The following is a 57,003-nucleotide window of genomic DNA, read 5'->3' as shown; positions in this document are numbered from 1 at the left end:
GGGCACCGGCGCCTACTGAGCCGCGACAGCGGCCCACGACACCCGCACAGCACCGGCGATCTTCCCGGGAGGGCTCATGCCGCCGACCACCGCCTCCGCCGACTCCCCGCGACGGGGGCTGCCCGCCGCACCCGCCGGTCTCCGGACGCCGTACGACAGCACGGAGGTCCGCACCCTCGCGGAGCGGCTGTTCGCCTGGGCCGACGGCCGGGACTGGGCGGGCCCCGACCCGTACGACGGGCTGACCGGGCCGCTGGGGCGGGCGGCCGTGCACCGCGTGCTCCGGCAGGGCCTGCTGCAGACCGTCAAACGCAGCCCGTTCGACCTGCGCCCCCTCCTCGGCATCCGTCCCCTGCGCACCGCGACGGCCACCGGCACCGCCGCGAGCGCCTGCGCCCGGCTCGCCGCCTCCCCCGCCTGGCACGAGCGCGCCCTGCGGCTGGGCCGGCGGACGGCGGCCGAGCAGCTGTCCGGGCGCCACGCCGGGCTGTGGCGCTACGAGTTCGATGTGCAGACCCGCTGGGCCCACTACCCCGCCTCCGTCCCCAACCTGGTCGCCACCACCTTCTGCGCGGACGGCTGCCTGGACACCGGGACGCTCGACGGCCCGGCCGTGCTCGCCCTCGCCCACGCGCTGCTGGAGCACCTGCACAACGGCGAGTTCTTCACCTACACCCCCGCCAGCGGCGTCCTGGTCCACAACGCCAACCTGATGGGCGCCGCGCTCGCCGCCCGGCTGTCGCGCGCCGGCAGTCTGCCGGACGGCCTGGCGGACCGGCTGGCCGCCGCCGCCTGCGACGCGGTCGAGGTGAGCCTCGCCGGTCAGCGCGCCGACGGCTCCTGGCCGTACGGCGACCGCCCGAACCTGGACTGGGTGGACGGCTTCCACACCGGATATGTGCTGCTGCGCCTGCACCAGGCGAGCACCCGGCTCGGCATGGACGTCACGGCCCCTCTCGAACGAGGGGCCCGCCACTATCTGCGGGACCTCTTCGACGGGCCCCTGCCCCGCTACTTCGCGGACGGCCGGCCCCGCCGCGACCCGAACAACGACGCGACGGCGGTACGGATGGCGGCCTGGGCGGCCCAAAGGGGCCTCGCCACCCCCGAGTTCGCGTGCGCCGTGCTGGCGGCCGTCGTGGACCGCTACCCCGCCCTCGGCCGGCCAGCCGGACACTCCCGGGGGAACCGGGCCCTGTGGGAGTCGCCCCGCTGGAGCGCCGCGCCCCTGCTGGACGCGCTGACCGCCCTGCACGGCGTCCTGCGGGACGGACCGCAGCCGACCGCGCCCGGGGGTCAGCCGACGGCGGCCGCCTCGTAGCCCGACAGGACGTCCGCGGCCCGTCCCGCGCCCGCCACCGCGTTCCGCTCCCACCACACGGCCGCGCACAGCAGACCGAACACCGCCAGCCCCCGGTCGCGGTGGCCCTGGACGTGCTGCGCGACGAGCCGGTCCGCGGTCCGCCGGTCGAAGACGTCGTCGAACAGCGAGGAGCGCCGCACCTCCCGCCACAGCCGGGTCCCGTGCTCCCGCAGCAGCGACCGCACCGGCGCCCCGAACCCCGTCTTGGGGCGCCGGGCGACGAACTGCGGCACCCCGGACGCCACCGCCGCCGCGCGGAAGCGCGCCTTGCCGTCGCCCAGCCGCAACTGGTCCTCGGCGACGGCTCCGAATGCGGCGGCCACCACCGGCTCGCCCAGGAAGGGCACCCGCAGCTCCACGCTCGCCCGCATCGACGCCCGGTCCGCGTACAGCAGGTTCAGCCCCGGCAGGAACAGCCGCCGGTCGCACTCCGCCAGCGCGGCGAGCGGGGTGCCGCCCGCCTCCAGGACGCCGCCCGCCACCTCGCGGTGCCGTTCGGTGACCGCGTCGAGGCCGACGTGCGGGGACAGCGCCGCCCACTCCCGTCCGGAGTAGTACGCCTGCGTCGCCCAGGACCAGTCGCGAGCGCCCAGCTGGAGCAGCCGCCCGAACTTGTCCGCGCGGCCCTGGTAGCGGCGGGGCGCGCGGACCGCGCCGGTGGCGCTGAGGGCGGGGCGCGCCCACGCGGGGAAGCGCTGCAGCAGCCGGACGGCCTGGTAGCGCTCGTAGCCGAGGAACAGCTCCTCCACCCCTAGTCCCGACAGCAGCACGGTGGCCCTGCCGCGGGCGGCGTGCGAGAGCTGCATCAAGGCGACGGCGGCGGGGTCCCCGAAGGGCACCTCGGTGGTGGTGACCAGTTCCGGGATCCGGCGCAGCACATCGACGTCGAGGTCCACCCAGGTCAGCGGCAGCCCCAGCCGGCGAGCCACCCGGGCCGCGTAGGGGGCGTCGTCTTCGAACGGCTCCGCGCCGGCCGCCGGGGTGCGGGGCCGCGCGGCGAAGGAGGGCCCCGCGAAGCCGTGCCGGGCCATCTCCACACCCAGCCAGGTGCTGTCCAGGCCCCCGCTCAGCAGCAGACCCACCGTCACATCCGCGCGCAGCTGCCGGGCGACCGCGGTGCGCACCGCCGCGCCGATGTCCACGACGGGCGCGGTGGCACCCGCCCGCCAGTGCACCGACACCTCGTCATATCCGGGGGCGCGTACGGCGAGCACCGTCCCGGCCGGTACGGCACGCACCCGCTGCCAGCCGGTGCGGGGCGGCGGTGTCCACAGGAACATGGCGCCCTGGGCCACCGCGACCGGATCGGCGCCACCGGCCAGACCGGCGGCCCGCAGCGGTTCGATCTCACTGGCGAGCGCGGCCAGCCGGCCCCCCGGGTCCGAGGCCGCGTACAGGGGTTTGACGCCCAGCCGGTCGCGCCCGTAGCGGACCTCGCCGTCGGGCAGCACGAGGGCGAAGGCGAACATCCCGTCCACCTGGTCGAGCAGCCGCGAGGCGTCCGGTTGCAGCAGAAGCTCGTAGAGGACCTCGGTGTCGCCCTCGGTGGTGAACACCACCCCCCGCCCGCGCAGCAGCTGGCGCAGCCGGGGCACGTTGTAGATCTCGCCGTTGTAGACCAGCACCCCCCGCTCGGGGGAGCCGAAGGGCTGGTCGCTGCGCGGGTCGAGGTCCACCACGGCCAGCCGGCGGAAGTGCAGCTCCGCGCGCCAGTCGCCGCCGTCGAGGACCAGATGGCCTTCGGCGTCGGGCCCGCGGTGCGCGAGCGCCGCGCACGGGTCCGGGTCCGACGGCCGCCGGCGGCGCGCGGCCTGGTTCAGCAGCAGGACGAAGCCGCACATCAGGTCACCGCCGTGGCCGCGGCGGGGCCGCCGGGTTTAGGTACCCCGGCCGCGGCTCCGGGCCCGGGCACCGGGCAGCCCAGCGCCCGGGCCAGCGCGGGGGTGGCGGGATCCGTCTCCACAACGCGGTCCTCGGTGAGCGAGCGGACCGCGCGACAGGCCACCAGCGAACTCCACAGCGCCGACGGGAAGTCGGCGGCGGCCGCCGCCTCGCCCAGGGCCTCGCCCCGCACCAGCCGGACGAGGCCCCGCATCTCGGCCGCGTGTCCCTTGGGCCCGCCGCGGTAGGCCGTCGTGACCGCCCTGCCCCCCTTCCACACGGTCAGCGAGCGGAAGTCGTCGATCCTGGCCGCCACCCCGTCGCAGGCGACCTCCAGGAGCTCCTTGGGCGCGCCCGGCGGGGTCAGTCCCCCGTAGACGACACTGGCGGCCGAGCCGTCGTCGTACGTCAGCTGGAGGGTGACGCTCTGCGCGGCGGCCGCGTCCCGCCCGTCCACGCCGACGGCCCGCACCCCGACCGGCCGGCCCGGTACCAGGAAGCCCGCCGTGTCGATGAAGTGGCACACCTCGCCGAGCAGACGGCCGCCCTGCCGGGGGTCGAAGTACCAGTGGTCGGGGGGGAGCCGGCCCGCGAACACCCGGTAGACCACTTGCAGGGGAGCCCCGGTGGGGAGCGCGGCCCGCAGGTCCCGCACGGCGGGCGCGAACCGCCGGTTGAACCCGGCCATCGCCGGGGCGCCCGAGGCCAGCCAGGCGTCGGCCACGTCCTCCAGTTCCGTCTCGGTCAGGCCGAGCGGCTTCTCGCAGTACAGGGCGGCGCCGCCGCGCAGCACCCGGGCCGCGTACCGGCCGTGGCTGTCATGGCGGCTGAGCACCATCACACAGTCCGCGTCACCGGAGGCGAGACCGTTCTCGACGCTCTCGGCGACGGTACGGAATCCCCATCGCCGCCCCTGGTGCGCGGCGGACAGCCCCCGTCCGCCGGCGACCCAGGAGAAGGCGACGCCGGGCTGCCGCTTCAGCTCGGGAAACAGCGTCCTGGTGGCGAAGTTGCCGGCGCCGATCGCCGCCAGGCGCAGCGCGCCCCGGGGGACGGTCCAGGGGGCGGCGGGCGGGGCGGCGGGCGGATCCGGCAGCTCGGCCGTTCCGGCGTAGCGCAGCAGCAGGGCGACACCGCGGCCGCCGGGCGACGACGGCTTCAACGCCTCGTAGGCGTCGGCCGCTTCCTCGACGGGGAAGATCCGCGGGTTCAGCAGGGAGAGGTCCAGCGCTCCGGCCGCCGTCAGCCGCAGCACCTCGGCGAGATTGCGGCGCTCCGTCCACGGGACATAGCCCTCCGGGTAGGGGTGGCCGCCCTCCTCGAAGCGGGGGTCGTAGCGGCCGGGACCGTAGGAGCGGGCATAACGGATCGACAGTTCCTTGTGGTAGTACGACGACCGCGGCGGTACGACGCCCACGTCGCCGACCACGACCACGGTGGCCCGGTCCCGGGCGAGCTGACCGGCGAACTCCACAGGGTCGGAGCTGGCGGTGGCGGCGGTGATGAGCACCGCGTCCGCGCCGGCGCCCGCCCAGTGCCGCAGGACGGCGCCCGGCAGACCGTCCGCGCCCCGCGGGAAGGCCACGAGGCCCGCCGACTCGGCCAGCGCCACCATGGCGGGGTCGGGGTCGATGCCGACCGCGTCGTAGCCGTAGGCGCACAGCAGTTGAAGGGTGATCTGGCCGACCAGCCCGAGGCCGATGACGGCGATCCGGGACCCCGGCACCGCCTCCGCCTGGTGGATGCCCTGGAGGGCGATCGCGCCGACGGTGGCGAAGGCGGCCCACCGGCTGTCCACCCCGTCCGGCACCGGGACCACGAGGTTGCGGGGCACGGCGACGATCTCCGCGTGCGACGCGTAGCGGGCCCCGGCCGCGGCGACCCGCATCCCGGGGCGGAGGTCCTCGACGCCCTCGCCCGCCCGCAGCACCGTGCCCGCGCAGGAGTAGCCGAGCTGCACCGGGCGGTCCAGGCGCTCCCTGACGGTTCGGTAGGTCTCGGCGAGGCCGGTGCGCCGCACACTGTCGATCACCTGCGCCACCTGGTCCGGGCGCTGCCGCGCCTTGCCGATCAGGCTCTGCGCTCCGGTCGAGACCGTGGCCCGCTCCGTACCCGCGCTGATGAGCGACCACTCGTTGCGGATCACCACCGTCCCTGGGCTCGCCTCGGGGGCGGGAATGTCTCCCACCGTGATGGCACCGGTGCGCGGGGACAGGAGGACTGTTTTCATTTCCTGCCTTTACGGGAGGGAAAGCGCCCGCCTCGGGAGCGGTACGTGGGCCACCGCACTGTATGGACGGCGATGTGACGGAGCGTGGCCGTTGTCCCGCCGGGCGGACCAGACGGCCGAACATCTCCATTCGGCCGAGTGAACACGCCCCCGGCATGGCGGGCGCCGTAGCCGAACAGCGATTCGCTGGTGGCCGAAGAGAGCGCTTCCTCCGCTCCGGGACGGCACGGCCGCCCGTGCAGTGCCGCCCCGGCAGCGGTCCGGCGCCATGCGGAAGGAGGACTCCCGTGAAACGGCTCATGGTCGTCTACGGAACAAGACCAGAGGCCATCAAGATGGCCCCCGTCATCGAGGCCCTCGAGAGGTCTCCGCTCTTCGAGCCGACGGTGACGGTGACCGCCCAGCACCGCGGGCTGCTCGACCAGGTGCACGCGCTGTTCGGCATCCGCGCCGACCACGACCTCGACATCCTCACCGAGCGCCAGTCCCTCGCCGACATCACCGTGCGGGTCCTGGCGGGACTGTGCCCCGTGCTGGAGCGGGAGCGGCCGGACGCGGTGCTGGTCCAGGGCGACACCACGACCGCGTTCGCCGGGGCGCTCGCCGCCTTCTACCACCGCGTTCCCGTGGTGCACCTGGAGGCGGGGCTGCGCACCGACGACCGGTACGCGCCCTTCCCCGAGGAGATCAACCGCCGGCTCGCGACGCAGCTGGCGTCCCTGCATCTGGCGCCCACCGCCCACGCGCGGGACAACCTGCTGCGCGACGGCGTCCCCCCGTCGTCGGTCGTGGTCACCGGGAACACCGTCGTCGACGCCCTGCGCTGGGCGGTCGGACGTACGGCGCACTACGGGGACCCGGCCCTCGCCGACCTCGACGACCTCCCCCGCCGGGTGCTGCTGGTGACGGCCCATCGCCGGGAGTCGTGGGGCGGCGGCATGGAGTCCATCGGCGGTGCCCTCGCCGATCTGGCCCGCAGCGAGCCCGGACTGCTCATCGTGCTGCCGCTCCACCCCAATCCGGTGGTGCGGGCCGCGATCCTGCCGCAACTGGCGGGTCTGGAGGGCGTACGCCACACCGAGCCGCTGCCCTACGGCGCCTTCGCCCGGCTGATGAACCGCGCGCATCTCATCCTGACCGACAGCGGCGGCATCCAGGAGGAGGGGCCGGGACTGGGCAAGCCGGTACTGGTCATGCGGGACACCACGGAACGTCCCGAGGCCCTGCGCGCGGGCACCTCCCGGCTGGTGGGCACCGACCGCGAGCGCATCGTGAAGGAGGTGCGCCGGTTGCTGCACGACCGGGCGGCCTACGCGGCGATGGCCAAGGCCGTCAATCCGTACGGCGACGGGCGCGCCGCCGACCGCACCGTGCGGGCCGTCGGGCACTGGCTCGGGCTGTGCCCGCCTGCCGAGGAGTTCCGCCCTGTGCCGGGTTCCAGGGGGTTCCCGCCCGCGCCGGACTCCGCTTCGTGCGATGCCGCGGAGTGCGGCGCGGGCGGGCGGGCGTCAGCGCCAGAAGCCGCGGGTGTCGAACACCGCCTTGCCGCGCAGCGCGGTGCGCCGGACGCCGCGGAAGGCGTCGTGGTCCACGAGCAGCACCACGACGTCCGCGTCCCGCACGGCCGTGGTGACGTCGACGAGCCCGACGGTGCCCATGCGTGCCAGTGACTCCGGCAGTTCCCTGATGTGCGGTTCGGCGACGAGCAGCCGGCCGACCTGGCGCTCGGCGAGCTGAGTGACGATGTGCAGGGCAGGGCTCTCCCTCAGGTCGTCGATGTTCGCCTTGAAGGACAGGCCGAGGCAGGCGATCACGGGGTCCTTGAACCGGCCGGCCGTCCGGACGACCTCGCCCAGCACATAGTCGGGCCGCCCGTCGTTGACCTCGCGGGCCAGCCGGATCAGCCGGGACTGCCCGGGCGCGGTGCCGACGATGAACCAGGGGTCCACGGCGATGCAGTGCCCGCCCACGCCCGGCCCCGGACGCAGGATGTCGACCCGGGGGTGGCGGTTGGCCAGGGCGATGACGTCACCGGCGTCGACACCGAGGTGGTCGCAGACCATGGACAGCTCGTTGGCGAAGGCGATGTTGACGTCCCGGAAGGCGTTCTCGCTGAGCTTGGCCATCTCCGCCGTCGTCGCGTCGGTGAGCAGACACTCCCCCTTGGTGAACACGTCGTAGAGCGCCCGGGCCCGCTCGGCACAGCCCTCCCCCACCCCGCCGACGACCCGGTCGTTGGTGACGATCTCGATCATCGTGCGGCCCGGCAGCACCCGTTCCGGGCAGTGGGCGACCCGCACGTCGGGCACCTCACCCGACTCGTGCGGGAACGACAGATCGGGCCGGTGCTTGCCGAGCCACCGGGACAGCTCCACCGTCGTGCCGGGCGGCGAGGTGGACTCGAGGATCACGAGGTCGCCCGGCTTGAGCACGGGTGCCACCGAGGCCGCGGCCGCCCTCACATACGACAGGTCCGCCGTGCGGTCGTCCTGGAGCGGGGTGGGGACGGCGATGATGAAGGCGTCCGCAGGCTCGGGCACCCCCGTCGCCCGCAGCCGCCCCATGGCGACGGCGCCGCTGACGGCCACGGCCAGGTCCGGTTCGACGAAGGGGGCACGGCCGGCGTTGATGAGGCCGACGGTCGCCGGGTTCACATCGACGCCGACGACGTCGATCCCGTTCGTGGCGAGCGCGGCGGCGGTGGGGAGTCCGATATAGCCGAGACCGATCACGCACACAGTGGAGAACACCAGAAGAATTCCTTTCCGAAAATGTGCCGCTGGTGAATTGACTGAGGGTCTTCCACGGAAAACGAAAAGGCCCGGACAGCATGGCCCTGGCCCTTTCGCCTACGGGCGCAAACGCGCCGCACCTGTTCCGAACGAATCGTTTTCAGCGGGCACAGGCCGTGTCGGGCACGGGGGCCGTCCGATCCGGTGTAGCTCTACCTATGGACCGGCCGCGGCAGGCCGAGAAAAGCCGAGCAGAAAAGGCGCACAGGAGATGAATTCCCGAACCGCTCCGCGAGTCCGGCTGGTGGTGCCCACCACCGGGGAGCGCCCCGAGTACCTGGAACAGTGCCTCGCCTCCGTCGGCCGGCAGCGCGAGCCGGTGGAGGTCGTCCTCGTCGGACCCGCCCGGGCCGAGGACGGTCTGCGCGCCGCGGCCGAGCGTCACGGGTGCCGCTTCCTCGTGGAGGAGCGACGGGGGCTCAGCAACGCGGTCAACCAGGGCTGGCGGGACGCCGGGACGGAGTATCTGGCCTGGCTCGGCGACGACGACCTGCTCACCGGGGACAGCCTGACCGCGGCCCGCACCGTGCTCGACCGGGCTCCCCGGGCCGCCATGGTCTACGGACGGCTGCGGGTCATCGACGCCGACGACCGCACCCTGTACACACTGCGTCCGGGCGCCTTCGCCTCCTGGCTCTCCCGGTACGGCCAGAACTTCGTCGGCCAGCCCGGCTCCCTCTATCGCCGCAGCGCCGTGCTGCGGGCGGGCATGCTCGATCCGGAGCTGCGCTACGCCATGGACTTCGACCTGCATCTGCGGCTGCGGCGGGGCGGGGGCATGGTGTACCTGCCGCGGGTCCTCGGCTGCTTCCGGGTCCACTCCACCTCCCTCACCGTGACCTGCGCCTCCCCGGACGACGAGGGGCGCCGTGTCATGCGCCGCTATCTGAGCCCCACCGCGCTGCGCCTGGAGTCGTGCTGGTGGCCCCTGGCGCAGGGGGTCAGCAAGGCGTGGGGCGCGACGACGAGATGCGGCCTGATCTGACCGGGGAGGGGCCCCGGCCGCCTACGCCCGCACCCCGGTGCGCGCGACCTGGGCGAGATACCAGTCGTACGTGCGCCGCAGGCCCTCCTCGAAGCCGATCCGGTGGTGCCAGCCCGCCGCGTGCAGCGCGGACACGTCCAGCGCCTTCCTCGGCATGCCGTCCGGCTTGGACGCGTCGAAGACCAGCGCGCCCTCGTACCCGACGAGGCGCCGGATCCGCTCCGCCAGCTCCCGTACGGAGATGTCCTGGCCCGTTCCCACGTTGAGAAACCGCTTGGCGCGGTGGTGGATCAGCAGCCAGAGCACCGCGTCGGCCAGATCCTCGACGTGCAGGAACTCCCTGCGGCTGTCCCCGGTCCCCCAGATCACGACCTCCGGCGCCCCGGCCTCGCGGGCCTCGTGCATCCGCCGCAGCAGGGCCGGGATCACATGGGAGGTCTCCGGATCGAAGTTGTCCCCCTCACCGTAGATGTTGGTCGGCATGCAGGAGACGAAGTTCCTGCCGGACTCCTCGTGGAGGTACTCGCACAGCTTCATCCCGGCGATCTTGGCGTAGGCGTACGCCTCGTTGGTCGGCTCGGGACGGCCCGTCATGAAGTACTCCTCCCGCATCGGCTGCGGGCATCCCCGGGGGTAGATGCACGAACTGCCGAGGAAGAGGAACGTCTGCACCCCCGCGTCCCGGGCGGACCAGATCAGGTTGTTCTGGATCTGGAGGTTCTCGTAGAGGAACTCCGCGGGACGGGTCATGTTGGCCTTGATGCCGCCGACCCTGGCCGCGCAGTCCACGACGTACGCGGGCCGGTGCGCCGCCATGAAGTCCCGTACGGCCGCCTGGTCCGTGAGGTCGAGTTCGGCGCGGGTCCGCAGCAGGAGATTGTCGTACCCCGCCGCGCGCAGCCGCCGTACGACGGCGGCGCCCACCATGCCGGTGTGACCGGCCACGTAGATCCGTGCCCGCCGGTCCGTCATGTCGCTCATCCCCCCAGCAGCTCGCACAGCGTGGCCATCTCGTCCTCGGTGAGGTCGGGGTTGTTGCCGAAGTAGAAGCCGTTGGTGTGCACGAGCCGGGCCACCGGGCGATCGGCGGTGCCGGGGACATGACGGCGGTAGAACGGCTGCCGGGTGATGTCGCCGGCGATGACCGGACGGATCTCCACCCCGGCCGCCTCGAACTCGGCACGGTACTTCCCGGCCAGCTCCGGTGTGCGGCACACCACCGGCATCGCGAAGTTGGACACGAGGTCCATGTGGGACAGCTCGTACTGGTGGACGTCCGCGTTGCCCGCCATGGCCTGACGGAAGCGCGCGAAGTGGGCCGCGCGGGCCTCCACGATCTCGTCCCAGTACGGGATCTGCCGGTTGCCGATGAACCCGTTGAGCTCGGTGGGCCGGAAGTTCGACGCCAGATCGTGGAACGTGTACCTGGCGTGGAAGTCGTCCACGTCGGCGTCGGCCCGCAGCCGCGCCTGCCGCTCCGGCGGCAGATTGCGGTCCCAGCCGTGCGCCCGGGCGATCACCAGCCGCTCGTGCAGGTCCTCGTCGTCGGTGCAGACCATCCCGCCCTCGACGGTGGACAGATGGTGGCCGACGAAGAAGGAGAACGTCGAGGCGAGCGAGAAGTTGCCGAGCAGCCTGCCCGCCGTACGCGACCCGAGGGCCTCGCAGTTGTCCTCCAGCACCAGCACACCATGGTCGTCGCACATCACCCGCAGCGCGGGCAGATCGTCGCAGAACCCGAGGACGTTGGTCAGGAACAGCGCCCGCAGACCGGCGAGATGCGGCTCCACGGTGTCCGGCGACACGTTGAGCGTCTCCAGCTCGCAGTCGACCGGCACCGGTTCCAGGCCGAGCTGGATGAGCGGCATGACATTGGTCGGCCAGGTCAGGGCCGAGAAGCCGACCCGGTCGCCGCGGCGGAGCCGGCCCTCGTTCAGCAGGGCCTGGATCAGTAGCAGGTTGGCCACGCTGCCGTTGCCGACGAAGACGGCGTGCCGGCGGCCCTGCCGGGCGGCGAAGGCCTGCTCGAACGCCCGGCACTGCTCGTTCATGCTCAGCACGTCCTCGCGGAGCACGAACTCGGCCAGGGCGCGCCGGGTCTCGGCCTCGCGGTGGAAGGTGGACTTGATCAGCTTGATCACGGTGAGGACCTCTGCGGCGACACGCGGTGGTGCCCTCGCGCCGACGGCGGCGCCGTCCAGGGGCGGAAGGCTCGGAACAGGGTGGGGACGAGCACGATGAGGGCGTAGGCGGCGACCGAGCCGATGACGGGGCCCTCCGCTCCCAGACGCGCCAGGGGGATGGACACGGCGAGGTTCACCACGGCCATCAGGCTGCAGGCGACCGCCTGAAAGCGGAGCCCCGCCTCGTCCGTCGCCCACATGGTGGCCGGACAGGCGACCGCCTGCACGAACAGCAGCGCGGCGAACGCGGCCATGAGGCCGGTTCCCACCTGGATGCGCTCGTGCATCATCCAGGTGCCCGCGAGCGGCCCGAGCACGACGATCCCGGCGCCCACGACCAGGCTGCCCGCGGCGAAACACACCGTGAAGGCGGCGAGTTGCCGCCGGGGCGCGCCCGGCGAGCGTCTGCGGCGGGCGAACAGCGCCCACAGCGGCAGCCCGGCCGCGCCCAGCAGACTGCTCGCCGGCGCGAAGAACTGGGCGCCAGCCGAGTAGCCGGCCACCGCGGCCGCGTCGGCGGTGTGGCTGAGGACGAGCCGGTCGGTGGCGTAGGCGACGGCGGTGGCCGCGGTGATGACGGTCATGGGAAGGGCCAGACGCGCGATGGGCGCCCGCTCCCGCACCGCCGACGCGCGCACACTGCGCACGGTCATACCGAGCAGCGGCATCCCGAGACACCGGCCGACGAGCACCCCTCCGGCGGCGCTCACCAGGCACTGCGAGAGAAAAGCCGCCGCGACGAACGCGCCGGTGGAGGCACCCAGTCGGGCGGCGAGCAGGACGAGCGCGAGCAGCAGCACGCTGCCGGCGCCCTGGAGCAGGAACGCGACGTCGTTGCGGTTCACGGCCAGCAGCACGGATCTGCTCAGCCCGAGCGGCATGCTGCACCCGAACAGCACCGCGGCGACGGCGACCGTCAGGTCCGAGCCGGGCTGCGCCGCGTCCCCCAGCAGCGTGTCCCACATCCCGAACAGGGCCAGTGTCACGCCCAGGACGGCGATGACGGCTCCCGCGCACATCAGATTGCGCGCCGAGGTGAGGACCGCGCCGCGCACCAGGCGCCGTTCGCGCGAGGTGTCCTGGGCGACGGCCTCCGTGATGGCGGCCCCCGCGCCCAGATCCGTCAGGGGCAGCACCGCGGGCAGGGTGGTGACCAGGGCGAACTGCGCGTAGCCGGGCACCCCGGCGGCGCCGACCACGGTGTGTGCGAGGGCCAGATTGGTCACCGCGGTGACGGGGAGGGTCACGGCTCGCGCGCCGATCGACCGGACGAGGGCACCGGCGAACCGCGGCCTCGGCGCGCCGCCCGCCCCTTCGGGCGCGCGGGCCGCGGGAACCGACGCGACCCCGGGCGGCCGTCCGGCCGGACTCAGACCGCGCGGCGGGCGCGGGGCTGCCACGGCACTCCCGCCTAACGCCCGTGGACGGCCGGCACCTGGGCCGGCGCGGGGATCGTCGCCGCGAAGGACCGCTCGCCGCCCCGCAGGGCGTCGAGTTCCGCGTCGGTCATCAGCCGCGCCAGCTCCGGCGCCCGCACGGCGGGCCGCCAGCCGAGGACGCGTGCGGCCTTGGATGCGTCGCCGACGAGGTCGTCCACCTCGGCGGGGCGCAGATACCGCTCGTCGAAGCGCACATGCTCCCGCCAATCCAGGCCGACATGGGCGAAGCAGTGCTCGACGAAGTCGCGCACACTGTGGCTGCTGCCCGTGGCGACGACGTAGTCGTCGGGCTCGTCCTGTTGCAGCATCCGCCACATCGCGTCGACGTACTCGGCGGCGTAGCCCCAGTCCCGCCGCGCGTCGAGGTTGCCCAGATACAGGGTGTCCTGCAGTCCGGCCCTGATGCGGGCCGCGGCGGTGGCGATCTTGCGGGTGACGAACGTGGGCCCCCGGCGCGGCGACTCGTGGTTGAAGAGGACGCCGTTGACCGCGTGGAGGCCGTACGCCTCACGGTAGTTACGGGTGATCCAGTACGCGTAGACCTTCGCGACCCCGTACGGGGAGCGCGGGTGGAACGGGGTTCCCTCGTGCTGCGGCGGGGGCGACGCGCCGAACATCTCGGAGCTGGAGGCCTGGTAGAAGCGGCAGGGCAGGCCGGTGGTGCGGATGGCCTCCAGCAGCCGGGTGGTGCCGAGCGCCGTGGTGTCCCCGGTGAACAGGGGCTCGTCGAAGGAGACCCGCACATGCGACTGGGCGGCTAGGTGGTAGACCTCGTCGGGCTGCACGCGTTCGAGGAGACCCGCGACCCTGCTGCCGTCCGTCAGATCGCCGTAGTGCAGGAACAGCCGGGCGTCGGGATCGTGCGGATCCTGGTAAAGGTGTTCGATACGGCTGGTGGTGAACGTGGAGGCACGCCGGACGATCCCGTGCACGGTGTAACCCTTTTCCAGGAGCAGCTCGGCGAGATAGGAGCCGTCCTGGCCGGTGATTCCGGTGATGAGCGCCTTCCTGGCTGTCACTCACACTCCCTGGGGTGAGGCGGGCGATTCGGCGATTCGACGGCTGACCGTATTTTCATTTCCCTTTTCCGGACGGCCGGTTCGCACCTTCCCCCCGAGCACAGCCTAGGAAATATTTCGGGAATCCCTCCGCGATCATGGCCGCACATCCCCCGTGCGGCCGTATTCACCGGGATTCGCAAACATTTTTGTGCCCGCCCGGAGGGTCAGGAGGAGACGGGCATCACCGCCGGCGCGGGCCGCGGACGTCCGGTGCGGGAGCGGTCGGAGAGTACCGCGGCCCGGGTACCGCCGACGGCCACCCCGTCGCCCCGCGGGACGCCGACCAGCGCATAGGCGCAGGCGAGCACCATCCACGAGGGCAGTCCGATGTACGTGGTCTCGAAGGCGACGTTGGTGAACGCGGTGACGGAGACCCCCACCGTGGCCCCGAACCAGGACGCGGCCGCCGGGTGGTGCCGGGCCCGCCAGGTCCGGCGCAGGGTCGCGGCGACGAGCAGGACCACGGCGATGCCCGCGGGCCAGCCCAGGTAGTAGAGGTACCCGACGAACGAGTTGTGCGGCCCGGCCCGGGGGGCATTCAGATGCTTGCCGTTCTCGACCACCTCGATGGGATGTCCGGCCCCCGCGCCCAGCAGCGGATCCTCCCGGACCTCCCGGAGGGCCTCTTTCCACATCTCCAGCCGCAGTTCGACGTTCGCGCCGGCCTCGGTGCTCGTGTCATGGGACCGCGACACCCGGGCCGCGAGACCGCCGACCACGGGCATACCGGAGACGTCCTGCCCGGAGAGGGTGAACCCGAGCACGCCGACCACCCCGAGCGTGGCGATGCCCCACGACAGCACGGGCAGACGGCGGGCGCGCCGGTGGTACGCCCGCCCGGCCAGTGTGGTGGCCGCCATGGCCGCCAGCACCGCCAGCAGCGGGCCCCGCTTGCTCGCGATGGCGGTCATCAGAGCCGCCCCGACCAGCGTCCACAGCAGCAGCCTGCTGTTTCCCCGCAGCCTCAGCTGTGCACCGAACGCGCCGGCGATCGCCAGATAGAGCCCCCAGGCCGCGGCGGGCAGCGGGACCCGGAGGGCCGCCGCCAGCAGCAGCCCGGCGGTCGGCACGTACAGCACCCACCGCCATCGCACAGCCTCGTGCGCGGGCCGGGTGAGGAACCAGGTCGCGGCACACCATCCGAGGACCGGATAAAAGCCGAGGATCAGGCCCTTGAGGGCCTCTGGGTACCCCGAGGCCATCCCTCGGTACACCGCCTGGCACGTCATCACCGCCAGCCCCACCGCGGCCGCGCGGAACCAGCGCAACCGCTTCTCCGAGAACACCCTCGGCCCCCACTGATGCAGGGTCGCGAGCAGCGCGAAGGCGGCCAGCACGTCCAGGGCGTAGAACGGGGCGACACCCACCGTCGCGTACGTCCTGCACAGCAGGAAAAGCGGCACCAGGCAGACCGCCCAGAGCAGCCAGCCCACCCCGCGCAGACACATGGCCAGCACCAGAACACCGACGACGGATACGGCGGCACACACCACGGCGAAGTCGGAATAAAACTGTGGAGTGGAGTTGAAAAAGCTCACAGCTCTCCCTTTTGCCAACTCCGTCGATTCATATCACGCCGGTCCGCAATAACGGTCCTGCCGCCCGCCAGGTGACGCATCCCTGAAGTCCCACGCCTGCATACTGTATGAAGAAAGCGTTTCGACGTGTTGCACTGGACTTCTCCGCCGAGCAGATGCTTCGGTTGATTCACTGGTCTTCCCGCTGGAATTTCACTCGGATTTCACTCGAACCACGCAGTCCCGCACCCCATGCCTGGAGACAGGGAATGTTTCCCGTCCGTCCACGTTTCCCGCGGCGATCCGCCGGGCCGACCGTCCTTGTTTTCCGACACAGTCCGCGTCTCGGTGGAATGGGCAGGGCGGCCGAGTTCTTCACCCCCGTTCTCACCGGCCGCTGCCGGGTTCGGGCGGTCATCTCGCTCTCCGCGAGCCGGGACGGCTCCGACCGGCTGGCGGCCTCCTGGCCCGCCAAGGCCTCGGCCACCGTGGCGGCCCTCGCCAAGGCCGCCCGCACACTGATCGGGACGGCACCGAGCGCCGTCTATCTGCCGGTCTCCCAGTGGGGCCTGCCCCTGCTCCGCGATGTGCTCCTCGTACTGCTGGCCAAGCTGGCCGGCTCGACCACGGTTCTGCACCTCCACGGCGCCCAGCTGCCCGCCCGCCTCGCCGCGAGCCGTACGCTGCGCGCGTCGCTGGGCGGATGCCACTGGATCGTGCTCAGTGAGGAAGTGGCGCAGCAGCTGCGGGCCTGTGGGTGCCGTACCGCGTCGGTCACCGTGCTGCGCAACCCCGCGCCCCCGGCGGCCCCGCCCGCCCCGGAGCCCGCCCCGTCCCGGACGCTGCGCGTCGGCTGGATCGGCACGATGAGCCGGGTCAAGGGGTTCGACCTGGTCTGCGCGGCGGTCGACACGCTGAAGAGAGAGGGACTCGAAGTCGAGTTCCGGGTCGCCGGGATGCGGCACGACGTACCGCTCAGCCGTATGGCGTGCGTGGACGACGACCTCGGGGTCCTCGATCTGTCCGAGGCCCTGTCGTTCTGGTCGAAGGTCGATGTGTTCGTCCTGCCGGCCCGCTGGGTCGAGGGGCTCCCCTTCGTCCTGCTCGAAGGACTCCAGGCGCGCTGCGCGGTCGCGGCGACCCCGTCGCCGGGCAGCGCCGAACTGTTCGGCCAGGGCTGTGTGGAGCCGGTCCGGGCGATGGCGGAGTCCGTGGCCGGGTTCCTCAAGGCGTGCGTGGACGACATCGACGACATCCGGCGGCGCCAGCAGAAAGCCTGGGAGGAGCTACGACCACGCTACGAACCCGACCGTGTCACCGAGGAGTTCGTGCGGTTCTGGCAGAACCTGGGCCTGGCCAGGCAGCGTTGACGGAACGGAGACCGGCATGCCGACCACCCCGCTCGTGAACGAGAACGCGCCGACCGGACCGAGGGGCCCGGGCCGGCCGGTGACGGTGTGCGGACTGCCCGTCCACCCGCTCACCCTGCGGGAGTCCGTGGCGGCCGCCGAGGCGCTGATCGCGGACGGCGGCCCCCACCAGCATGTCGTGCTGAACGCCGCCAAGATCGTGCAGGCGCACGACGATCCGGAACTCGCGGGCATCATCCGCTCGTGCTCGCTCGTCAACGCCGACGGGCAGTCGGTCGTGTGGGCGGGCCGCCTGCTCGGCAGCCCGCTGCCCGAGCGGGTCGCGGGCATCGACTTCATGCTGGCGATGTGGCGCAGCGCCGCGCACGGCGGCTACCGGGTCTATCTGCTCGGCGCGGAGCCGGAGGTGGTCCGGGAGACCGCCCGCATCGCCGCCCGGCAGGGCGTCGACGTGGTCGGACACCGGGACGGCTACTGGACCGAGGCCGAGGAGCCCGAGGTGGTGGCGGCCGTCCGCGAGGCCCGCCCCGACCTGCTGTTCCTCGCCGTGCCGAGCCCGCGCAAGGAGTACTTCCTCGCCCGTCGGCAGCAGGAGCTGGGCTGCGCCCTGGTCGTCGGCGTGGGCGGCTCCTTCGACGTGGTGGCGGGAGTGCGCAGCAGGGCACCGCGATGGATGCAGCGGACCGGCCTCGAATGGTTCCACCGTCTGGCCCAGGAGCCACGCCGTATGTTCCTGCGCTACGCGGTGGGCAACACCCGCTTCCTGGCCCTCACGGGCGCGTACTGGGCACGGGAGCGGGGGCGCGGCCGGTGAGGGCTGCGGCCCTCAATCCTCTCGGCGTCCCTCTGATCCCCCTGATTCCCCGCCAGGGGCCCCCTTAGGGGATGTCACAGCTCGGCAGCAAAGCCCCTCCCGTTGGCCTGGGTCCGGCATGTCACCTTCAGGGACCAGGTACGTTCGAAGACGTGGCTGGATTCAGGATCGGACGCGGCCGGACCAACGGCGCTCCTCAAACGCGACCGCAACAACCCCCGTACGGACGGCAGGCGCCGCAGGGCCCGTCGTACGGCTACCCCTCCGCGTCGCAGCAGCAGTACGGCGGCGCGGCGCCCCACGGGGCCGCAGGGCCCCAGGGGGGTCAGCCGCAGTGGCGTGCGCCGCAGGGCCAGGGTGAGCCGGAGTACTTTGGGGACCCCGGCGGCCAGGGCCAGCCCCTGACCCCGGACCCGTACGCGGCCAACAACCCGGGCCACACCCAGGCGTTCTCCGTCGGCGAGGACCCGTACAGCCAGGGCGAGACCTACCGCGCGGGCCAGGCGGCGGCGCCGCCCATCGGTCCGCGGCTGCACTGGAAGGAGCTGCTGCGGGGCGTGGTCTTCTCCCCGACCCAGACGTTCCTCCAGATGCGGGACTACACGATGTGGGGCCCGGCCCTCATCGTGACCTTCCTCTACGGCCTGCTGGCGGTCTTCGGCTTCGACGGCGCACGCAAGGACGCGATCAGCGCCACGCTGTCCAGCGCGATCCCGATCGTCCTGACCACGGCCGTGGCGTTCGTCGTCAGCTCCTTCATCCTCGGCGTGGTCACCCACACGCTGGCCCGCCAGCTCGGCGGCGACGGCGCCTGGCAGCCCACGGTGGGCCTGTCCATGCTGATCATGTCCATCACGGACGCGCCGCGCCTGGTCGTCGCCATGTTCTTCGGCGGTGACGCCCCCTTCGTGCAGTTCCTGGGCTGGGCGACCTGGGTTGCGGCGGGTGCGCTGCTGACCCTGATGGTCTCCAAGTCGCACGACCTGCCGTGGCCGAAGGCGCTGGGCGCGTCGGCGATCCAGCTGATCGCGATCCTGTCGATCGTGAAGCTCGGCACGTTCTAGCGCACGCTCGCCCGGCCCCACGCAGAAGGCCCCGTCGCCACGCGCGACGGGGCCTTCCCGCATCCCGTACGGCAGCCCCGTACCGCCTGCCCGCTCGCACACCGATCGCGCGCCGACCGTATCCGACCGGACACGAAGCGTGCGCAATCCGTGCACGGGGGCGGACCACTCGGCCCCGCGGGTGGAAGATCGGGGCGCCGGAGAGGGACGCTGTTGTCATGCGGTGGCACATACGATGGCCCTTCCGCACGTCCGGCGAGTCAGGAGCGGGCGCTCAAGACCGAGTCCGCCTCCGACTGGGGCAGTGTCTGCCCTTCGCGGTCCTGCTCATCGGGCTGGGCATCGAACTCTCGCCGATGCACATCATGTACACCGGTCCGCTCCTCACCGCGATGCCGGCGGTCGCCGCACTGACCATGGGTCCCGTGGGCACCCTGTCAGCGGCGGTCGGCGCCCTGACCGTCAACGTCATCTCCGCCACCCTCCATCACTCCTGGGCCGAGGAGCAGGTCACGGGCAACCTTCTCGGTCTCATCGTGGTCTCCGTCGCCTGCGTGACGATCAGCGACCTCATGCGGCGGCGCAGACAGCACGAGCTGGACCAGATCCGCCGGGTCGCCGAAGCGGCTCAGGACGTCCTGCTGCGGCCCGTGAGCCCCCGTCTGGGCCCACTCCGGGCCGCCAGCATCTACCTGGCGGCCGAGTCCGGGGCGCAGATCGGCGGTGACCTGTACGAGGCCCTCCAGACCCGGTACGGGGTCCGGATGATCGTGGGCGACGTCCGGGGCAAGGGCCTGCCCGCCGTGCGCGCGGCCGCAGCCGTCCTGGGCGCGTTCAGGGAGACCGTCCACTACGAGCGCGATCTGGCCGAGGTCGTCCAGCACTGCGCGGCCGCCATGCGGAGGGAACGCGCCGCCGCCGACCACGACGAGGAATACCGGATGGAGTGCTTCGTCTCCGCGCTCGTCGGCCAGGTGACGGACGACTCCGTGGTCGAGCTGGTCAACCGCGGCCATCCGGCTCCGCTGGTGCTGCACGAGGGCCGGGTCCGCGCCCTCAGACCCGAAGCGGCCATGCCGCCCCTCGGCCTGGAGGACCTGATGACCGGCCCGTCGCCCGCCGCGGAGAGCTACGCCTTCGCGCCGGGTGACCGGCTGCTCCTCTACACGGACGGCGTGGTGGAGGCCCGCAACGGCTGCGGCGACTTCTTCCCCCTGCCCGAGGCCATGGCGGCGGTGCACGCGGCGACCCCGCAGCAGTTCCTGGAGGAACTCCACCGGCGGCTGATCCACCACACCGCGGACTCCCTGATGGACGACGTGGCCATGGTGCTCATCGACCGGCTCCCGGAGGGCGCGGACGAACGAAGCCCCGTCGCCCCTCGTGGCGGGCAAAGATCGCGCTAAGAACCTGACCGGCCCTTCCCCGCCGTACGCCCGGCCTGGCACGCTCGCTGCGCTGCGGGCACGAGCCGCAGTGATGTGCCTGGTCAACCGGCACGTATGGCAGATCCGTGCTGACGAGGGGTACCGATGCTCGGGTTCATGGACTGGTCCGTCGTCGCGATGGGCTGCCTGCTGGTTCTTCTCGGTTTCGGCTACCGCCGATGGGCGCAGGCGAAGATCCGCGAAGGAGCGAGCCCCCGCCAGGGCGTGCGCTTCTACGGGTTCCCCCTGCTCATGGGCCTCGGCCTGATCCTCGGCAGGGCGCCACGCCTCTTGGGCGCACCCTTCGCGGTGGTGATGACCACCGACTCGCTGAGTCTGGTGCTGGTGGTCACGGCAGCGCTGGTCCTGCTCGTAACGGGGAGGCGCCGGACCGGCTCCGGGCCGTCCGCAGGGTGACGACCGCGCCCGGCCCAACGGGTGCCACGGCTACCACGGATGCCACGGCCGAGACAACGCCTCCGGCGGGGGGATCGGCCGGCGCCGGGCCGGTCGGCTGCCGCCGAGGCGGTACTCAGCCCACCTGTCCCTGCTCCGTGCCGGTTGCCGGCGGGACCGCCCGGAGCTTCGCCTCGAACTGCACCCAGGACAGGTCCGGACCTTCGAGCTCGACGACAGCACTCCAGACGGCGGGCAACTCGGTGAACTCCCCGAACGGCTGCCGGTGCATACGGACCACCCGGGCCGGGGGAGTCACGGCTCCCGGTGGGCTGTCCACCGGGAGCACCGAATCGCCGAGGAAGACCGGCCGCTCCAGACTGACGCTGCGGGCGTGGCAGACCACCCGGCGCGCCGAGGGACGCTCGTAGATGATCAACACGTTCAGCAGTCCCACGGGCTCAGTGCTCGTCATTGTGCGGATGTCTCCGTCTGGGGTCCGGTGCGGAGCGCTCGGCGTCCTGAGCGCGAGTACCTCTGCAAGCGGGCACTTCGACCACGAGGGCCGGCGCTGAGACGACGCCGGGTCGTGCCCCACTCCATGAAGTGCGGCACGACCTGGTGCGAGGTCACGAAGCGATCAGGTCAGAGCGCTTCCTTGTTCTCCTTGGCCGCCTGTCCCGACTTGTGCACCGGAGGCAAAACACTCCACGGGAAGTTGATCCAGTCGTCCGTGCGCTTCCACACGTACTCGCACTTCACGAGCGAGTGGGACTTCTCATAGATCACCGCGGAGCGGACCTCGGCGACGGTCTCGAGGCAGAAGTCGTGGACCAGCTTCAGGGTCTTGCCGGTGTCGGCCACGTCGTCGGCGATCAGCACCTTCTTGTCGGTGAAGTCGATCGCGTTGGGGACGGGGGCCAGCATGACCGGCATCTCCAGCGTCGTACCCACACCGGTGTAGAACTCAACGTTCACCAGGTGGATGTTCTTGCAGTCGAGGGCGTAGGCGAGGCCGCCCGCCACGAACACGCCGCCGCGCGCGATGCTGAGCACGATGTCCGGCTCGTAGCCGTCGTCCGCGATGGTCTGGGCGAGCTCGCGGACGGCACGTCCGAAGTCCTCGTAGCTCAGGTTCTCCCGTATGTTGGTCATGTCCGGCTCACACCTGGGTCCGATGGAAGTTGACGAAGGAGCGCGAGGCGGTGGGTCCGCGCTGGCCCTGGTAGCGCGAGCCGTAGCGCTCACTGCCGTAGGGGTACTCGGCCGGTGAGGTGAGCCGGAACATGCACAGCTGCCCGATCTTCATCCCCGGCCACAGCTTGATCGGCAGGGTGGCGAGGTTGGACAGCTCGAGCGTGACGTGGCCGGAGAACCCGGGGTCGATGAACCCGGCGGTGGAGTGGGTCACGAGCCCCAGCCGCCCGAGGGAGCTCTTGCCCTCGAGCCTCGACGCAAGATCGTCGGGCAGCGTGATGACCTCGTACGTCGAGGCGAGCACGAACTCCCCGGGGTGGAGGATGAACGGCTCGTCGCCCTCCGGCTCGACGAGCCGGGTCAGGTCGGCCTGCTCGATGGAGGGGTCGATATGCGGGTACTTGTGGTTCTCGAACACCCGGAAGTAGCGGTCCAGCCGCACATCGATGCTCGAGGGCTGCACCATGGTCGGATCGAACGGGTCGATCACGACCCGGCCCTTGTCGATCTCGGTCCGGATGTCCTTGTCTGAGAGAAGCACGCCCCGAGAATACGCAAGGCGCGTGGAGTCGCCACAATCGTGACGACTCCACGCGCCTTCATCGCTTGCCGCTACTGCTTCTCCAAGGCCACCGGTACCGCGCTGCGGAGCCGGGCACAGCGCGGGCACCGGACGAGCCGTCCGGGTCCGAGGCGCTCGGCCTGCTGCATCGGGAACGAAGCGGTGCTGAACACGTGCCCCTCGGCACATCGGACGACGGTGCGCTCCATCAAGTCCTCTGAGTCCCTTCCCCAAGAACCTTCGTCTCATGTCCACGACGGGACGGCGAAAGCCACATTACGGGATCAAAGGGACGGCTCTCCAGGCGGCACTCCGACCGCACAGGACCCCTCTCCAGCACCCCCACCGTACGCCCCAACTCCCGCCCCCCGCAGCCACATCCACACCCCGGAACGACAGCGGACCCCACGGCTGCGACACCGGGGGTCCGAGATGAGGTAGAGTGAGCGAGCGTTCGGACACCGGGCTGAGTCGGCGTCTTACGCGGGTGTAGTTTAATGGTAGAACATCAGCTTCCCAAGCTGAGAGCGCGAGTTCGATTCTCGTCACCCGCTCCATGCGAAACCCCCAGGTCAGAGACCCGGGGGTTCTTTGTTGTCTAGACCAGTGGGCGGGGCGCGCACCACAACCGCACCATAAGGACGCTCCTGGCTGCCGGTCGGCTTCTCGTTGTGGTGCGCGGAGTTGTCTTTGTGGTGCTTCGCACGTTCGGCGCGGACCATCGTGTCCTTGAGGGGCCCCGGAACGCGTTGAGAGCGTGCGCTCCGGTGTGACGAAGGTCGTAGCTCCGCCAGCTGCACCCTTCTGGCCTAGAAGTCGGGGTGCGCTCGAGGGCCGGACAGGACTGCGGGTGCTTGGTCGGCCTTGAACGACCACCCGGGCATGCCGCCCCAGGAGATCGACAGGCGCAGGTAGTCGACCAGGGTGATGCCGGGACGTCCGCCGACGCCGTGGATGACGGGGTCGGCAACCGCTCGGAGCAGCAGGATGTCGTGGGTCGCCCCACTGACGTTGGCCTTGTGCAGTTCATCCGGGGCGAAGTCGATCCCGAACCCGCCTTCGGCCAGTTCGGGATCGTCCTCCACCTGTTCGCGATGCTCGTCCCAGCTGTATCGCAGATAACGGACGTCGGGAAGGACCAGCGGGTCCGGGAGCACTCCGGCAGCACCGTACTGATCCCCGAACGCGTAGCTCTGATCCAGGGCCGGACAGTCACCCGCGAACCAGACCCCGCCGACGTGGCGAAGGCAGGCATCAAGCGCCGCGGGCAAGGCGCCGATCTCGTCGGCGAGCGCATCGAGCTCCGAATGATCCGCAGCGGTCGGGGGCGTCAGCAGCTCCCCGCCGGCAACCAGACCAAGGCGGTCAGCTGCTCAGCGAGCCGGACGGCATGGCTGCTCACCCGTTGCATCGTCTTCGCCGCCACGGCCGCACAGTCCTCGGCCATCGCGTCCGGAATCGGCCCAAGGCGGCGAAGGTCCGCCCACACGCCCTCGTGATCGCCATCTACGTAGCGTTGCCCAATTCCCAGCCCCAGCGGCGACATCCACGTGACCTCACGCGGCATCGCGGATGGGCGGCCGTGCCCAGCCTGCCTGCCAAGGCTTCGTGCGGCGGCTGACACCAGCCGCTGACACCAACAAGCACGAACAGCAGCGGTCGGCGCCGGGACTCAGTGGGCGATCGGCCGAGGCGCTCAACTCGGCCTCGGTTACTGTCTGGAAGCCCGAGACTCGGGCGCAGTGAAGGAGAGGCCTCCGCCGTGTCGATGAGCGAGAACTTCGCCAAGCTCTTCAAGAGGACGGCCAAGAGTCCTGACGGCGACCCGTTCGCGGTGCAGCGCCCGTGCCAATGCTCGTCGGCATGGCCCGGCTTGGAGACGACGGCGAACGGGCACATGCTCCCGGCTCAGCCCTCCAGTCACTACAGCGTTCTCACGAACCCCGAGATCGGTCCGTTCGTCGCGCGCTGCACTGGTTGTCACGCTCACTATCCCCGCCCTTGGGTGATCCCGCAGGACGCGCCAATGCCTTTCGACTGGGCTCGTGAGGATCCGACAACAACGTGAGCGCCACCGCGGGCTCAGCGTGCGCAAACGCCGTCCTGACTCATGCACGGCACCCCCGCTCGTACGGCCCGGTCATTCAAACGCCGGGCCAAGTCGTTCCGCCGCCCGCGGGTTCGGTTACCGGCGGTTGGTACGAGTGGGCCCATCCTTGCCGAAGTGCAGCGCCTCGAGTACCGCAGGCACGTCCTCTGCCTTGCACTTCGAGAGAGCCTGTTTCCCGAGGTGAAATCTGCACAGTTCCCGCGCAAGCGGCGTGAATTGGACGGTAAGCACACCGAGAGCACCGATGAGAGCGAGGATCGCGGGGAGAGGGAGCGTGCGTACAGGCCGAACCTCCGGGCCACTCACAAAAGCCACCTTGATCAGTTCACCTCGGCCAGCCAATGGAGATTCCTGCACGCCTAACGCGTGCTCCCGAAGCAGGGCGCTCCAGGGGTGCCAGGCTTCCACCCTAGTGCGTCGTCACGGACGCCGTAGAGAAGTCCCCAACTCGTCCGCAGCTTCCCAAACTGAGAGCGCGAGTTCGATTCTCGTCACCCGCTCCAGAGAGAATCCCCATTTCAGTGGCCTGGGGTTTGTCTGTTGTCGAGGCCGATGTGGGGGCGGCGTGGCGTGCCCTCTTTGCCGTCACCGTCGCCGACGAGGCGGACCGGCTGCGGGCGCCCTTCGCGTTGCCCTTCCTGTCGGCGACACCTCGACGCACTCCGGCATCGACAGCAGCCTGAACGGCGCGGAGCTGAGCCTTCGTCCAGACACCGACGCGCGATATGTGCGGCTCCGTCTCCGGGGCGGCAGACCCTACGCTGATCCCCGTGAGGCAGGCAGGCGTTGGAAGGGACCATCGACGATGACGCCCCTGAGCACCGGGGACCCGGAGTCCATAGGCGGGTACAGCCTTCTCGGTCGGCTCGGGGCGGGCGGCATGGGAGTCGTCTATCTGGGAGTCTCCGCCTCGGGACGAAAGGTCGCGGTCAAGCTCGCGCGCGGGCCGTATGCCCAGGAAGAGGAGTTCCGGACGCGCTTCCGGCAGGAGATCGCGGCAGCGTGCAGAGTGAGCGGAGCCTTCACCGCGCCTGTCGTGGACGCCGACCCGGACGCCGACCAGCCGTGGATGGCGACGCTCTACGTGCCGGGACTCAACCTTGCCGAAACCGTGCAGAAGAACGGCCCGTTGCGCCGGCGGGAACTGCGCGCGCTGGGGCTGGGGCTCACCGAGGCGCTGCGCGACATCCACCGGGCGGGCCTGGTGCACCGGGACCTCAAACCGAGCAACGTCCTGATGACCGAGGACGGGCCGCGTGTCATCGACTTCGGCAAATCGCGCGCCTCCGACAACCAGAGCCTCACCACGACCGGGATGATCGGCACTCCACCCTTCATGTCGCCGGAACAACTGGCCTCTCCCCGAGAGGTCACCCCGGCCTCGGACGTGTTCTCGCTGGGGTCACTGCTGGTGTTCGCGGCCGTCGGCACGGGACCGTTCGACGCCGACAGCCCGTATATAACCGGCTACCAGGTGGTGCACGGGGCCCCGGACCTCGGCGGGGTGCCCGAAGCTCTCCTGGGCATTGTCGAGCGCTGCCTGGACAAGGACCCGGCCGCGCGGCCGGAACTGGCGGACATACACCGCATGCTCCAGGCGCTGCCGGAATCCGACGCCTCCGCGTCCCCGGAGACCGGGCGGTCCGCGAATCCTCAGCCCCGCCCCACTTCTCGGAGCACGGCCACCACCTCCGCGGGTGCCGCGACCGGCACCGGCAGGCGGCGCCGGGTCCGGATGCTGCTCACCGGCCTCGGCGCGGTGCCGGCCGTCACGGGGCTGTGTGTCGGGGTGGGTGTCTTCATGGCCGAGCGGGACACCGCCACTGCCACCGCCCGTGCCGCGTCCCTGCCCGACGGCTGGCGGCCGTGGCGCACGGAGCTGCGGTACGACGTGAAAGGTGTCCCTCTCGACTACGACAGCCCCGGATGCGTGGCGGAGGGAAGCGCCCTGTTTGTGCCGGTACGGGTGTCACGGTCGCCCGGATCGACGCGGCCTCCGGCCGCACCCTGTGGCGGACCGGCACCCGCCCTCAGGGGGCTCAGAGATCGTGGCGATGGCCGGCGACACGGTCTTCTCCCGGAGCCCGGACGGGCCCACCTGACCGGCCGGGGCAGCCGGCGCCGGACTTCACGTCGCGCGCCGTCCCACGGTCAGGACGCCTTGCGCTGTCGTCTGATGGGCTCCCCCACCCGGTGCAGATGGGTGAGAGCCTCGCGGTAGGACTGGATCAGCCCGGTCTCGTGGTACGGGACGCCGATCTCCGCGCAGTGCGCGCGCACGACAACCTGGGCCCGCCGCAGATGAGGAGTGGGCATGCTCGGGAACAGATGGTGCTCGACCTGGTAGTTGAGGCCGCCGAGCATCAGGTCGGTGAATCGGCCGCCACGCACGTTGCGCGAGGTGAGCACCTGGCGACGCAGGAAGTCGGGTCGATCGTCACCGGTGAAGGTGGGCATGCCCTTGTGGTTCGGGGCGAAGACGCTGCCGAGATAGACACCGAAAAGGCATTGGTGCACGGCGAGGAACGCCAACGCCTTGCCGGGAGGGAGCACCAGGAACAGCGCGGACAGGTAGGCCGCCATGTGCAGGATGAGCAGACCGCCCTCCAGCAGGCGGCTCTTCATGGACGGCGAGCGCAGCGCCCGCACGCTCGCCACGTGCAGGTTGAAGCCCTCCAGCGTCAGCAGCGGGAAGAACAGGAACGCCTGACGGCCGCCGATGAAGCGGGCCAGACCGCTGCTGTTGCGGGCCTGATCGGTGGACCACACCAGGATGTCCGGGGCGACATCGGGGTCGAGTTCCTCGTGGTTGGGGTTGGCGTGGTGGCGCGTGTGTTTGTTCATCCACCAGCCGTAGCTCATGCCTATACCGAGGTTGCCGAAGAGGCGGCCCCAGATCTCGCTCGGGCGGCGCCGCCTGAACACCTGCCGGTGCGCCAGGTCGTGGGCCACCAGCGCGACCTGGCCGAAGATCAGGGCCATGAAGGCGGCGACCGCCAACTGCCACCAGGTGTCGCCCAGCGCGGCGAAGACCGCCCACCCCGCCGCCAGCAACCCGGTCACCAGGCCGAGCCGCACCGTGTAGTAGGCGGGGCGCTGCCGCAGCAGACCCGCCTCGGTGATGCGCCGGGACAGTCGGGCGAAGTCACTGCCGGTGTCAGGGCGTGGCCTGCGGGGACGCACGGCTGTCGCTGCGGTCGCGGCCGAGGCGTCGGAGGAGATCGTCATGCATCCGAGTCTGGCTACGGCGGTCCGACCGGGACCAGCCTGTCAGCTGTAGGCCTCCTGGGGGCCGAGCCCCCCGGCACCCCGTCGGGTTATCCCCACCCCTATGCCCCTGAACTGGTCCTTCCCCGGGCGGTGGGGTCCGTGGCAGGAGCGCCGGCCCTCTCACACCGTCCGACCTGAACTCCCCACGTGTGCCGGGGACTTCAAGCCCAGGTGTGATCGGCACCCTAGGTGCGGCGGCGGGCGGGTGGCAGGATCACGGGGGTGAATGATCACGGCGAGCTGTCCCTGAGAGCCGGAGGAAGGACCCTGCGCGTGGCGATCGCGGTGTCCGCACTCGCGGCGATCGCGACAGGGGCCACGGCCGGACTCGGTGTCGCGCAGGCCGACAAGTGGGGGATCCTCTCCGGAACCATCGCTGTGGCGACCGTCATGTGCGCCGTCGGGCTGCTCGGGCGTCGTGTGGAGGCGGGGCCGGCCGGGCTGAGGTACGGCACGGTGCTGCGGTGGCACCGGCTGGAGTGGCACGAGATCGCCCGCTTCGAGAATGTCCGGGTGGCCGCCCTCGACCACCGCGTCCGCAGCACCGCTCTCCGTGTCGCGGTCAAGCTGCGCGAAGGCTCTGCCGTCCGGCTGCCGGTGCCGTACATGGGCGCCGAGGAGATGCAGTCCTTCGAGGAGCAGGTGGCCCGGCTGCGGGCACTGCGCCGCCGCTGCTCGCGCGACACCTCGGCGCAGTAGTCGCGGGTGTTCGGCATCACCGTGCCGGTACCGGCGAGCACGTGTGATCATTGCCCCCATGCGGGGGGTCGAACGTCGTCCGGCACACGGTGTGATGTCCGCCGCCGTGGTCGCGACAGTCATGGCACTGACCGGATGCAGCGGGACTCCGTCGCCAGCCGGGGACCCTGATCCCGGGCATCGACGGCTCGATGCGATTCACCCGGTGCTGTCCGCGGTGCCGCCGGGCGCACACGTCACGCTGAAGCAGAGCGTCGCGCCGCAATGGGACTCGTGCGACGGAATCACGTCGGCCTACGGCTGGGATCCGGCGACCGTCGACGTCGACTTCTCCGGAGGCGGGACCGCGCCTCAGGTGGTTGCCCATGTGCAGACGGCCCTGCGGGGTCTGGGTTGGACGTTCGACCAGGGCTCGATCGCTCAGGGCTCGTGGGCGTGGCACATGAAGCTGGCCGACGGCGGCCAGGCCTCGGCGCAACTCATCGGTGGACCCGGTGTCGAGCCACCCGGCTGGAGCCTGCAGGCGACAGCGCCGCCCGCTTCTCATCCGTCCACGGGCTGCTGAACGCGACCGGTCGGCCGCTGCGCGGCCTCCCTCCCAGCCCTTGAAGCGCCTGCTTTCGAAGTCCCGGTAGGCCTAGACTCCGCGGATGGCCTTGGAATGGGAACAGGTAATCGTTCACTCGGTGGATCCGGTCGCCTTGGGGCGGTGGTGGGCCGAGGCTCTCGGCTGGGTTGTGGTCCACTCCTCCGATGAGGAGTTCGAGATCCGTCCGGAGCCGGATCGCCTGCCGGGGCTGGACTTCGTCCGGATCGAGGAGAGCAAGAAGGCCAAGAGCCGGCTGCATCTCGACTTCAGGCCCGATGACCAGGACGCCGAGGTGGCTCGCCTGGAGGCTCATGGCGCGAAGCGTGTCGACATCGGCCAGGGCGACCAGTCGTGGGTTGTCATGGCAGACCCCGAAGGCAACGAGTTCTGCGTCCTCGGCCAACGGCGTCAGTAAGGGCCCCTGAGAGATATCGCCCGCAGCCTCGACGACCGTGTCGAGAGCGCGAGTTCCTCGGGCGGGCAGGCCGGCGGCCGGTCCCGCTGCCGGCCGGTGGGGGTGTGCCCGTGAGACCGCCGCCGTCATGACGGATCGGGCGGTCTCACGGCGCGGACGGACCGCTCAGCGGGTGACCATCAGGGCGTCCAGGGTGACGGTGGACCGCCCGGGTGCACTGCCGGAGAGGATCCGCAGCTGCACCTTGTGGGTCGTGATCGTGGTGCCGAGGGTGCGGGTGAACACCACCTGCCGGTAGGCGGTCTTCGCGGCGTAGGTGTTCACCGTACCGACCGTCTTTCCGTCCACCACGACCGCGAATCGCCCGCCGTCCGACTTGCGGGTCGCGACTATGCGCAGCTGGGTGCCGTCCGCGGAGAAGGACACGTACGCGCCCTTGGCCGCGGAGGTGCGTTCCGTGCCCGACCAGGCGGAGGATGCCGTCGCCGACTTCCAGGCACCCGTGTAGTGCAGTGCCGTCGCACGGTCGTCGACCGGGATGCCGCTGGTCGCCGCCGTGCTCCAGGAGCCGGTCTGGCCGGTGTCGTCGTGAGCGCGGACGTAGAAGCGGTAGGTGAGTCCGGCCACCGGCTTCACCGGGCTGCCCGCCTTGCCGAAGACCGCGGAGGTCGCCGTGGTGCCGGTGCGCCAGGTCTGGAGCGACCCGAGCTTCCAGACGCCCCCGCTGGTACGGGTGGCGACGCGCCAGCCGATGTCGTACGACGTCACGCCCGCGGTCTTCGCCGACCAGGTGACCGGCACCGCTGCGCTCGTCGCCGCGCTGCTCGCGAGGGCCGGCGCGGTGACGGAGGCGGCGGGGGCAACCCGGCGCAAGGTCACCTTGCCGCTCACGTCGGCCGCCGCCCGGCCGGTGACCGTGTCACGCGCGGTCAGCGTCCAGGTGTAGGCGCCCTCGGGGGCTGCTCCGCCCGTCTGGGTCGTCCCGTTCCACACCGGTGCGACCTTGCCACCGGAGGCCGTGGCGGTCAGCGAACGCACCTGCGTGGCACCGGACTTGATGGTGAGCGTCCAGCTCACCGGCCGGTTGTAGGTCCAGGCGGGGGTCCAGGTGTCGGCCGATCCGTCGCCGTTGGGGCTGAAGCCGGCCGGGGCGGTGGCCGAGGCGGCGGTGGGAACGCCCGCCCAGGTCACGTGAGTGACGCCGGCGTCGTCCATCCAGGCCGCCCAGGGCGCGTCGCGGTCGACCGCCCACCGCTCGGCGGCGGCGGAGTCGGCCTTCTGCGGGAGGGTGAACAGAGGCTGTGCCGTGGCCGCCGTCCCGACCAGCGACTGGGCGTTCAGCGTGACGGCGCCGCCGTCCGAGGACTTGGTGAAGGTGTAGAGGACGTCCGTGCCGAGGATCGGCGTACGGACGGAGGCGTCCACGGTGGTGCCGGTCGAACTCCCCGCCTTGAGCAGCAGACCGGTGGTGGACGCGGCCCCGCAGGTGGTCAGCAGGATCCGGGAGCCGCGCACCTGGAGGCTGCCTGGAAGGCAGTCCACGGTGGCGACGGTGGTGGTGGTGCCGGTGGTCAGGTCGGTGCGGCGGATCGACCAGGTGGACGTGGTGCCGTTGCGCACCGAGGAGTACACGGCGCCGCCGTTCAGCGCGGAGCCGGAAGGCACCCTCTGCGTCCGGCCGTTCGCGAAGGTGTAGAGGAGAAGTGTGCCGTCAGTAGTGGTCGTCCTGTCCGACATCAGGACGCGCTCACCGTCGAAGTCCACGACGGTCACCGCCGAACCGTTGATGTAGTTCAGCGGTGTGCCGACCAGCCTCCCGTCCTCGTAGACCTGGAAGTGGGCCGGCTCGTAGGCGCTGCCCTGCTCGACCAGGACCCGTCCACCGGCCGCGGCGAGAGTCTGGTGCACCAGGCCGCCGGAGTAGGCCAGTACCCGGGACGGCGTGCCCGCCGAGGCCCCGGCCGGGCCGGCCGACAGGTTGGAGCGGAGCAGGACGCCCTTGCGCCGGGAGGAGTCGTCGGCCGTGTAGAGCGCGCCGCCGGACAGGGCCAGGGCGTCCAGCCTGGCGGGGCCCGCGGGGATCGTGGTGGCGTCGCCGGCGGCGGTGGAGACCCGGCCGTCGGTGAGCGTCTGGATCGCGGCGTCCACGTCGGGCCGGTAGAGCGACACTCGCATCCTGCCGTCGTCGCCGACCGCGAGGCCGGTGAAGGTCCCGCCGAGGTCCTTCGCCGGTGTGGATCCGTCCCTGGACATCGCGAACAGCTCGGCCGCTCCGTCCGCGGAGCTCCACTGGTACCAGGCGAGGGTGTCGTCGCTGATCCAGCGGGCCCCGCTGAAGGGCAGGGTGACTGTGGACGAGCCGTCCCCGGGCGCCGACCGCTGCCATTCGGTCAGGGTCGCGCCGTCGATGACCCCGACCCGACTCGGGGTGAACTCCAGGCCCTGCGGCAACTCGTCGGTCGTGGGCTCTGCCACGGTGACCGAGGCGCCGGTGGCGAAGTCGACGTACACGATCTTGTGGTCCCAGCCGGGCGCGGTCCGCCGGAGCACCAGGGCGCCGTGCGCGTCCGAGGCGAGGATCTCGTACTGCTCGTCGTCGGACAGCAGTGTCCGGTCCGCACCGCCGGGTGTGCGCAGCAGCAGGCGCACGCGAGAGCCGGAAGCGTCGTCGTAGCTCTGCTGGACGAGGATGCCGTTGCCGGCCTGCCCGCGGTAGCGCTCGTCCCCCGCGGCTCCCGAACTGTCGTAGGCGACCGGGAGAACGTCCTCGTCGCCGGAGTCGAGGTGGCGCAGGGTGACATGGTCGGCGAGAGCACCGTTCGGGTTGACGGAGGTGGCGACGGCCACCACTCCGTCCTGGACGGACACCGCGTCGACGTTCACCGTCTCGCCGGTGTCCGCGAGCGGGCCGAGGTCCTTCGGGGTGCCGCCGGAGACGGCGAGCCAGCCGTGCGGCAGCGTGTCGGCGGCGGTCTTCTGACTCCAGACGACCGCCGGGCCGGAGCCGGATATGTCGTCCGCGGCGGGCACGGAGGTCGTCCGCGCGGCCAGAGTGGTCGACACATCGGCCGCGGGCGCGGCGACGGCCGTGACGGGGGTGACGGCCTGGGCCACGGTGAGTGCCGCGAGGGCGGCCACCGGGACAGCGAGGAAGCGGCGTCTGTGCGAAGGCATGGCAGCCCGATCTCTACTCGAACGTCAAGGCAGGGATTGTCACACAGAGACCCGCCACGCCCGGCGGCCGGATCCGTTTCCCACCGGACAGGAGTCGGGCCTCACCTCGGGAGCGCAGGGCGGAGCGGATCGGGTAGCCGGGCCGACACACGCCCACGTGTCGACAGGACCGAGGCCATGAGCCGGGTAGCGCATGAAGGTGCGTCCGGCGGCGCTCCCGTCCCGTCTGCCATCGGCCCAGGCAGGGTGAGGGCTCGGCGCTTCACCGCCTTAGGCTGTGGCGCCCGCACCGTCCCGCGATCCATCAGCGTGGAGCATTCATGGCCTTGAAGGAACGGCACTTTCGCCAGCTGCTCGAGACCGCAGCCCCGCTTCTCCTGCAGGATGAGCGAGTTGAGTTGACCACTCTCGCCACCGTCGGCTCCGTCTCCGTGAAGAGGAAGGCTCTCACCGCCGCCGCGGTCGGCGTGGCAAGCATGGGCACCCTGATCGCCACTGCCCAGCCTCGGCCCATGTACCTCATCCTGACCGATCAGCGCTTGCTGTTCTTTGCTTGCCTGAGACCCAACAACAAGACCGGAAAACTGCTGATAAACGTTCCCCGGCAGTACGCCGGCGTCGGCACGGCGCAGAAGGGAATGTTCGGGTTGACTCTCGTGACCAGTCTGTTCGTAGCGGGTGCCGAGCGGGGGCTCACACTGACCTTCCCCGCGCCGTGTCGCCCTCAAGGCCGCGAGCTCATCGCAGCTCTCCCAAGCGCTCCCTGACATGGCCTCAATGTCCCTGAGCCTGTACGGTCGCCGTCGTCGCCATCGGCCGGCGGCCATCGCCTTGCCTCGGCCATCGGGCCGCACACGGTGGCTGACCAGCGGCTTGATCGACCATCCGGCACCTTAGGACCTCTACGTCAACATCGACGACCTCGACCCCGGCGAGAGCGACGCCGACGACTTCATCTGCTCCTCCACCAACAGCGGCCACACCGCCATCACCGAGGAACTGCACCTGGCTGCTGGACCGGCTGCCCGACTGACCTGACCGCTCCGGGAAGCGATGTCGGCCCGCGAGAAATGCCGATGGGAGTTTCCGCGGGTCAACGCCCTTTGCGGGCACCGTCGGTCGGCACCCCCGTCCCTCCTGTGTCGGTGAGCTCTGCTTGGATGTGCCCCTGCTACCGCTGATCGCCACACTCTGCTGGGCGTACGCCCTGGTCAGGCACGCGCGTCGGCGGGCCACGGTGAACGACGAGGAGGGGCCCGTGAGCACGAAGGAGCCGGACGACGGCAGACCGGCGGGGGATGCGGAGAAGTCGTCGGTACCCGACGAGGTGTGGTCGAAGTTCGTCCAGGACCACGAGGGCGAGATACGGGACACCGCGCCCAAGGAGCCCTCGGCCCGCGCCCGTATGGTCACCGCCCGGCTGCGGGAGCAGGAGGCGCGTGCCGCGGATCGGCAGAGCGGGGGCAAGAAGCGGTTCCGGAAGAAGGGCGGGGCCGGCGCGGCCGGTCAGCCCTGGCAGCCGGACGGCTGGCGGACCGGTCCGGCATGGCGTGAGCTGGACGGGCGGGCGACGCGGCGGCGTCGGTTCCTCAGCGCGGTCGGCGTGGTCGCCGCGGTGGCCGTCGCCGTCGTCGCGGTCAATCCGGGCTGGGCGCTCTCCCGTCTGCCCGGCGGGCTGGGAGACCGGTTCACCTCCTCCGGCGACACGCGGGCGACGCCCACTCCTCTGCCCCCGGAGACGGCCCGGCCCACGGCGGCACCGTACGCCGCGGAGCCCGGCATGCCGACCCTGAAGCAGCCGTTCGCGGGCTCGCCCGCCGAGCGGTGGGCGGACGGAGCCGGCGCCATCGTGGTGCCGAAGGCGACCCCGGTGGGCTCCTTGAGCAAGGCACAGGTCGCCTTCGCGCTGACGGAGACCAAGCAACTCCTCGTCGCGGCGAACCTCGATCGCCGCACCCTGCTCGGGGAGCGTCCGCAGACGGCGCTGAACGTGATCGACCCGCATCAGACGGACCTGCTCGGCTGGCTCGGCACCGCGCTGCGCAAGCCGGACAAGCGCCACGACCCACTGACGATGTTCAGCCGGTTCGACCCGCACGAACTCCGGCTCGTCGGCGATGTGATCAAGGTCCGCGGCCGTACGACGTTCAAACGAGGCGACCACGGCTCCGTCGTGGTCCACGCCGACTACACCTTCGTCTATCCCGTCGCCCACGCCGACGCCGGCTCCACGGAGGTCCAACGGACCATCGTGCGGCGAGTGCTGGACACACAGCTGCTCGACGCGGCGCAATACCGGGTCACACCCGGCAAGTTGTACGTGCTCCGCTACGACGAGGACATCTCCAACACGGCCTGCGAGGTCTATGACGGCTTCCTCCACCCGGAGTTCACCACGGACACCCCGGCCGAGGAGCCGACCGGGCCGGCGACGGACCCCTACGACCGCAGCAAGAACCTCGACCCGAACCGATCCGAGGCCTGCGGCACGGTCACCCGCACGTGACGCGACCTGCGAGACGCCGTCCTCGTTCGGTGGACGGCGTCTCGTGGACCTGCCGCGCCCATGGAGACTCCGTCTCCTCGGCGGGTGACCTCGTCACCGGCCCGCTTGTCGGCTCCCAGGAGTCCGGGTCCTCCAGTAGGCCACGGCCTCCGCTCCGAAGCCGGCCAGGACAAGCAGGCATCCCAGCCAGAAGAGGGAGGTGATCCGCCGCTCCACGCCGCCGAACAGCATCACGGCCATGCCGAGGACGGGAAGCAGGGTCGAGCCGGCCCTCCACCACTGCCCCTTACGGGCCTGGACCACCGCGGAGGCCGATCCGAGCACGAGGACCAGCACCGTCACCGCCGTCGCTGTCCGCATGACCGCATTCTGCCGTGTCCTTGCGGGCGCCGATGCCAGGGCACCTGTCATCGGCGCACATCACGGGTGGCCGACTCGCAGACACCGGCCGGCCCCGGTGCCGCCTGCCACCCCCCATGACTTCCTCCGTGGACACAACGCCGTGCGGACGGCTGCCTCGACCTGGGCCGCAATGTCGGCCTGGCCAGCCGCGTCGGGGTGCACGATCGTGGCCCGGTTCCCGCCGGAGCACACCATCGTGACGTGAACCAGCGAGATCTCCTTCGGCCAGTACGGGGCTGCCTGCCCGCAGAAGCCGTGCACCCACTTCGCCGCCCTGGACCGGCACGCGTCGTGGCCGACGCTGGAGGTGGCGGTGTCGACGTATGTGTCGCCGTAGCGCTCCGTCAGGGACCGGATGATCGCGTTGACATGGGTGATCACACCGTGCAGCCACGCGATGTCCCCATGAGTCACCGAGACCAGTTCCCCTCCCACCAGCCGGGTGGCCAGCTCGGTGGGGTCGTGGCGGTCACAGCCGCGGGCGTCCGCGGGGAAGATGGTGGGATAGCCGACCGTGATGATCTTCGCGTGGGGCGCCCTCTGACGCACGGCACGCAGCATCGCGCCGTACTGCCGGGTGATCCGGTCGTACTTGGCGTGGATCGACTCGTGGTCGAGGGGCGGACCGCCGTTTTCGTAGGCGTCCCGGCAGGGTGTGGCCCGGTCGGGACGGCCGGTGCCCAGGAGCAGGCAGGCCTCCTCCATGTCGGCGATGGGCAGGGTGTTGACGCCGACCCCGATCGTGACCACGCCGGTACTCGCGCGCACATGGGCCCGGTCCACCTGGGGGGCCACGCCGGGCCAGCCGCCGGGGGGCTCCTGCACGGGGTCGATGGGGGTCTGCCGCTCCACGGTGATCTCGTTGACGGTGGCGTTGCCGCAACCGACGTCGGTCAGTCTCACCGCCCGGCCCGCGGGCGGGTGGGCGGCGAGACCGCGCTCCACGAGATAGGGATAGGACCCTGTCGTGCGGGCGCATCCGTCTCGGTCCGGGCTGCCCAGCGGCGGGCTCGGCGCGCCGACGAACACTCCGGCGGTGTAGGAGTCGCCGAGGGCCGCCCACTGCACGGGCTGCGGCTTCGCCGAAGCCGTCGCCGGGACCGTGACCGCGAGCATCAGCACGGCCAGCACGCCCAGCGCGCCCCTCCGGACGGCGACCCTGCCCAGCAACGTCCGTAGTGCGCCCCTCCCCTGTCCGTGCGGCACGGGCCCGGACGCCTTGGTGTGGAACATGCATCTCTCCCGGGAGGTGGACCCGAAGTGTGATTACACAGAGAATTGCAACAGACGCCGTCGGTGACACGAGAGAGGCGGGCCGCTCGTTCACTCCACCGCGGCGGCCCCAAAGGGGTGGACCCGTCCCACCGTCAGGGCCGATCGTGAGCGGCATGGACGATCAACGCGACGCATCCGTCGGCCCTGCCGGCTCCGCCGGACCCGCCCCCGCCCACGGTCCTTCGTACGCTGCCGGATCGCCGAGGCCGAGCGTGGCCACGGGCGTACCAGGAACCACGAGCGACGACGGGACGTCGGGCGGAGAGGCCGACGAGGTCCGTCGCTTCTGGGGCCGGCTCGGTCTTCCCGGGCTGGTCGACGTCCACACGCACTTCATGCCCGAGCAGGTCCTGCGCAAGGTCTGGAACTACTTCGACACGACCGGACCGCTGCTCGGTGGGCTGGAGTGGCCGATCACCTACCGGAAGGAGGAGGCGGAACGGGCCGCCCTCCTGCGGGAGTTCGGCGTCCGGGCCTTCACCGCCATGCTCTACCCGCACAAGCCCGGCATGGCCCGGTGGCTGAACGGATGGGCGGTCGACTTCGCCCGCCGCACCCCCGACTGCCTGCACACCGCCACCCTCTATCCCGAGCCGGGCGTCGAGACGTACGTCCGCGAGGCCGTCGAGGCGGGCGCGCGTGTGTTCAAGGCGCATGTGCAGGTGGGGGCCTACGACCCGGCCGACGAACTGCTCCAGCAGGCATGGGGGGTGCTGGCCGAGGCGCGGATCCCCGTGGTGATCCACTGCGGCTCCGGGCCCGCGCCCGGCAAGTACACCGGACCCGAGCCGATCGCCCGGGTGCTGGCGCGGCACCCGCGGCTGCGGCTGATCGTCGCGCATCTGGGGATGCCCGAGTACGAGGAGTTCCTCGGCCTCGCCGAGCGGTACGACCAGGTGCGGCTGGACACGACGATGGCGTTCACCGACTTCACCGAGGGGTTCATGCCGTTCCCCCGCCGGGCCCTGCCCCGGCTCGCCGCGCTCGGCGACCGCGTCCTGCTCGGCTCCGACTTCCCCAACATCCCCTATCCCTACGTGCACCAGCTCCACGCCCTGGAGCGGCTGGGGCTCGGGCAGGAGTGGCTGCGGGCGGTGTGCCACGACAACGCGGCAACGCTGTTCGGACTGTGAGAAGGGCTCCGTGCGGCGGGCGCCCTCCCACCGAGGGCGCCCGTCTCGCCGTGCGCGTCAGGCAGCCGTCCCGGCCGTCGAGTGCGTCCGGGCCGGTTCCGGTGCGACCACGCGGCGGCGCCGGGCCGGTATGCCGAGCGTCGGGTTGGCGACGCCCCAGGCCGCGCCCTTGCAGACCAGTTCCTTGTAGACGGCGGCCGGCCGTCCCGTCAGGGCCGCCCGGACCGAGCGGTCGTCGGCGGTGACGTACTGGATCAGGCCTTCCCGGCGGCCCAGCGAGATGCACTGGTTGAAGTAGCGGAGCGGCGCCTTCGGGAGCTTCCCGCCGGTCAGGCGTGCCGCGATGGCGTCGGCGGCCTGCCATGCGGCCGGGGTGCCCGAGGCGCACGACATCCGCAGCGGCTTGTCGCCGGGGCCCATCGCGAGGGCCGCGTCCCCGATGGCGTAGACGTCCGGGTGCGAGACCGAGCGCATGGTCCCGTCGACCACGATCTGTCCCGTGTCGCTGACCTCCAGGGTGGTGGCGGTCGCGATCGGGTGGACGGCGAAACCGGTGGTCCACACGGTGACCGCGGCCGGGACGGCCTTGTTGTCGGCGGCGGTGACACGGTTGGCCTCGACGCCGGTGACGGCGGTGGTGACGCGATCGGCCTCGACGCCGGTGACGACGGTGTGTTCGTGCACCGTGATGCCGAGCCTGCCGAAGACCTTCCGCAGATGCCGGGCGCCCTTGGGGGAGAGCCAGTCGCCGAGGGCGCCACGGGCGACGAGAGCGATGTCGAGGTCCGGGCGGGCCTCGGCGATCTCGGCCGCGGCCTCCACACCGGTGAGGCCGCCGCCGACCACGACCACGGGCTGTCCGGCGTCCAGACCGGCCAGGCGCTCGCGCAGCCGGAGCGCTCCGGGGCGGCCGGCGATCTCGTGGGCGTGCTCGGCGGTGCCGGGGACGCCCTGGTCGTTCCAGGCGCTGCCGAGGGCGTACACGAGGGTGTCGTACGCCAGTGTCTCGGTGCCGTGTGCGCCGTGGACGGCGACGGTCCTGCGGTCGACGTCGACGGACGTGACCTTCGCGAGCTTCAGTTCGACTCCGGTGCCCGCGAACATCTCGCTGAAGGGCCGGGGGGTGAGGTCCTGGCCGACCGCGAGCTGGTGCATCCGCACGCGTTCGACGAAGTCGGGCTCGGCGTTGACGAGGGTGATGGCGACGTCCTCGCGATGCAGGCGCTTGGCGAGGCGGCCGGCGGCGATGGCACCGGTGTATCCGGCTCCGAGGACGACGATGCGGTGCTGCATGTCCTGGCTCCTGTCTTCGGCGGGTTCGCCCCTTGAACCGGGCGGCCCGCCGTTTCCTGACAGCAGCGCGATGTGAAGCACCTCACATGGCGTCAGAAGACCCGGAGCAGGGGTTCGCCGTGGTCGGTGGCCGCCCATCGCCGGGTCGCGCGGTCGAGCTTGTCGGGGTTGACCTGGTTGCGGAACGCGGCGATGCCCTCGGTGGTGATCTCCAGGCACATGACGCCGACGACCCGGCCGTCGACGACCGCCACCACGGCGGGGTCGCCGTTGGCGGTCGTGGCGTAGAGCTCGGGTGAGCCGCCGACCAGGGCGCTCTTGGCCTTGCTGGGCTTGAACAGGCCCCGCATGAACTTCGCGACCGCGACGGCTCCCTCGAACGCCTTGGCGCGGGCCGGGATCTTTCCGCCGCCGTCGCCGATCGAGACGGCGTCCTGGGTGAGGAGCCGTACGAGCGGTTCGGTCCGGCCGGTGGTGGCGGCCGCCAGGAACTCGTGGATGATCCGCCGGGCGGCGGCCTCGTCGATCTCGGTGCGGGCCTCGCCGGCCGCGACATGCTTCTTGGCGCGGTGGAAGATCTGCTGGCTGGCGGCCTCGGTGAGGTCGAGGATCTCGGCGATCTCCCGGTGCGAATAGGCGAAGGCCTCCCGCAGCACGTACACCGCCCGCTCGCCCGGGGACAGGCGCTCCAGCAGGGCGAGGACCGCGTACGAGACCGACTCGCGCTGTTCGGCGGTGTCGGCCGGGCCGAGCATCGGGTCTCCCGCGAGCAGCGGCTCGGGCAGCCATTGGCCCACATAGGTCTCGCGCCGCGCGCGGGCCGAGGTGAGCTGGTTGAGGCACAGGTTGGTGAGCACCTTCGTCAGCCAGGCCTCGGGGACCTCGATGCGGTCGACGTCAGCGGCCTGCCAGCGCAGGAACGTCTCCTGTACGGCGTCCTCGGCCTCGCTCGCGGAGCCGAGCAGGCGGTAGGCGATGGCCTCCAGGCGGGACCTGGAGGCCTCGAACCGGTCCACGTCGTTCATGGTCAGCGCCATGGGCCGGATCCTAGTACCCCGCCGGGCGGTGTCCGCCGCCCGGTCGTGACGCCCGCGGGCACCCGCGCCGCCACACGTCCGCACCGGCCCCGCCGGTTCCCTCAACTCCCCTAATTCTCAAGCATCGTTCTGCGCCGCCCCATACGATCCCCTCGCCGCCCGCACACCAGTGCGCATCAGCGCCCGGTGCGGGCATCCGAACGGGAGGGACCACTTGACCATGTCCTTCGGCGCGCGCCCGCGTGCCGTCCTCGCTTGCCTGGGCACCCTCGGCCTCGCACTGGCCGTCGCGTCGCCCGCGAGCGCGGCCGGCGGGACGCCCACCACACCCACTCAGCTGTTCAACGGCTACCGGACCTGCTCGACCGACGCGGACCGGCCCACCTACGTCTGGGCCGGCACCGGCCTGGTCGTCGAGGGCATCCCCGCCACCACCGACACCACCGACAACTCGTCGCTCAGCGTGCAGTACCAGGTCTGGCCGGTCACCGACCCGACGCAGATCACGACGGTCACCCGTGACCACGCCGCACCCGGCTTCGAGGCCCCGGGCCAACTGCCCTCCGAAGCGCTCGCCGAAGGGCAGACCTACGCCTGGCGGGCGCAGACGGTGGCCGGGGGTACGGCCTCGGACTGGTCGGCCCCCTGTTACGTCGCGATCGACGACACCCGCCCGGCGAACGCGCCCACCGTCTCCTCGCCGAACTATGCGCCGGACACGTGGAACCCGGGCGGCGAGCCGGTCAGGTTCACGCTGAACGCCAACGGCGTCGGCGATGTCACCGGGTTCGAGTACTCCTGGCAGCCGGACCTCCCGGTCATCGGCACGTCCATCGGCGACCACGGCATTCCCCAGCCTGTGGATCCGTACACGGACCCCAGATACTTCACGCGCGCCGACGCCCCGGGCGGTTCGGCCACCCTCAGCCTGGTACCGCCGACCGGCTCCGGGCGGATGACCCTGTGGGTGCGCAGCCTGGACCGGGCCTACAACGTGTCGGAGACCACCAGCTACAGCTTCCTCATCAGCTCCACGGCTCCCACCGTCACCCCGGACGCCCCGTCGCCCGAGTTCGGCAGGCCGGCCACGTTCACGCTTCGGCCCAGTGCCGCGCTTCAGTCGACGAGCCCGGTCGTCAGCTACTCCGTACACACCGTGGGCAGCCCCGACGGCGACAGGACCGTGGACGTCAAGGCGGCGGCGGACGGCACGGCGCAGGTGAAGCTCACGCTGGACGGCCTCTACGGCGAGTCCCTCTCGGTGACCAGCAAGAGCGCGAACGGCTGGGTCAGCGACGCGGGATCGTGGTCCACCGGCTACGACACCACTCCCACCGTCGCCTCGGACGTCTACCCCGAGAACGGTTCGGGTGGCGGTGTGGGCGTCCCGGGCACCTTCACCTTCACACCGAAGGTGAAGGGGATCGTGAGCTACACGTACTCCTTCGACGGGGAGCCGGAGGTCACGGTCGCCGCCGGCGCACACCACACCGCGCGCATCGACTGGACCCCCACCTCGGACGGCCCCGTCGACCTGACGGTCTACGCGACGACCCGCTCCGGTCTTCAGACGGCGCCTTACTACTACTCGTTCACCGTGCAGGCGAACAGCGGATCGTGACCGCGGACCGGCCGCACGTCGGCCGTGCGTCGGCCGTGCGTCGGCCGTGCCCGAGCCCGCCGCGGCAGCGCGCGGGCCCGGGTGCGGGCCACCCCCGTGCACGGCAGACACGGGTCGGATCCTGATCCGCGCGCTACGCGGCGATGACGGCGACCCCTGTCCTGCCGCCGTCCACATCCACCACGGTGCCGTGGACGAAGGCCGCTTCGTCGCTGGCCAGCCAGACCACGGCGTGTGCGATGGCGTCCGGTGTGCCGACGCCACCGGCCGGGGTGCCCTTCATCATGATCTCGCCCGGATGGGCCTCGCCGCCCTCCGGGGACGGGGGCAGGATCACGCCAGGGGAGACGGCGTTCACCCGTACGCCCATCGGGCCGAACTCCGCGGCCCAGGCCCGGGTGAGCGTCTCCATGGCGCCCTTGGTGGAGCTGTAGAGCGCACCGAGGGGGACGGCCAGGCGCGCGATCCACGAGCCGAGGTTGACGATCACCCCACCACCGGCCTCCGCCATGGCCGGGACGACGGCGGCGGTCAGGAAGAACGGCGCCTTGACGTTCACGCCGTAGACCTTGTCGAACGTCTTCTCGTCGGTGTCGACGGTGCCGGGGGCCGGGTAGATGCCGGCGTTGTTCACCAGGATGTCGATCCGTCCGCCCAGGGTCTCCCGGGCCCGGTCGGCCAGGTCCTGGGAGGCCTCCTTGCTGCCGTCGAGGTCCGCCATCAGGAAGTCGGCCCGGCCGCCGGCCGCCCGGATCCCCTCGACGACCTGTGTCCCGCGTTCCCGATTGCGCCCGGACACGATGACATGGGCCCCCTCGGCGGCGAACGCGTCGGCGATCGCCTGCCCGATATTGCTGGTCGACCCCGTGACCAGCGCCGTCTTGTTCCGCAGTCGTGCACTCATGACGCGTCCTTTCCCGTCCCGTACGGCTCGTGGTGTACGGATGTCCCGGTGTGCGGACCACTGTGCGTCGGGGATTTTGGACCGGCAAGTCCAGACTGGGGGACTGCTCCTCTCGCCGTCGTCCGGGCCCTCCGTTCGGTAAAATGGACCCGATGGTCCATTGAGGTGGGGGACAGAGGAGGCCGTATGCCGGACGCGCTGACCGCGAAGGGCCGCGCCACTCGGGCCCGCATCGTCGAGGGAGCGGCCGAGGTGCTGCGCGAGCAGGGTGTCGCCTTCACGACACTCGACGACATCCGCAGCCGCACCGGCACGAGCAAGAGCCAGCTCTTCCACTACTTCCCCGACGGCAAGGACGAACTGCTGCTGGCGGTGGCCCAGTTCGAGGCGGACCGCGTCCTGGCGGACCAACAGCCGCATCTGGGACGGCTGGACTCGTGGGAGTCCTGGCACCAGTGGCGGGACGCGGTGGTGGAACGCTATGAACTCCAGGGCGACCACTGCCCGTTGGGATCACTGTTCCTACAGGTCGGGCGGTCCGGTCCCGGTGCGCGGGCGATCGTGACGGAGCTGATGCGCCAGTGGCAGGAGCAGCTCGCCCGCGGTATGCGCACCCTCCGGGAGAACGGCCTGGTGTCGCCGGACCTCGATGTGGAGCGGACGGCCGCCGCGCTGCTGGCGGGCATCCAGGGCGGCGTGACCATCATGATGTCCACGGGCGACTCGACCCATCTCAGGGCGGCGCTCGACACGGGGATCGCACACCTTCGCGCGACGAAGGGTGCGTCGGCGACGGCCTGAGACCGTCAGGCCGTCAGACCGTCAGACCGTCGCCATGGTCGCCGGGTCAGTGGGCCGTCGCGGGCACGGCCTTCTTACGGGCGCGGTACGCCGCCGCCTTGATCTTGTTGCCGCAGGACTCCATCCCGCACCACTGCCGGCGCATGCCCCGCGAGCGGTCGATATAGGTGCGGGTGCACTCGGGGTTGTCGCACTCCTTGAGCAGGGGCACGTCCGGACCGCTCAGCAGCTCGACGGCATGGCGCGCCACCATGGAGAGGGCTTCCTCCGGGGTCGCCTGCGTCCATCGCCCCGACGGAGTGAGCTGCGGTACGGCGGACGGTCTGCGGGCCGCGTTGTTCACCACGGTCAGCGCCGCCCCGTCGTACTCCTCCCCGAGCCGACGGGCGGTGACCAGCTGATAGATGGCTTCCCGTACGGTCGTGGCCTCCTCGACGTCGGCCTCCCGGCTGGGGGAGACGGCGTCGACGAGGCCGGACTCCACGTACCATGCGTTCAGCCGGTCCGGCGTCGCGAACATCTCGAAGCGAACCGAGCGGCGCGCTCGGAGCGTCGCGGCGAAGTCGAGTGCCGGGTTTCCGCATACGAAGACATGGTCGAGGTTCACATCACCATTCTGGCCGGTTACTGCGGTGCCGGGCAAGACACGTCACCCACCGAAGCGGCGGCCGATCGACACCGCCGGGCTCAGAGGCCCAGGTCGGCGGCGAGACAGGAGAAGGACATCCACGACGCCTCGGGGTCGTAGGCGTATCGCGTGGAGTCGGCCGGCGTAGCCGCCTTCTCCTCGACCATCTCCTCGTAGCGGATGCGCTCGGGCAGCTTGCCGAACCGCGCTCGGCGTGCCGCCGCGGCGCCGTCCTTCGTGTTCTGGCTCTCCATGACCTGACTCCTTTCGACGTCTGTGTCTGTGTCTGTGTCTGTGTCTGTGTCTGTGTCTGTGTCTGAGATGGTCACCCGCCAAGAGGGTGACTCAGAAATGGTCCACGTCGATGACGGCCCGGGCGAAGGCGGCGGGGGCCTCCTGGGGCACGTTGTGGCCGATCCCCGTCAGGGTCCGGTGCTCGTACGCGCCGGTGAACCGGTCCCGGTACGAGATGCCGCCGCCCGGAGCGGTGAAGGGGTCCCGGTCGGGGTCGAGGGTGATGGTGGGCACCTCGATGACCGGCCGCGTGGCGAGCCGCTTCTCGAGTCCGTCGTAGCGGCGTTCCCCGTCGGCGAGGCTCAGCCGCCAGCGGTAGTTGTGGATGACGACGGCCGCGTAGTCGGGGTTGTCGAAGGCCGCCGCCGTGCGCTCGAAGGTGGCATCGTCGAAGTCCCAGGTCGGGGAGACGGTGTCCCAGACGAGCCGGGTCAGGTCGTGGCGGAGGGTCTTGTCCTCCATGGCGGCCCGGCCTCGCTCGGTGGCGAAGTAGTACTGGTACCACCAGGCGTGCTCGGCCGCGGGGGCCAGGGGCTTCAGGTTGGCCTGGAGGTTGGTGACGAGGTAGCCGCTCACCGACACGAGAGCCTTGCAGCGCTCGGGCCAGAGCGCGGCGATGATGTCGGCGGTGCGCGAGCCCCAGTCGAAGCCGGCCAGCACGGCCTTCTCGATCTTCAGGGCGTCCATCAGGGCGACGATGTCGAGGGCGATGGCGGACTGCTGGGCGTTGCGGAACGTCCGGTCGGAGAGGAAGCGCGTCGTGCCGTGGCCCCGCAGATACGGGACGATCACCCGGTAGCCCTCCCCGGCCAGCAGTGGGGCGACGTCCACATAGCTGTGGATGTCGTACGGCCAGCCGTGCAGGCAGATGACCGCGGGGCCGTGGGCGGGTCCCAGTTCCGCATAGCCGATGTCCAGCAGGCCCGCCCTGATCTGCCTCAGGTGCGGGAACGAGGTGTGCGCGCCGGGGCCGACCGAAGGTACGGCCCGCGCCGCGGTCCCGCGTGATGTGGCGGCGGAGGCCGACGAGACCCCCTGCACTCCGCCCAGCGAAACGGCCGCCGCGCTCGTGCCCACGGCCCTGCCGAAGGTGCGCCTGTTGATCACGTGAGCCCTCCGTGAAACGTCGCCAAGGTGCGTACGGGATGACTGTTGCAGAGCCTGCATCACTGGTCAAGGTAGTGACGCAAGCGTTTCCGCTCATCTCGGCAGCCGCTCACACAGCGACTGAGAACCCGTCGGCATGAGTCGACGTCGTCAGGCGTCACCTGCTTGACGGGTGACGGTCCCCGCTGTCAGCATTCAGTCACCGCCTGAACGGGTGACGCAGAAGGGCGTCCCCGTCGACCCGGTGTTTGATGCACAAGAGGGGATCCTGGCCATGGCAGTCAGCTACACCGCCGCTGTCCACGTCGACGGAGAGGGCCGTAACGGCGGCCGCGTCCGGTCCGCGGACGGACTGCTGGAGACGACGCTGTCCATCCCGAAGGAACTGGGCGGTGCCGGCGACGCCACGAACCCGGAGCAGCTGTTCGCCGCGGGATGGGCGGCCTGTTTCCTCGGAGCCGTACGCCGGGCGGCCGCGCAGCGCAAGGTACGGCTGACCAGCACGGCCATCACCGCCGAAGTCGCCCTCGAGCACGGGGACGACGGAGAGTTCGGCCTGGCCGCGGTCCTCAACCTGGAACTCGGCGGCGTCGACCAGGACACCGCCACGGAACTGGGCGCCGCCGCCCATCGGATCTGCCCCTACTCCAAGGCCACGCGCGGCAACATCCCGGTCACCGTCAACGCCACCGCCGTCTGACGGGGCCTGCCGGGGCGGGCGGCGCGCGCGCCGGTACGCCTTCCCCCGCCCCTTCCCTCCCGTGGGGAACGACTCGGGAAGGCACGGGGAACGCTCCCCCGCAGCATCGGTGACGTCCCGAGGACGGGACGATCACCGAACTCTCAGGGGGAACGACGATGAGCACGATGACTCAGCGGACGAGGGCGGCCGTGGTGACGGTGACCGGCCTGGCGATCCTGGCCGTCGGGCCGGCCGCCCCGGGCCACACCGCCCGGCCCGCCCGGGCGGACGACCGCGGCCCCGGAGTCATCGCGACGAAGGTCCTGGCGGACGGCCGCGGGCCCGGGGTCATCCGCGCAGCGGCCCCTGCCGACGACCGCGGCCCCGGAGTGATCACCGTGGCAGTCCCCGCCGACGACCGCGGCCCCCGAATCATCACCACGGCCACCCCCGCCGACGACCGCGGCCCCGGTGTCGTCGGCACGAAGGTCCTGGCGGACGGCCGCGGGCCCGGGATCGTCGCCGTAGCCACCCCCGCCGACGACCGCGGCCCCGGTGTCGTCGGCACGAAGGTCCTGGCGGACGGCCGCAGGCCCGGGATCGTCGCCATAGCCACCCCCGCCGACGACCGCGGCCCCGGAGCCATCGCCGCGGCAGTCCCCGCCGACGACCGCGGCCCCGGAATCATCGCCGCCGTCCCGGCCGACGGCCGGGGGCCCGGTGGTGCGGCTGTCTGACGGGGCGGTCGCGTGACCCCTCCGCGCGCCGGGGAGGCGGGCCGTCACATGTGGCGGCCCGCCTCCGTCACGTCCATCACGTCGTACAGTTCATCGGCCGCCCTGCGGTGGGACTCGGCCTCCGTGGCGTCGCCCAGGGCCTCGGCCGCCTGGGACATGCCGTGCAGGGCACGGGCCGTCTCGATGCGGTAGCCCAGGGCGGAGGCCAGGCGGTGGGCGTGGCGGTGGAGGTCCATGGCCCGGGCCGGTTCGCCGCGCCGCAGATGGACCAGCGCGACGACGTTGGCGACCGCCGCCTGCCGCAGGGGCATACCCCGGGCCGAGACCAGTTCCATGGCGTGGTCCGCGTACTCGGCGGCGGTCTGGTCCTGGCCGAGCCGCTGGCACAGCTGGGCCCAGTGCGCGTGGACGAAGGCCACGTTGCCGGGCTGGAGCGTCTCGTCACACAGTTCGAGGGCCTGGGCGAGGCAGGCCCGCGCCCGTTCGTCCTCGCCGAGGCCGAGGTGGGCCAGCGCGAGCCAGGTGAGCGAGGTGATCTCGTTGCCGCGCTCGCCGAGCCGCCGGTTGAGTTCCGTCGCCCGGGCCGCGTGCCCGGCGGCGTCGGCGTACCGGCCGGTCCAGGTCAGCACCGAGCTGAGGTTGGCCAGCGCCTCCGCCTCCATCCGCGCCACGCCGAGCTCGCGGTGCAGCGCGATGCCCTGTTCCAGATAGACGCAGGCCCGCTCGAAGTTGCCCAGGGCGCTGTGCAGCAGGCCCAGCACATCCAGGCAGAACGCCTCCGTGGGCCGGTGGTCGGTGGCCGACGCCAGTTGCAGCGCCTCCTCGGCGACCACGATGCCGTCCTGGAACGCGCCGAGCCACCAGTGGGCGATCCCCAGATTGCCGAGGCTCACCTGAAGCAGCGGAGGATCCCCGAGCACCCGCGCGGAGTCGACCGCCAGCCGACTGATCGCCCCGAACTCCTCGTGGTGGCCGCGCAGGTTGAGATAGAACATGACGTTCCGGGCGAGGACGACCGCGTCGCGGTGCAGCCCGTAGGCACCCGCCCGCTCCACGACGACGCGCAGCGCGTCGTGCTCACGGCCGAACCAGCGCAGCGCCTGCTCGTCGTCGGCCATCTCCGGCAGCCGCCACGGCCGCCGGTCGGCACCGGTGTCGTACCGTGACCGCCCCGGGAAGAGCACGTCGCAGGCGGCCTCGCTGGCCGTGACGTAGTACGACACCAGTCGCTGGACCGCCTCCCGGGCGCCGTCCTCGTCACCGCGCAGCGCCATCGCGTAGGTGCGCACCAGGTCGTGGAAGCTGTAGAGGCCCATCTCCGGCTGTTCCAGGAGATGGATGTCGAGGAGGTGCTCCAGGGCGTCCTCGGCCTCATGGACGTCGCCGCCCAGCAGCGCGGCGGCGGAGTGCACGTCCAGGGTGCCGCCGGGATGCTCGGCCAGCAGCCGGAACGCGGCGCGCCGGCCCTCCTCCATCGCCTGGTACGACAGCCGCAGCGTGGCCTCCACACTGCGTTCGCCCGCGCTGAGTTCATGCAGCCGGCGGGTCTCGTCGGCCAGCCGGTCGACGAGGTACTGGACGGTCCAGCGCGGCCGGTTGCGCAGGCGCGCGGCGGTGATCCGCAGGGCCAACGGCAGCCCCCCGCACAGCTGGACCAGCTGGGCGGTGGCCCCGGGTTCGGCGAAGGAACGTTCCTCCCCGAGGGTGCGGGCCAGCAGGGCGGCGCTGTCGTCGCCGGAGAGCAGCTCCAGGGAGAGCCACTCGGCGCCGTCGAGGTCGAGCATGCGGATCCGGCTGGTGATGAGCACCAGGCAGCCCTCGGAGGGAGGCAGCAGCGGCCGGATCTGCGCGGCGTTCACGGCGTTGTCGAAGACCAGCAGCAGCCGGCGCTGCTCCGCGATGTTGAGCCACAGGGTGATCCTGCGCTCCAGGCCGTCGGGCATCCGGTCGTCCGGCACCCCCAGGCTGCGCAGCAGGGAGTCGATCACCGTGCCGGCCTCCTGCGGCTTCTCGCCGGGGCTGAACCCGCGCAGGTCGACGAAGAGCTGCCCGTCCGGGTACTCCTCGGCCAGCCGGTGGGCGGCGTGCACGGCGAGCGCGGTCTTGCCGCTGCCGCCCATGCCGTCGATACCGAGGATCCGGGCGGCACCCCGGCCGGGGGCCCGGCCCGCGGCGACGATCCGCCGCAGCTCCGCCTCCCGCCCGGTGAAGTCGGGCAGGTCGTACGGCAGGGTCCGGGGCGGCTGCTCCAGCTTGGGCGGCAGGTCGTCCTGGGCGACGGGCGCCGGCGCCCCGCGGCCGGTCACCGACTGCGGTGGCCGGGGGGCGACTTCGGGGCTGTCGCGCAGCATCGCCTCGTAGAGCCGGGTGAGTTCGGCGCCGGGGTCGATGCCGAGCTCCTCGACGAGCAGATCGCGGACCCGGCCGAACTCCTCCAGCGCCTCCGCCTGCCGGCCCGAGCGGTACAGGGCGAGCATCAGCTGACCGCGCAGGGCTTCGCGCAGCGGGTGCGAGGTGACCAACTCACGTAACGGTGCGACGAGTTCGGCGGCCTCACCGAGTTCGAGGCGCAGCTCGTGATACTGCTCGGCGACCGTCATGTGCCGCTCCTCCAGGGCGGCGGAGGCGGCGCTTATCACCTCGCCGCCCGCGCCCGCGAGAACCGGCCCGCGCCACAGGTCGAGCGCGGTGCGCAGTTCGTCGGCCGCCTCCGCGGCACGTCCGGCGGCCACCGCCTCCCGTGCGAGTCGCGCATGCAGGTTGAACAGATGCAGATCGAGCTGCCCGTCCTCCAGGACGGCCCGGTAGCCGATCCCGTCGGTGACGATCAGTTCGAAGCCGCCCGGGATGCGGTTGCGCAGCGCTGCGACCGCCTTGCGGACCTGGTGGGCGGCTGTCTGCGGCGGCTCGTCGTCCCACGCGGCAGCCACCAGCCGGGGCACCGGGACCATGCGGCCCGGTTCCAGCAGCAGGGTGACCAGCACGCGTTCCTGTGTGGGGCTGCCGAGCTTGAGTCGCCGCTCCCCGTGCCAGCCCTCCAGTGATCCCAGAATGTTGAATCTGACGGCAAAGTGTCCCGACTCCCCCAGCGCCATGGACCTTTCGTCCACCCCCCGTTTTCCGCCCCGACCGGAGACGATCCCCCATCCTAGGACTCGGCGCGGGGACGTGAAGTATCGGCTGTGTGATACGGAACACAGCGGTCGCCCAACGGCCGTCGTGCGCAGGTGCGTCGGGAGCCGCCGCGGAAGGCCGGCCCGGCGCCGGCCTTCGCGGTGCAGCGGTCACGGGGTCTCGGCCAGGCGGAAGCCGATCACGTAGATGGGCTTGTCGTACCAGCCGTGCCGCCTGCGGCACCGGGTCAGGTCGCCGTAGCGGGTGAAGCTGCCGCCCCGGGCCACCCGGTACGAACCCTGGGTCAGCAGCAGATCGTCCGGCTCGGGGGCGCCGCCGGGGTAGGGCCGGTAGTCGTCGGCGACGAACTCCTCGACGTTCCCGCCGAGGTCGTCCACGCCGAACGGGCTGCGCCCGGCGGGGTAGACCCCGACCGGGGTCGTGGTGAGCGGGCCCGCCTCCACGGTGTTGGCGCACTCGGGCCGGAACGACTCGCCCCACGGGTACTCGCGGCCGTCACCGCCCGAGGCCGCGTACTCCCACTCGGCCTCCGACGGCAGCCGGAAGCGGCGGCCCGTGCGCCGCGACAGCCAGGCCGCGTACGCGTCGGCGGCCTCCGCCGGCACGCCCCACACCGGGTGGTTGGCCAGCTCCCGGGGGTGGACGCCGAACGGCCACGACCGCGGCAGCCAGGTCTCGTGGGTGTCCTCCAGGAAGACGCGGTACTCGCTGTTCGTCACCGGGTAGCGGGCGATACGGAAGGCCGCGAGGTCGACCTCGTGGGCCGGGCTCTCCTTCGCGATCCACTCCTCCACCACGCCGACGTGCCGCCATCGGTCGGTCACCTCGGCGACCCGCTCCGGCGCCAGGCCGAGGGTGACCCGGGCGGCCGGCACGTCGATCATCTCCGGGTCGAGGACGCGGATGCGCGGATCGCCGAGCAGGCCCAGCACGGTGCCGGCCGCGTGCCGCCGGGGGCACGGCTCGTGCGGCGCCGTCGCCACCGCGATCAGGGTCTCGGGGGAGGCCGTCAGCAGGTCGCGGTGGGTGCCGATGGCCTCCTCGGAGCTGCGCCGCACGAAGGAGTCGGGCAGTCCCATCGCCGCCCGGTCGCCCACCAGGTTCGGGTTCACCGGTCGCCTCCCGGGATCTCGTACACCCGCCCGTCGTAGGAACCGGCCAGGAAGGCGTCCCGCCGCGGGTCGTGGCACAGCGAGGAGATGCCTGCCGTGGTCGGGCGCTGGACCACCGGCCAGGTCCCGGACTCCGTGTCGAAGACGGCGACCAGGCCGCTGTAGGAGCCGGTGGCCACGTACCGGCCGTCCGGCGAGGCGGCGACGCACTTCACCGAGTGGTCGTGCGGGGTCGGAAGGGCCATGGCGGCGGGGCCGTCCCACAGCCGCAGCAGCCCGTCCCGACTCACGCTCGCGAAGCGCCCGCCGGGCAGCGCCGCACAGCCGTTGGCGATCCGGTCGTGGGCGGCGTCGACGCGTGCCGCCTCGGTGAAGTCCTCGGTGGAGAACCAGGAGGCCGCCGCGTCCGCGCACACCGCGAAGATCCGGTCCCCGGACACCGCCACACCCTTGACCGCGCCGGTGTGCAGCGGCAGCGTCGCCTCGTGCCGGACGGCGCCGTCGGGCCGGACGGAGAACACCAGGCCCTCACCCGTGTAGGCGCCGAGCACCACGTGCGGCACCCCGGCGCGCTCGAAGGCGGCGCCGCAGTTGAGCGGTGAGCGGTGCTGGTACAGCACCTCGCCGGTGAGCGCGTCGAAGACGGTGCCCATCTGGCCGCCGCTGAACACCCGCCCGCCGGCCGGGGTGAGGAAGTTGCACAGACTGCCCGTCTCGGCGGCCGGCACACCGTCGGTCCGCAGGATCCCGGCGTCCCCGATGGTCAGCAGCCGTCCCTCGTGCACCGCGACGGCGTTCACGCCATGGGTGGGCTCCACATGGTCGAGGTCCCAACTGCCGTCGGCGATGCGGTGGATGGCGTACGACGACCCGAAGGTGGCGAAGGCCAGGGTGTCGCCGTCGAGGAAGGCGCACGAGCGGGGCCACACGTCGGCCGGGAAGGTCGAGGAGGCGACCGGGCGCAGCCCGTCGGTCACGTCCCACACCCGCAGGGTGCGGTCGTAGCTGAGGCTCACCATCCGGCCCTGGGCCACGTCCAGCACCAGTCGCTTGATGCCCGCCTTGTGGGCGTGGTGGGTGGAGGTCCCGTCGGCGGCGAGGACGACGATCTCCCCCTCGTCGTTGCCCGCGTACACCGTGCCCTCGGGGGTGACGGCGATGGTGTCGGTCTCGATGCCGCCGAGGTCGGTGTCGGAGACCAGGCCGCCGGTCACGAGCGACCAGCGTTTGATGGTGCCGTCGTCGCTGGAGGAGACCAGCTCGTCGCCGACCGCCGCCCATTCGACGGAGATGACGTCAGCGGTGTGACCGCCGAACGTGTGCAGCAGGGTGCCGGAGAAGTCGTAGACCCGGACCCGGTGGTCACGGGACGCGGTGGCGATGAGCGGCTTGGACGGGTGGAAGGACGACATCTCCACGTCGTCCTCCTGCTCGGAGAGCACCGCGAGGAGCTTGAGGTCGGGCACCGACCACAGGCGTGCGGTGTAGTCGCTGGAGGAGGAGACCAGATGGCGGCCGTCGGGGCTGAAGGACACCTGGTTGGCGAGGTGGTCGTGGACGGCGCGGGCGAGCGCCCGGCCGGTGTGCGCGTCCCACAGGACGAGCTGGTTGTCGTAGCCGGCGGTGGCCACGTACCTGCCGTCGTAGGCCGCGACACCGCTGATGGGGCCGTTGTGGCGGATCACAGGACAGACACCTCCAGGTCTTCGGTACGGGATGCGGACACCAGGGGCAGGGCGTCCGGGACGAGCAGGGTGTGCCCGGCGTGCCGGGCCTTGGCATCGAGGTAGCGGCCGTTCTCGTCGGTCAGATAGACCCCGGTGGGCACGGTCTCGGTGACCTCGATGCCCAGGTCGGCCAGCTGCCGCGCCTTGTCGGGGTTGTTGGTCAGCAGCCGGACCCGGGTCAGGCCGAGGGCGCGCAGCATCTCGGCGGCCGCCGTGTAGTCACGCTCGTCCTCGCCGCGGCCCAGCAGCCGGTTGGCCTCGAAGGTGTCGTTGCCGCGGTCCTGCAGGACGTACGCGTCGAGCTTGTTGTACAGGCCGATCCCGCGCCCCTCCTGGCGCAGGTACAGCACGGCCCCGCCCTCCCCCGCGACGCGCAGCAGCGCCTCCTCCAGTTGGGGGCCGCAGTCGCAGCGCGCCGAGCCGAACACGTCGCCGGTCAGGCACTCGCTGTGCAGCCGGACCAGGGGAACCGTGCGGCGGGGGCCGGGGACGACCACGGCCATGTGCTCCTTGCGGTCGGGCAGATCGGTGAAGGTGACCAGGTCGGCCGTGCGGTGCCCGGCCCGGTGCAGGGTGACCGGGACGCGGGCGCGGACGGCCGTTCGGCCCGGTTGCCACGTGGTGTTGCTGCCGTCGTTCATGCGGGGACGGCCTCCTCTCGGGACGAGATGTGCGGTGCGGAAGGCGCCCACTGCCGCCAGGTGCGCCACAGCCACAGCAGGCCGGCGAGCTGGAGGCCGCCGAAGCCGAGGAAGGTGGCAGGCGCGCCGAGCGTGTCGGCGAGGGCGGGGACGGCGAGCGGTCCGGCGAGGACCGGCAGGCCGAGGACGAGGTCGACGATGCCGCCGACCCGGCCCAGTGCGTCGGCGGGGACGAACGTGAACACCATCAGGTCGCTCGCCACGCCCAGCGCGGCCTGGAACCCGAACATCACGACCATCGCGGTGACGAACACGGGCTCCGAGCGGGACGCCATCAGCAGCAGGGCCCCGCCCATGCCGAGGGTGCCGACGAGGACGATCGCGCGGAACGGGAAGGTCTTCCGCTCGGAGACGAGGACGGTGCCGAGCACTCCGGCGATCCGCACGGCCACCAGGACCAGGCCGACCGTGCGCGGCGAGAGGTCCCAGTCGTGCTGGAGCCGGAACAGGGACAGGGTCATCGTGCCGGTCGTGCCGACCAGCAGCATCGGCACGAAGACCAGGACGGCGTGCAGCAGTACGGGCGTCGTCCGCATCACCCGCAGGCCGTCCACCAGGCCCCGGGCCATCCCGCCGGCCCGGTCGGCGGGCTGCTGCCGGGGCGGGTGGACGCCCGTCAGCCATACGGCGATCGGCGCGAAGAAGGTGACGACGTTGAACCAGAGCAGTCCCGCGTAGCCGACCCACAGCAGGGCGGCGCTGACCAGCAGCGGCCCGACCACGTTGGTGACCGTGTAGAGACTGCCGAGGCTGGCCCGGGAGCGCACCGGGTTGTCCGGGAACATGTGCGCCACGCCCGTCATCCAGCCCATCCGGTAGGCGGCGCCGCCGATCTGCACCAGGGCGCCGAAGACGAACAGCGGCCACACCGGGGCGTGGGCGGCGAGGCCGGTCAGGTTCAGCGCGATCGCCGCGGCGGCCTGGGCCAGCAGCCCCGGCACCACCAGGACCCGCGCCCCGTGCCGGTCGACGATCGCGCCGAGCACGGGGGCGAGCAGCAGGGTGGCGGGGGTGAGCACGGCCAGCAGCGACATGACGGTGAGCGAGCCGGTGCGTGCGTAGACGAACAGCGGGAGCCCCACGGTGTAGACGGCCTCGCCGATGTTGTTGACGACGTTGCCGGCGGCGAAGATCCGGAACCGGCGGTCCCGCCAGGGTGACGGCTTGGACTGCTCCGCGGCCGGGCTGCTCACGGCATGGTCCTCTGCCGGGGCAGGAGCAGGTCACGGACCCGGGTCAGCGGGGCCTTGCGGTCCTCGCCGGCCAGGCGGAAGAGGCGGATCCAGCCGCCGCGGCCGCCGGCGAGCAGCACGTGCTCGTCCGCGAACGGCACGGCGGCGAGCGCCTTGGCGAAGTCCGGCAGGTCCTCCACGAGGGCCGTGATCTCGGTGGACTCGCGCTCGTAGGCGGACAGTTGGGCGCCGTAGGAGACCGCGTAGACGGTGTCGGCCAGCAGGACGCCGTTCTCGACGGTGTTGTCGAGGAGCTCGGTCCAGCGGTGGGTGACCTCGCCGTCGGCGATCGAGACGCGCTTGACGCCGTTCTCACCGCTGATGATCACGGCGTCGGGGCCGTCGGCCCACATCCGCTTGGGGTACTCCTCGGTGTCGAACTCCCGCAGCACCGCGTCGCCCTCGGCGGCGTGGACGCCGACCAGGCCGGTGCTGGAGGCGATGACCCGCTCCCCAGTGGGCAGATAGCAGCCCGCCCAGGCGGAGGCCCGTCCGATGTCCAGGCGGGAGATCACCTCACCGGTCGCCGCGTCGAGTTCCTCGACACCGTCGTTGTGGCAGGCGAGCAGACGGGTGTGGTCGGGGGAGCCGGCGACGGTGTGGGCGAGGGAGCCGAGGCGGTGCCGCCACAGCACCGTGCCGTCCCGGTCGGCGCGGAAGACCCACTGGTCGCGGGTGACACCGGCCCAGCCGCCCGGCAGCGGCACCACGCGCCGGGTGAAGCCCATGCCGTGGGTGTGGTGGGCACGCAGGTCGAGGCGCGGTTCGCCGAGGCCGTCGGGGACGAGGGAGAGCACGGCGACGCCGTCGTCGGTGGCCGCGTACAGCTCGGCCGGGTCGTCCACCGAGGGCCGGATGTCCCACACGCACTGGCGCCGGAAGGGGGCGCGGGCCAGGGTCCGGGTGCCGTCGGCGGTCAGCCGGCGCAGGTCGCCGTCCTGGGTGAGGGTGTAGATCGTGCCGTCGTCGGCGACGGCGAAGTCGGTGAGCTGGTGGGAGAAGCCGGTGACCGTGGACGCCACCCGGAGCTCAGGGGTGCTGTTGTCCAGCAGGTGCAGGACGCCGTCGAAGCCGCCGACGTACACCGTGCGCTGGTCGGGCGAGAACGCCAGGAACTCCACGTCGTCCCGGGCGAGCAGCAGCTGCCCGGTGATGTTGCCGTGCACGTCCAGCGTGAGCACGCCGTTGGCGATGTTGTCGTTCTCGTCGACGCCGTCGTCCTGGGTGGCCCAGAACCGGTCGTGCAGCCGGTCGTAGAGGATGCGGTGGATGTTGCCGCCGTCGGCCTGGACGACGGTGGGGAAGTCCAGGGTCTCCAGGTCGCCGAGGAAGACCCGGCCGGCCTTGTCGGAGGCCGCGTCGATCTCCGGGTGGTCCTGGCAGAACCACTCCAGCGGGACATGGCCCGCGAAGTTCGGCTCGATGCGCTCGACGGCGAAGGTCTCCAGGTCCAGGACGGCCATCTGGCGGTAGCCGTTGTTCATGTAGACCTTGCCCTTGTGCACGGTGATGCCGCGGCTCATCACCGGGGAGGGCTCCTCGCCCTCCAGCAGTTCGGCGCGGTTGGCCGTGCGGTCGGCGTCGAGGACGTCGACCAGGTCGAGCGTGTCCAGACGCCAGCGCAGCAGCGTCCCGCGCTTGTCGCGGCCCACCACCCAGTCACCGGCTGCGGTCACGGTGTACACCGGGGCGTGGCCCGCGGCCACACTTCCCGTCGGGGCGGCGGAGGACCTGAGGACGTGCAGGTTCTCGTCGAGCAGGTGGATGCGGCCCATGACGTCGGCGGCCAGCAGCCCGGCCCCCGGTACGTGCACGATCCGCACGACGCGGTCGGTCAACTCCATTTCAGGCTCCTGTGAGTGGGTGGGGTGGTGCCGTGTGCGGGAAAAGGCGGTGGCGGGCACGCGGTGGCCGCGGTGCCCGCCACAGAGAAGGGCCCGGATTACGAGGCCACCGACTTGCGGGAGCTGACGCCCCGGCGAACTGGCTTGCGGATCATGGCTGTTCCTCCTTCCGGAGGCCGAAGGGACGGGGAGCGAGGGCCGTCAGGCCTACAGCGCAGACTTGCGGGAGCTGACGCCCCGGCGGACCGGCTTACGGATCACGACTGTTCCTCCTTCCCGGTGGTCGTAGGAGCG

48 protein-coding genes, 1 tRNA gene and 1 pseudogene (1 of these 50 running past the window's edge) are annotated in these 57,003 nt (G+C 71.7%); 22 read left to right on the top strand and 28 right to left on the bottom strand.

Annotation, left to right across the window (positions count from 1 at the left end; translation table 11 throughout):
• Positions 1–19, top strand: partial view of a sugar transferase gene (locus tag ACFYX0_RS13060; RefSeq protein ID WP_388969808.1) — the 3' portion only. It extends 1,454 nt beyond the left edge of the window; 19 of the gene's 1,473 nt are visible here — the last part of the coding sequence; its start codon lies off the left edge, out of view; it ends in the stop codon at positions 17–19.
• A gap of 57 nt (positions 20–76) precedes the next feature.
• Entirely contained in the window at positions 77–1,321 is a 1,245-nt protein-coding gene (locus tag ACFYX0_RS13055; RefSeq protein WP_388969806.1) for a hypothetical protein, read from the top strand.
• Here the strand turns inward: ACFYX0_RS13055 and asnB are convergent.
• Positions 1,297–3,204: an asparagine synthase (glutamine-hydrolyzing) gene (gene asnB / locus ACFYX0_RS13050; RefSeq protein ID WP_388969804.1), complete on the bottom strand. Its 1,908-nt coding sequence runs from the start codon at positions 3,202–3,204 to the stop codon at positions 1,297–1,299. The two genes, ACFYX0_RS13055 and asnB, sit on opposite strands and share 25 nt — an antisense overlap.
• Positions 3,204–5,474 (bottom strand): bi-domain-containing oxidoreductase, encoded by a 2,271-nt coding sequence (locus ACFYX0_RS13045; protein ID WP_388969802.1) that lies wholly within the window; start codon positions 5,472–5,474, stop codon positions 3,204–3,206. Before ACFYX0_RS13045 ends, asnB begins: the two co-directional genes overlap by 1 nt.
• Positions 5,475–5,536: 62 nt before the next feature.
• On the opposite strand from ACFYX0_RS13045, the pseudogene wecB reads away from it, so the two are divergent.
• A pseudogene (wecB, locus tag ACFYX0_RS13040) lies at positions 5,537–6,844 on the top strand (non-hydrolyzing UDP-N-acetylglucosamine 2-epimerase); the annotation flags it as partial.
• A 138-nt stretch (positions 6,845–6,982) separates the two neighbouring features.
• Here wecB and wecC read toward each other — a convergent pair.
• A complete protein-coding gene (wecC, locus tag ACFYX0_RS13035) occupies positions 6,983–8,224 on the bottom strand; it encodes a UDP-N-acetyl-D-mannosamine dehydrogenase (protein ID WP_388969800.1) in 1,242 nt (413 codons plus the stop codon).
• Positions 8,225–8,477: 253 nt separating this feature from the next.
• Between wecC and ACFYX0_RS13030 the strand changes: the two genes are divergently transcribed.
• Positions 8,478–9,251, top strand: coding sequence for a glycosyltransferase (locus ACFYX0_RS13030; RefSeq protein ID WP_388969798.1), 774 nt, complete (start codon positions 8,478–8,480; stop codon positions 9,249–9,251).
• Positions 9,252–9,272: 21 nt separating this feature from the next.
• On the opposite strand, the gene ACFYX0_RS13025 is transcribed toward ACFYX0_RS13030, so the two are convergent.
• From ACFYX0_RS13025 to ACFYX0_RS13005, 5 genes are all read right to left on the bottom strand, one after another.
• Positions 9,273–10,232, bottom strand: coding sequence for a GDP-L-fucose synthase family protein (locus ACFYX0_RS13025; RefSeq protein ID WP_388969796.1), 960 nt, complete (start codon positions 10,230–10,232; stop codon positions 9,273–9,275).
• Positions 10,229–11,392 carry a DegT/DnrJ/EryC1/StrS family aminotransferase gene (locus ACFYX0_RS13020; RefSeq protein WP_388969794.1) on the bottom strand — a complete coding sequence of 388 codons (1,164 nt, stop codon included), beginning with the start codon at positions 11,390–11,392 and terminating at the stop codon, positions 10,229–10,231. Before ACFYX0_RS13020 ends, ACFYX0_RS13025 begins: the two co-directional genes overlap by 4 nt.
• Entirely contained in the window at positions 11,389–12,834 is a 1,446-nt protein-coding gene (locus ACFYX0_RS13015; RefSeq protein ID WP_388969792.1) for a lipopolysaccharide biosynthesis protein, read from the bottom strand. Before ACFYX0_RS13015 ends, ACFYX0_RS13020 begins: the two co-directional genes overlap by 4 nt.
• 11 nt (positions 12,835–12,845) lie before the next feature.
• Positions 12,846–13,892 (bottom strand): GDP-mannose 4,6-dehydratase, encoded by a 1,047-nt coding sequence (gene gmd, locus ACFYX0_RS13010; RefSeq protein WP_388969790.1) that lies wholly within the window; start codon positions 13,890–13,892, stop codon positions 12,846–12,848.
• Between the two features lie 206 nt (positions 13,893–14,098).
• The gene (locus ACFYX0_RS13005; RefSeq protein ID WP_388969788.1) at positions 14,099–15,472 is read right to left on the bottom strand and encodes an O-antigen ligase family protein; all 1,374 of its coding nucleotides are present in this window, start codon (positions 15,470–15,472) and stop codon (positions 14,099–14,101) included.
• Positions 15,473–15,804: 332 nt separating this feature from the next.
• Here ACFYX0_RS13005 and ACFYX0_RS13000 point away from each other — a divergent pair, with 332 nt between their 5' ends.
• The 5 genes from ACFYX0_RS13000 (at position 15,805) to ACFYX0_RS12980 (ending at position 20,543) form a co-directional block, all read left to right on the top strand.
• A complete protein-coding gene (locus tag ACFYX0_RS13000) occupies positions 15,805–16,821 on the top strand; it encodes a glycosyltransferase family 4 protein (RefSeq protein WP_388969786.1) in 1,017 nt (338 codons plus the stop codon).
• Between the two features lie 16 nt (positions 16,822–16,837).
• Complete coding sequence (locus ACFYX0_RS12995; RefSeq protein WP_388969784.1) at positions 16,838–17,635, top strand: WecB/TagA/CpsF family glycosyltransferase; 798 nt, start codon at positions 16,838–16,840, stop codon at positions 17,633–17,635.
• Positions 17,636–17,706: 71 nt separating this feature from the next.
• On the top strand, positions 17,707–18,699 hold the full coding sequence (locus ACFYX0_RS12990) for a YIP1 family protein (protein WP_388969782.1): 993 nt from the start codon (positions 17,707–17,709) through the stop codon (positions 18,697–18,699).
• A 218-nt stretch (positions 18,700–18,917) separates the two neighbouring features.
• Positions 18,918–20,105 carry a PP2C family protein-serine/threonine phosphatase gene (locus ACFYX0_RS12985; protein ID WP_388969780.1) on the top strand — a complete coding sequence of 396 codons (1,188 nt, stop codon included), beginning with the start codon at positions 18,918–18,920 and terminating at the stop codon, positions 20,103–20,105.
• A 138-nt stretch (positions 20,106–20,243) separates the two neighbouring features.
• Positions 20,244–20,543: a hypothetical protein gene (locus tag ACFYX0_RS12980; RefSeq protein WP_388969778.1), complete on the top strand. Its 300-nt coding sequence runs from the start codon at positions 20,244–20,246 to the stop codon at positions 20,541–20,543.
• 115 nt (positions 20,544–20,658) lie between these two features.
• Here ACFYX0_RS12980 and ACFYX0_RS12975 read toward each other — a convergent pair whose 3' ends face one another.
• The 3 genes from ACFYX0_RS12975 to dcd all read right to left on the bottom strand — a co-directional run bounded on the left by ACFYX0_RS12975 (position 20,659) and on the right by dcd (position 22,260).
• A complete protein-coding gene (locus tag ACFYX0_RS12975) occupies positions 20,659–20,997 on the bottom strand; it encodes a hypothetical protein (RefSeq protein WP_388969776.1) in 339 nt (112 codons plus the stop codon).
• A 170-nt stretch (positions 20,998–21,167) separates the two neighbouring features.
• Complete coding sequence (locus ACFYX0_RS12970; RefSeq protein ID WP_355914929.1) at positions 21,168–21,677, bottom strand: phosphoribosyltransferase; 510 nt, start codon at positions 21,675–21,677, stop codon at positions 21,168–21,170.
• A gap of 7 nt (positions 21,678–21,684) precedes the next feature.
• The gene (dcd, locus tag ACFYX0_RS12965) at positions 21,685–22,260 is read right to left on the bottom strand and encodes a dCTP deaminase (protein WP_311697866.1); all 576 of its coding nucleotides are present in this window, start codon (positions 22,258–22,260) and stop codon (positions 21,685–21,687) included.
• A gap of 504 nt (positions 22,261–22,764) precedes the next feature.
• Here dcd and ACFYX0_RS12960 point away from each other — a divergent pair.
• A tRNA-Gly gene (locus tag ACFYX0_RS12960) sits at positions 22,765–22,838 on the top strand.
• Positions 22,839–23,090: 252 nt separating this feature from the next.
• Here ACFYX0_RS12960 and ACFYX0_RS12955 read toward each other — a convergent pair.
• Positions 23,091–23,438 (bottom strand): hypothetical protein, encoded by a 348-nt coding sequence (locus ACFYX0_RS12955; protein WP_388969774.1) that lies wholly within the window; start codon positions 23,436–23,438, stop codon positions 23,091–23,093.
• Between the two features lie 81 nt (positions 23,439–23,519).
• Here ACFYX0_RS12955 and ACFYX0_RS12950 point away from each other — a divergent pair, with 81 nt between their 5' ends.
• Together ACFYX0_RS12950 and ACFYX0_RS12945 are read left to right on the top strand one after the other, a co-directional pair.
• On the top strand, positions 23,520–23,780 hold the full coding sequence (locus tag ACFYX0_RS12950; protein WP_388969772.1) for a hypothetical protein: 261 nt from the start codon (positions 23,520–23,522) through the stop codon (positions 23,778–23,780).
• A 1,416-nt stretch (positions 23,781–25,196) separates the two neighbouring features.
• Positions 25,197–26,612 carry a serine/threonine-protein kinase gene (locus ACFYX0_RS12945; protein WP_388969770.1) on the top strand — a complete coding sequence of 472 codons (1,416 nt, stop codon included), beginning with the start codon at positions 25,197–25,199 and terminating at the stop codon, positions 26,610–26,612.
• Here the strand turns inward: ACFYX0_RS12945 and ACFYX0_RS12940 are convergent.
• Positions 26,543–27,619: a fatty acid desaturase family protein gene (locus tag ACFYX0_RS12940; RefSeq protein WP_388969768.1), complete on the bottom strand. Its 1,077-nt coding sequence runs from the start codon at positions 27,617–27,619 to the stop codon at positions 26,543–26,545. The genes ACFYX0_RS12945 and ACFYX0_RS12940 overlap by 70 nt on opposite strands.
• Positions 27,620–27,883: 264 nt before the next feature.
• On the opposite strand from ACFYX0_RS12940, the gene ACFYX0_RS12935 reads away from it, so the two are divergent.
• From ACFYX0_RS12935 to ACFYX0_RS12925, 3 genes are all read left to right on the top strand, one after another.
• Entirely contained in the window at positions 27,884–28,360 is a 477-nt protein-coding gene (locus tag ACFYX0_RS12935) for a hypothetical protein (protein WP_388969766.1), read from the top strand.
• 94 nt (positions 28,361–28,454) lie between these two features.
• On the top strand, positions 28,455–28,925 hold the full coding sequence (locus tag ACFYX0_RS12930) for a hypothetical protein (protein ID WP_388969765.1): 471 nt from the start codon (positions 28,455–28,457) through the stop codon (positions 28,923–28,925).
• 85 nt (positions 28,926–29,010) lie between these two features.
• Entirely contained in the window at positions 29,011–29,364 is a 354-nt protein-coding gene (locus tag ACFYX0_RS12925) for a VOC family protein (RefSeq protein ID WP_311697860.1), read from the top strand.
• Between the two features lie 165 nt (positions 29,365–29,529).
• Here ACFYX0_RS12925 and ACFYX0_RS12920 read toward each other — a convergent pair whose 3' ends face one another.
• Positions 29,530–32,538: a hypothetical protein gene (locus tag ACFYX0_RS12920; protein WP_388969763.1), complete on the bottom strand. Its 3,009-nt coding sequence runs from the start codon at positions 32,536–32,538 to the stop codon at positions 29,530–29,532.
• Positions 32,539–32,858: 320 nt separating this feature from the next.
• Here ACFYX0_RS12920 and ACFYX0_RS12915 point away from each other — a divergent pair, with 320 nt between their 5' ends.
• A complete protein-coding gene (locus ACFYX0_RS12915; RefSeq protein WP_388969761.1) occupies positions 32,859–33,305 on the top strand; it encodes a hypothetical protein in 447 nt (148 codons plus the stop codon).
• Between the two features lie 491 nt (positions 33,306–33,796).
• Positions 33,797–35,044 (top strand): hypothetical protein, encoded by a 1,248-nt coding sequence (locus ACFYX0_RS12910; RefSeq protein ID WP_388969759.1) that lies wholly within the window; start codon positions 33,797–33,799, stop codon positions 35,042–35,044.
• Positions 35,045–35,137: 93 nt separating this feature from the next.
• Here the strand turns inward: ACFYX0_RS12910 and ACFYX0_RS12905 are convergent, their stop codons facing one another.
• Complete coding sequence (locus ACFYX0_RS12905; protein ID WP_388969757.1) at positions 35,138–35,404, bottom strand: hypothetical protein; 267 nt, start codon at positions 35,402–35,404, stop codon at positions 35,138–35,140.
• A gap of 60 nt (positions 35,405–35,464) precedes the next feature.
• Positions 35,465–36,679, bottom strand: coding sequence for an SGNH/GDSL hydrolase family protein (locus ACFYX0_RS12900; protein ID WP_388969755.1), 1,215 nt, complete (start codon positions 36,677–36,679; stop codon positions 35,465–35,467).
• Between the two features lie 155 nt (positions 36,680–36,834).
• On the opposite strand from ACFYX0_RS12900, the gene ACFYX0_RS12895 reads away from it, so the two are divergent.
• Positions 36,835–37,854: an amidohydrolase family protein gene (locus ACFYX0_RS12895; RefSeq protein ID WP_388969753.1), complete on the top strand. Its 1,020-nt coding sequence runs from the start codon at positions 36,835–36,837 to the stop codon at positions 37,852–37,854.
• 57 nt (positions 37,855–37,911) lie between these two features.
• Here the strand turns inward: ACFYX0_RS12895 and ACFYX0_RS12890 are convergent, their stop codons facing one another.
• Together ACFYX0_RS12890 and sigJ are read right to left on the bottom strand one after the other, a co-directional pair.
• On the bottom strand, positions 37,912–39,147 hold the full coding sequence (locus ACFYX0_RS12890; RefSeq protein WP_388969751.1) for an NAD(P)/FAD-dependent oxidoreductase: 1,236 nt from the start codon (positions 39,145–39,147) through the stop codon (positions 37,912–37,914).
• Positions 39,148–39,239: 92 nt separating this feature from the next.
• On the bottom strand, positions 39,240–40,184 hold the full coding sequence (gene sigJ / locus ACFYX0_RS12885; RefSeq protein ID WP_388969749.1) for an RNA polymerase sigma factor SigJ: 945 nt from the start codon (positions 40,182–40,184) through the stop codon (positions 39,240–39,242).
• 220 nt (positions 40,185–40,404) lie between these two features.
• Here sigJ and ACFYX0_RS12880 point away from each other — a divergent pair, with 220 nt between their 5' ends.
• The gene (locus ACFYX0_RS12880) at positions 40,405–41,805 is read left to right on the top strand and encodes a hypothetical protein (protein ID WP_388969834.1); all 1,401 of its coding nucleotides are present in this window, start codon (positions 40,405–40,407) and stop codon (positions 41,803–41,805) included.
• Between the two features lie 133 nt (positions 41,806–41,938).
• Here the strand turns inward: ACFYX0_RS12880 and ACFYX0_RS12875 are convergent, their stop codons facing one another.
• A complete protein-coding gene (locus ACFYX0_RS12875; protein ID WP_388969747.1) occupies positions 41,939–42,709 on the bottom strand; it encodes an SDR family NAD(P)-dependent oxidoreductase in 771 nt (256 codons plus the stop codon).
• 186 nt (positions 42,710–42,895) lie between these two features.
• Between ACFYX0_RS12875 and ACFYX0_RS12870 the strand changes: the two genes are divergently transcribed.
• Complete coding sequence (locus ACFYX0_RS12870) at positions 42,896–43,510, top strand: TetR/AcrR family transcriptional regulator (protein WP_388969745.1); 615 nt, start codon at positions 42,896–42,898, stop codon at positions 43,508–43,510.
• Between the two features lie 46 nt (positions 43,511–43,556).
• Here the strand turns inward: ACFYX0_RS12870 and ACFYX0_RS12865 are convergent, their stop codons facing one another.
• The 3 genes from ACFYX0_RS12865 to ACFYX0_RS12855 form a co-directional block, all read right to left on the bottom strand.
• Positions 43,557–44,117 (bottom strand): CGNR zinc finger domain-containing protein, encoded by a 561-nt coding sequence (locus ACFYX0_RS12865; RefSeq protein WP_388969743.1) that lies wholly within the window; start codon positions 44,115–44,117, stop codon positions 43,557–43,559.
• 80 nt (positions 44,118–44,197) lie between these two features.
• Complete coding sequence (locus ACFYX0_RS12860) at positions 44,198–44,392, bottom strand: hypothetical protein (protein WP_388969741.1); 195 nt, start codon at positions 44,390–44,392, stop codon at positions 44,198–44,200.
• Positions 44,393–44,483: 91 nt separating this feature from the next.
• On the bottom strand, positions 44,484–45,539 hold the full coding sequence (locus ACFYX0_RS12855; RefSeq protein WP_388969739.1) for an alpha/beta fold hydrolase: 1,056 nt from the start codon (positions 45,537–45,539) through the stop codon (positions 44,484–44,486).
• Positions 45,540–45,813: 274 nt separating this feature from the next.
• On the opposite strand from ACFYX0_RS12855, the gene ACFYX0_RS12850 reads away from it, so the two are divergent.
• Both ACFYX0_RS12850 and ACFYX0_RS12845 read left to right on the top strand, forming a co-directional pair.
• The gene (locus ACFYX0_RS12850; RefSeq protein ID WP_388969737.1) at positions 45,814–46,239 is read left to right on the top strand and encodes an organic hydroperoxide resistance protein; all 426 of its coding nucleotides are present in this window, start codon (positions 45,814–45,816) and stop codon (positions 46,237–46,239) included.
• Between the two features lie 158 nt (positions 46,240–46,397).
• Positions 46,398–46,958, top strand: coding sequence for a hypothetical protein (locus tag ACFYX0_RS12845; RefSeq protein ID WP_388969735.1), 561 nt, complete (start codon positions 46,398–46,400; stop codon positions 46,956–46,958).
• A gap of 44 nt (positions 46,959–47,002) precedes the next feature.
• On the opposite strand, the gene ACFYX0_RS12840 is transcribed toward ACFYX0_RS12845, so the two are convergent.
• The 6 genes from ACFYX0_RS12840 to ACFYX0_RS12815 form a co-directional block, all read right to left on the bottom strand.
• Complete coding sequence (locus tag ACFYX0_RS12840) at positions 47,003–50,053, bottom strand: BTAD domain-containing putative transcriptional regulator (RefSeq protein ID WP_388969733.1); 3,051 nt, start codon at positions 50,051–50,053, stop codon at positions 47,003–47,005.
• Between the two features lie 189 nt (positions 50,054–50,242).
• A complete protein-coding gene (locus ACFYX0_RS12835) occupies positions 50,243–51,205 on the bottom strand; it encodes a formylglycine-generating enzyme family protein (RefSeq protein WP_388969731.1) in 963 nt (320 codons plus the stop codon).
• Entirely contained in the window at positions 51,202–52,890 is a 1,689-nt protein-coding gene (locus ACFYX0_RS12830; protein WP_388969729.1) for a WD40 repeat domain-containing protein, read from the bottom strand. Before ACFYX0_RS12830 ends, ACFYX0_RS12835 begins: the two co-directional genes overlap by 4 nt.
• Positions 52,887–53,573 carry a GTP cyclohydrolase II gene (gene ribA, locus ACFYX0_RS12825; RefSeq protein ID WP_388969727.1) on the bottom strand — a complete coding sequence of 229 codons (687 nt, stop codon included), beginning with the start codon at positions 53,571–53,573 and terminating at the stop codon, positions 52,887–52,889. Before ribA ends, ACFYX0_RS12830 begins: the two co-directional genes overlap by 4 nt.
• Positions 53,570–54,826 (bottom strand): MFS transporter, encoded by a 1,257-nt coding sequence (locus ACFYX0_RS12820; protein ID WP_388969725.1) that lies wholly within the window; start codon positions 54,824–54,826, stop codon positions 53,570–53,572. The genes ribA and ACFYX0_RS12820 overlap by 4 nt, the downstream gene beginning before the upstream one ends.
• Entirely contained in the window at positions 54,823–56,709 is a 1,887-nt protein-coding gene (locus tag ACFYX0_RS12815) for a WD40 repeat domain-containing protein (protein WP_388969724.1), read from the bottom strand. Before ACFYX0_RS12815 ends, ACFYX0_RS12820 begins: the two co-directional genes overlap by 4 nt.
• Between the last annotated feature and the right edge of the window lie 294 nt (positions 56,710–57,003).

It is taken from the genome of Streptomyces sp. NPDC002573 (genome assembly GCF_042889625.1).
In the GTDB taxonomy this organism is placed as follows: Bacteria; Actinomycetota; Actinomycetes; order Streptomycetales; family Streptomycetaceae; genus Streptomyces; species Streptomyces gibsoniae.
Note: the sequence above shows the minus strand (reverse complement) of the source record. Positions and strands in the feature narration are given on the sequence as shown.

Bases quoted from the DNA above. Each gene is read 5' to 3' on its own strand.
- ACFYX0_RS13055 (WP_388969806.1), top strand. From the start codon at position 77: ATGCCGCCGACCACCGCCTCCGCCGACTCCCCGCGACGGGGGCTGCCC.
- asnB (WP_388969804.1), bottom strand. From the start codon at position 3,204: ATGTGCGGCTTCGTCCTGCTGCTGAACCAGGCCGCGCGCCGCCGGCGG.
- ACFYX0_RS13045 (WP_388969802.1), bottom strand. From the start codon at position 5,474: ATGAAAACAGTCCTCCTGTCCCCGCGCACCGGTGCCATCACGGTGGGA.
- ACFYX0_RS13030 (WP_388969798.1), top strand. From the start codon at position 8,478: ATGAATTCCCGAACCGCTCCGCGAGTCCGGCTGGTGGTGCCCACCACC.
- ACFYX0_RS13025 (WP_388969796.1), bottom strand. From the start codon at position 10,232: ATGAGCGACATGACGGACCGGCGGGCACGGATCTACGTGGCCGGTCAC.
- ACFYX0_RS13000 (WP_388969786.1), top strand. From the start codon at position 15,805: ATGGGCAGGGCGGCCGAGTTCTTCACCCCCGTTCTCACCGGCCGCTGC.
- ACFYX0_RS12995 (WP_388969784.1), top strand. From the start codon at position 16,838: ATGCCGACCACCCCGCTCGTGAACGAGAACGCGCCGACCGGACCGAGG.
- ACFYX0_RS12990 (WP_388969782.1), top strand. From the start codon at position 17,707: ATGTCACAGCTCGGCAGCAAAGCCCCTCCCGTTGGCCTGGGTCCGGCA.
- ACFYX0_RS12985 (WP_388969780.1), top strand. From the start codon at position 18,918: ATGCGGTGGCACATACGATGGCCCTTCCGCACGTCCGGCGAGTCAGGA.
- ACFYX0_RS12980 (WP_388969778.1), top strand. From the start codon at position 20,244: ATGGACTGGTCCGTCGTCGCGATGGGCTGCCTGCTGGTTCTTCTCGGT.
- ACFYX0_RS12975 (WP_388969776.1), bottom strand. From the start codon at position 20,997: ATGACGAGCACTGAGCCCGTGGGACTGCTGAACGTGTTGATCATCTAC.
- ACFYX0_RS12970 (WP_355914929.1), bottom strand. From the start codon at position 21,677: ATGACCAACATACGGGAGAACCTGAGCTACGAGGACTTCGGACGTGCC.
- ACFYX0_RS12945 (WP_388969770.1), top strand. From the start codon at position 25,197: ATGACGCCCCTGAGCACCGGGGACCCGGAGTCCATAGGCGGGTACAGC.
- ACFYX0_RS12940 (WP_388969768.1), bottom strand. From the start codon at position 27,619: ATGACGATCTCCTCCGACGCCTCGGCCGCGACCGCAGCGACAGCCGTG.
- ACFYX0_RS12930 (WP_388969765.1), top strand. From the start codon at position 28,455: ATGTCCGCCGCCGTGGTCGCGACAGTCATGGCACTGACCGGATGCAGC.
- ACFYX0_RS12925 (WP_311697860.1), top strand. From the start codon at position 29,011: ATGGCCTTGGAATGGGAACAGGTAATCGTTCACTCGGTGGATCCGGTC.
- ACFYX0_RS12920 (WP_388969763.1), bottom strand. From the start codon at position 32,538: ATGCCTTCGCACAGACGCCGCTTCCTCGCTGTCCCGGTGGCCGCCCTC.
- ACFYX0_RS12915 (WP_388969761.1), top strand. From the start codon at position 32,859: ATGGCCTTGAAGGAACGGCACTTTCGCCAGCTGCTCGAGACCGCAGCC.
- ACFYX0_RS12905 (WP_388969757.1), bottom strand. From the start codon at position 35,404: ATGCGGACAGCGACGGCGGTGACGGTGCTGGTCCTCGTGCTCGGATCG.
- ACFYX0_RS12900 (WP_388969755.1), bottom strand. From the start codon at position 36,679: ATGTTCCACACCAAGGCGTCCGGGCCCGTGCCGCACGGACAGGGGAGG.
- ACFYX0_RS12895 (WP_388969753.1), top strand. From the start codon at position 36,835: ATGGACGATCAACGCGACGCATCCGTCGGCCCTGCCGGCTCCGCCGGA.
- ACFYX0_RS12890 (WP_388969751.1), bottom strand. From the start codon at position 39,147: ATGCAGCACCGCATCGTCGTCCTCGGAGCCGGATACACCGGTGCCATC.
- sigJ (WP_388969749.1), bottom strand. From the start codon at position 40,184: ATGGCGCTGACCATGAACGACGTGGACCGGTTCGAGGCCTCCAGGTCC.
- ACFYX0_RS12880 (WP_388969834.1), top strand. From the start codon at position 40,405: ATGTCCTTCGGCGCGCGCCCGCGTGCCGTCCTCGCTTGCCTGGGCACC.
- ACFYX0_RS12875 (WP_388969747.1), bottom strand. From the start codon at position 42,709: ATGAGTGCACGACTGCGGAACAAGACGGCGCTGGTCACGGGGTCGACC.
- ACFYX0_RS12870 (WP_388969745.1), top strand. From the start codon at position 42,896: ATGCCGGACGCGCTGACCGCGAAGGGCCGCGCCACTCGGGCCCGCATC.
- ACFYX0_RS12860 (WP_388969741.1), bottom strand. From the start codon at position 44,392: ATGGAGAGCCAGAACACGAAGGACGGCGCCGCGGCGGCACGCCGAGCG.
- ACFYX0_RS12850 (WP_388969737.1), top strand. From the start codon at position 45,814: ATGGCAGTCAGCTACACCGCCGCTGTCCACGTCGACGGAGAGGGCCGT.
- ACFYX0_RS12845 (WP_388969735.1), top strand. From the start codon at position 46,398: ATGAGCACGATGACTCAGCGGACGAGGGCGGCCGTGGTGACGGTGACC.
- ACFYX0_RS12840 (WP_388969733.1), bottom strand. From the start codon at position 50,053: ATGGCGCTGGGGGAGTCGGGACACTTTGCCGTCAGATTCAACATTCTG.
- ribA (WP_388969727.1), bottom strand. From the start codon at position 53,573: ATGAACGACGGCAGCAACACCACGTGGCAACCGGGCCGAACGGCCGTC.
- ACFYX0_RS12815 (WP_388969724.1), bottom strand. From the start codon at position 56,709: ATGGAGTTGACCGACCGCGTCGTGCGGATCGTGCACGTACCGGGGGCC.